The organism is Sphingobium sp. LMC3-1-1.1, assembly GCF_040676285.1.
In the GTDB taxonomy this organism is placed as follows: Bacteria; Pseudomonadota; Alphaproteobacteria; order Sphingomonadales; family Sphingomonadaceae; genus Sphingobium.
Genome location: NZ_JBEGHQ010000005.1, coordinates 56,985 through 113,091 on the forward strand (window position 1 = coordinate 56,985; position 56,107 = coordinate 113,091).

Genomic DNA, 56,107 nt, shown 5'->3' on the forward strand with positions numbered 1-56,107 from the left:
CGCAGGAAAGGCCGCCGCCGACAATCTTTCCCGCCTGACGCCGAAGCCCGCCAACTGAAGATGCTCCGGGCGGATCCTCTTCTGGATGCCGACCGGTCCTAATCGAGGTAGAAGTCGACCGTCGTGACGACCCGGACCTTCTTGTACGGCGTATCGCTGGACCCGTCGGCCTCGCCATCGCGCGCCTCGATCGAAAAATAGCCCTGGGTCGCGCTCTTGATGCCGCCCACATTGGCGCCGCTGTCCCGGGCGAACTGTTCGGCGGCGGCGCGGGCATCCCGGGTGGCGGCGGCGACCATCTGCGGCTTCACGTCGTTGAGTTTGGTGAAGCTGTAGCGCATGCCCGATCCCTCCTGCAGCGTGACGCCGCGCCGGACCAGGTCGAATTGCTGCGCCACGGCGCGCTGGGCACGGGTGATGTCGGTCGTGCGCAGCAACATCCGCTGGGTGATGGTGATCGTGTTCACGCCATTATTGATATATTGATTGACGCCCGCGCCGGTCGCCGTCAGCGCATCCGGCCTGAAGCCGAGGCTGGCGAAATAGGCGTGCAGTTCCCGCGTATTATTGTCGATCTCCGCCCGGACGGAGGGCAAGTCGAAACCGGTGGCCGAGTAGCTGATCGACCAGGTGGCAAGATCGGCCGTCACATCCTTTTCCGCCAGCCCGCGGACCGTCACGGAACGATCCGCCGCCTTGGCCCGCTTGAGCCCGTCGCCCAGGAGGTAACCGCCGCCGACCATGCCAAGGGCCAGCACCCCCGCGCATGCCACGAAAAGCTTGTCATGATAGGTTAAAGCCATGCCGCCTCCCCTCTTCCGTCCAGGCCCGCCAGGGCTTATCTTCTGGTCATCTAAGGCGTCAGAGATGAACCGTTGCTTTATGACGACGAATGGAGTGAAGACTTGCCCAAATATCTGCACACGATGATCCGCGTGACCGACATTGACCGCACCGTGGACTTCTTCCGCCTGCTCGGCCTGGAAGAACAGAAACGCTTCGACAGCTCGGAGGGTCGGTTCACCCTGGTCTTCCTAGCCGCGCCGGGGGATGAGGAGGCGCAGGTCGAGCTTACCTACAACTGGCCTGCCGAGGACGGCACCCCGCCGGAGGTCTATGGCGGCGGCCGCAATTTCGGGCATCTCGCCTATCGGGTCGAGAATATCTATGAGACCTGCCAGCGGCTGTTGGATGCGGGCGTGACGATCAACCGCCCGCCCCGTGACGGATATATGGCCTTTGTGCGGACGCCGGACGGTATTTCCGTCGAACTGCTGCAGGACGGGCGTCTGGAACCGGCCGAGCCCTGGGTTTCCATGCCCAATGTCGGAGTCTGGTAAAACCATGCTGGAAGTCGTCCGCATCCCCGTCCTGAACGACAATTATGTCTGGCTGCTGCACGATGATGCCAGCAAGGAAACCGTCGTCGTCGATCCTGCCGTCGCCGGGCCAGTGCTGGAGGCAGCGCAGCAAAGGGGCTGGACGATCAGCCAGATCTGGAACACCCACTGGCATGGCGACCATGTCGGCGGCAATGCGGCGATCAGGGCGGCGACCGGCTGCACCATCACCGGCCCCGCGGCGGAGGCCGAGAAGATCGGCACGCTGGACCGCATGGTCAGGGAGGGCGACAGCGTGTGCATCGGCGCCCACCGGGCGGCCGTGCTGGCCGTGCCCGCCCATACCGCAGGCCATGTCGCCTATCATCTGGCGGACGACCATATGATCTTCGTGGGCGACACGCTGTTCGCCATGGGGTGTGGCCGACTGTTCGAGGGGACGGCGGCGCAGATGTTCGCCAATATGCAGCGCCTGGCCGAGTTGCCCGACGATACCATCGTCTATTGCGCGCATGAATATACGCAGTCGAACGGCCGCTTCGCGTTGACGGTCGAGCCTGACAACGCCGCCTTGCACGCCCGCATGGCGCAGGTAGACGCGGCGCGTTTGCGGGGGGAGGCTACCGTGCCGACCAGCATCGGGCAGGAGCGCGCGACCAACATCTTCATGCGCGCCCGCGATGTCGCGCAACTGGCGGAGCGACGGGCGGCGAAGGATGCGGCGTGACGGTTTCCACGCCGGTTGAGCGTCTTGGAAGCGGGGACGAATGAGGAGAGGTGTCGTGCGTCCATGGATATCGCGGTCCGTCCCGTGGCTTGTCCCGCTGTTGCTGGCGGGATGCTCGGGCAGCTATCAGCCGCCCAAGCTGACCGAAAAACAGACGAGTGAGCTGGAACAAGCCCTCGCCGGCAAGGTGGCCGGCGAAAAGACGAGTTGCGTCAATCACGAACCCCAGACCAACCTGACCGCCATCAGCGGCAATGTGCTGCTCTATCGGGTCAGCGGGCGACTGGTCTATCGCAACGACCTGATCGGCAGTTGTTCCGGGCTGACGCGTGGCGATACGATGATCATCAAGACCTGGGGATCGCAATATTGCCGTGGCGACATGGTCACCAGCGCCGACCTGACCACGGGAATGGTGACGGGAAGCTGCGCGCTTGGCGACTTCACGCCCTATCGCTCGCCGGGCAAATAGGATCGCCTCCCGGCGCGGCCTTCCCGCACGGGCAGGAACAACCTACCCCTTGTACAGCGCGTCCAGCCGATCCTGATAGCGGGCGCGGATGACATGCCGTCGGATCTTCATCGACGGGGTCATCTCGCTATTGTCGATGGTGAAGGGCTCGTCGGCCAGGATGAAGCGCCGCACCCGCTCGATCACGGACAGATCGTCGTTCACCCGATCGACGGCGGCGCGCAGCGCAGCCAGATAATCGCCATCCGCCTCGATCCCCTCGACCTTGCGCCCCCGCGCCTGCGCCCATTCGCGCGTCCATTCGGCGTCCGGCACCAGCAGCCCCACCAGATGCGGACGACGGTCGCCATGGACCATCGCCTGCCCGATCTCCGGCTGGAGCGTCAGCATGCCTTCGACTTTCTGGGGCGAGACATTGTCGCCCTTGTCGTTGACGATCAGGTCCTTCTTGCGGTCGGTGATGCGTATGCGCCCCCTGGCATCGATCTCCCCGATATCGCCGGTGTGCAGCCACCCATCCTGCAGCGCCTTTTCCGTTTCCGCCGGATTGCGCCAATAGCCGTGCATCACCAGCTCGCCGCGGACGAGGATTTCGCCATCCTCCGCAATCCGCACCTCCACGCCGTCGAGCGGCGGCCCCACCGTATCCATCGCGATCCCCGCGCGCGGCCGGTTGCAACTGATCACCGGCCCGGCCTCGGTCTGGCCATAGCCCTGGAGCAGCGTCAGTCCCATGGCGTCGAAGAACAGGCCGACATCGGGATTGAGAGGAGCGCCGCCTGACACCAGCGCCTTCATCCGCCCGCCGAAGCGCGCCGCCACCTTGGGCTTCAGCGTCCGCGCCAGCAGCGCCTTCATCGGCAGGTCTAGCAGGGATGTCCTCCCCTGCTGTTCCTTCGCTGCGATGCGCAGCGCCTGTCCCAGCAGATAGGTGGGAAATTTGCCCTGCTTCTCGATCGACTTGATGATGCGGGTGCGCAGCACCTCGAACAGGCGGGGGACGACGACCATGATCGTCGGCCTTGCCTCCTCGATATTGCTGGCCAGCTTTTCCAGCCCTTCCGCATAATAGATCTGCCCGGCCGCCATGATCGGCAGGAACTGGCCCCCGCTATGCTCATAGGCGTGGGAAAGGGGGAGGAAGGACAGGAACACCTCTTCGCCCCGCCCGAAATCCTCCTCCAGCAAGCTGTCCGCGCCCTCGATGTTGCAGAGGATCGCGCCATGATGCTGCATCACCCCGCGCGGCGCGCCGCCGGTGCCGCTGGTATAGATGATGCAGGCCAGATCCTCGCGCTTCGCCGCCTGGCTGGCGGCGCAGGCTTCGATGTCGGTGGGATAATGGGCGATCAGGTCGCTCCACAAATGGCAGGTGACCTGCCCCTGCATGCCGCGCAACGGCTCCATGCCGATGACGATGTTCGCCTGCGACCGAAGCACGGCGGGCATCAGGGTCTGCGCCAGCTTCGCAGTGGAGACGATGACCGCGCGGGCGCCGCTGTCGGTCAGGATATGCTGGTGATCGCGCGTGGTGTTCGTGGTGTAGGTCGGCACGGTGACGCATCCGGCCGCCATGATGGCAAGGTCGGCGATGCAGAATTCCGGCCGGTTCTCGCTGACCAGCATCACCGGATCGCCGGGCTTCAGCCCCTGCGCCTGCAAGGCGCTGGCCAACGAGGCGACTTCAAGGGCGACCTCGGTCCAGCTCAGCGACTGCCATTGCCCGGCTGTCTTGCGCCAGAGGAAAGGCGCGTCACCCATCGCCTTCGCGCGAGTGAAGAACAGGGTCACCAGATTGGGAAAACGCTCCTTCGCGCTCAAAACGGCATCTCCTCACTCGCGGCGCATCTTCGGCGCGCTCTTCCGCCTGCCTGGCAGGCTATAACCACGCCATGCCGTAACGGCCAAGATTTTTCGCGGCTTTCCCAAGACGCTTACGAGTGCGGAGATTCAATCTGGACGAGAATGGGAAGAAGACAGGCATTCGCCTACATGCAGCGCCGGGAAGGCGCGATGCCGTTCCTGCGACCTGAGCCAGGCCGACCCACTCCCTGAAACGGTGAGGCCCGGTCCTGCTTGCGCAGGCCGGGCCTCATTCCCTCTCCAAGCTGGTGACCGGATCAGCCGTCGTAATCGCCGCCGATATTCTGGTTGCGCGGCGGGGCAGCGGCGGTCAGGCGCAGCGCCTCCGCCGACTGGGCGATCGAGCCGATTTCATCGGGCGTGTCGTCATCGTCAATCTGCACCTTCTGCAGCGACGCGACGAGCGAATCGTGCAGATCGACCGGAAGGACCGTCTCTTCCGCGATTTCACGCAGTGCCACGACGGGATTTTTATCGCGATCGCGGTCCAGCGTCAGCTCCGCGCCGCCGGAAATCTCGCGGGCGCGCTGCGCGGCAAGCAGGACGAGGTCAAAACGGTTGGTAACCTTGTCGACGCAATCTTCGACGGTAACGCGGGCCAAACGGGCGCTCCTGAACCAAAGGTAAAATAGTGAAATGCGCGCCTAACAGCGCCTGTTCCAAGAGTCAATGAAAAGCCCATAAAGTCATGGTCAGCCGCCGCGAATGCGGGCATGAACGGAGCATGGCGAGCATCGGGCAGGCAGAGCCGGGTCATGGCGGGGAACAGGGCGGGGAACAGATCGACCTGTCGCTGCACGCCAACCACCTGCGCGTGATCGAGACGGGGCCGGCGCTGCGGCAGGCGCTGGTCGACCTGATCGACGGCGCGCGGGAAAGCGTAAAGCTCTATTATTACATCTTCGCGGCCGACGACAGCGGACGGCTGATCCTGGACCGGCTGATCGCGGCACAGCGGCGCGGGGTAGCGGTCACGCTGATGATCGACGCTTTCGGATCGGGATCGACGCCGCTCGCCTTCTTCGATCCGCTGGTGGCTGCTGGAGCGCATTTCGGCCGCTTCGGCGCGCGCCGATCGATGCGCTACCTGATCCGCAATCACCAGAAGCTGGCGATTGCCGACGACCGGCGGCTGCTGATGGGCGGCTTCAACGTCGAGGACGGCTATTTCGGGATTCCGGCGGAGGATTGCTGGCACGATCTGGGCCTGTTGGTGGAAGGGCCGCAGGTGCAGGCGATGACCAGCTGGTACGGCCAGCTCTGGCGCTGGGTCTCGACGCGAAGGCAGCGGTTCCGCACGCTGCGCCGCATGGTGCGCAACTGGCACAGCCCCATCCATCCCGTAGCGGACGAGCCGATGCGCTGGGTGATCGGCGGCCCCACCCGGCGGCTCAGTCCCTGGGCGCAGCTTGTGAAGCATGATCTGGAGCAGGCAGGGCGGCTCGACATGGTGGAGGCCTATTTCTCGCCGGGCCGCGGCATGCTCAAGCGCATTGCCAGGGCCGCGCGGCGCAAGGGATCTCGCCTCATCCTGCCCTCCAGGTCCGACAATGGCGCGACCGTCGCGGCGGCGCGGCTGCTCTATGGCCCCCTCCTCCGGCGCGGCGTGGAGATCTGGGAATATCAACCGTGCAAGCTGCACATGAAGCTGATCGTGGTGGACGATGCGGTCTATATCGGCTCGGCCAATTTCGACATGCGCAGCCTGTTCCTCAACCTGGAAATCATGCTGCGGATCGAGCATGCCGGCTTTGCCAAGGCGATGCGGGCGCTGATCGACCGGCGGACAGGAGAAAGCCGCCAGGTCACGCTTGAAACCTACCGTACCCAGCGCAGCCTGCCCACGCTGGTCAAACAGTGGATCAGCTATTTCCTGGTCGGCGTGCTCGACTACACCGTGACCCGCCGCCTCAACTTCCGCGACCCCGATGCCGACTAGCAGTTCCGTTCCGCAAGCGCTGGAGCGCGCTGCGTCAAATCTGATGCCAGCCGCCAACACGGTTTTCTCGTCGCATCATTGCCAGCGGAAAACCGGTTCCCACTTTTCCGCCCGATGCTCTAGGATGACGGGGTGACGAGGGAGACAGACCCGACCCCCTATGACATTGCCGTGATCGGGGGCGGCATCAACGGCTGCGGCGTGGCTCGTGACGCGGCCGGGCGCGGTGCGCGGGTGCTGCTGCTGGAGCGCGGCGACCTGGCGCAGGGCACATCGTCCGCCTCCACCAAGCTGATCCATGGCGGGCTGCGCTATCTGGAGCATCGGGAATTCGGCCTGGTGCGCGAATCGCTGGCGGAACGCGAGCGGCTCTGGGCGATCGCCCCGCACATCATCCATCCGCTGCGCTTCGTGCTGCCCTGGGTACCGGGGCTGCGGCCGCGCTGGATGCTGCGACTGGGCCTCTTCCTGTACGACCATATCGGCGGCCGGCACGCCCTGCCGCCGACGCAGGGCATCGACCTGCGCCGCCATCCGGCCGGACGGCCGCTGCAACCCGGCTTCGGCAAGGCCTTCCTCTATTCCGATGGCTGGGTCGACGATGCCCGCCTCGTCATCCTCAACGCCCGCGATGCGGCGGAAAGGGGCGCGGAGGTGCGCACCCGGACGGACGTGCAGCGGTTGGAACGGGAAAAAGGCGGCTGGACGATCCATGCGCAGGCGAACGACGGATCGATGCCGCGCTTCCGCGCCCGCGCCGTGGTCAACGCCGCCGGGCCGCTCGTGCTCGACCTTCTCCATCGCGCCCATGGCGAAACGGCGCGCCACATGCGGCTGGTGCGCGGATCGCATATCGTCGTGCCGCGCCTGTTCGACCATGGCTTTGCCTATTTCTTCCAGCTGCCCGATGGACGCATCTTCTTTGCCTTGCCCTATGAGCGCGACTTCACCCTGATCGGCACGACCGACCGCGATCATCAGGGGCCGATCGACGATGTCCAACCTGCGCCCGACGAGATCGCCTATCTCTGCGACGGCGCGAACCGCTATTTCCGAAGGATCATCACGCCGCAGGACGTGCTGTGGTCCTATGCCGGCGTCCGGCCGCTGGTCGACGATGGTTCGGGAAAACCGGAAGCCGCGACGCGCGGCTATCGGCTGGAGCTTGACGCGCCACGGGAGGAAGCGCCGCTGCTCAGCCTGTTCGGCGGCAAGATCACCACCTATCGGCACCTCGCGGCCGAGGCGGTGGCGATGCTCAGACCCTTTTTCCCCAGCCTGCCCGCGGGCGACTGGACGGCAAAAGCGGCACTGCCGGGCGGCGACTTCCCGATGCAGGAGCGCGACCGGCTGATCGCCGATCTGGGCTGCGACTATCCCTTTCTCGACTATGCCTCGACGCAGCGGATCGCCTGCGCCTATGGCACCCGTGCATGGGAGTGGCTGGACGGTGCGCGGGACATGGAGGCTCTGGGCACGCATTTCGGCCATGGCCTGACCGAGGCGGAGCTACGCTATCTGGTCGCGCGGGAATGGGCGGTCACGGCCGACGACATATTGTGGCGCCGCACGAAGTTGGGACTGCGCCTCGATGCGGGACAGAAGGCGCATGTGCGGGACTGGCTGGGGGAGAGGGGATGAACGAGCGTCTGATACTGGTGCTGGACGAGGGCACGACATCGACGCGCGCGATGCTCTTCGCGCCGGACGGACGACGGCTGGGCATGGCGCAGGCGGACCTCAGCCAATATTATCCGCAACCCGGCTGGGTCGAACATGATGCGGCAGAAATCTGGGACAAGACGCTCGCCTGCGCGCGCGACATGGTGATGCGGGCGGGCGGCGCGGATCGCATCGCCGCCATCGGCATCACCAACCAGCGCGAAACCGTCGTCGCGTGGGACCGGCGGACCGGCCAGCCTCTGGCTCCCGCAATCGTCTGGCAGGACCGGCGCACGGCCGGGCATTGCGCCGCCCTGCGCGACGCGGGCGAGGAGGAAGCGATCCAGCGGCGGACAGGGCTGGTGCTCGATCCCTATTTCTCAGCAACGAAGATGCGCTGGCTGCTGGACCATGCCCCCGCCGTCGCAGAAGCGGGAAGCGCCCTCGCCTTCGGCACCATAGAAAGCTGGCTGATGTGGAAGCTGACCGGCGGGCTGCATGTCAGCGACGCCAGCAATGCCAGCCGCACCCAGTTGATGGCGCTGGACGGTACGGATTGGGACCAGGGGCTATGCGACCTGTTCGGCGTGCCGCCGCACGCCCTGCCGCAGATCGTCGACAATGTGGGCGCCTTTGCCGAAACCCGGGCCGAATGGTTCGGCCAGCCGATCGCGATCCGGGGATTGATGGGGGATCAGCAGGCGGCGACCATTGGCCAGGGCTGCCTGACGCCGGGCAGCGCCAAGGCGACATTGGGCACGGGCGCCTTCGTCCTCGCTCCCATGGGCAGCACCGTGCCCGTTTCGCGGCATCGTCTGCTCGGCACGCTGCTCTGCCGTCTGCCGGGAGAGACGAATTATGCGCTGGAAGGGTCAGTGTTCGTCGCCGGCAGCCTGATCCAGTGGCTGCGCGACGAACTGCGCCTGATCGCGACGGCGGAGGAAAGCGAAACCCTGGCCCGTTCCGTGCCGGACAGCGGCGGCATCGCGATGCTGCCCGCGCTGGCGGGGCTGGGCGCCCCCCATTGGCGCCCGGACGCCACGGGCATGATCCACGGGCTGACGCTGGGGACCCGTCGGGCGCATATCGTGCGCGCGGCGCTCGAATCCCTCTCGCACCAGCTTCACGACCTGGCCGGAGCGTTCGGCTCCGACGGCATGCCCTGGCAAGGCCTGTGCATCGACGGGGGCATGAGCGCCAATGACTGGATCGCGCAGGACCTGGCCGATATTCTGGGCGTGCCCGTGGATCGCCCGGCCGATGTGGAGACGACGGCCCGGGGCGCGGCGATGCTCGCGGCGGTGGGCGCGGGCCTGTTTCCTTCCCTTGCCGCCGCGGCCGGCGGGATGGGGGCGGCGCGGCGACGGTTCACCCCTGCCCTGCCGGACGATACCAGGGACGAAAGGCTGCGCCGCTGGCACGCCTTGCTGGCGTCCACATGATTTTTCTCCACTGTAAAATCATGATCGTGAGTATATTTTAACGATAAGCGTCTAATGCGGGACCGAACATGCAGACGTCACTTCGCCATACTTCGTCCCGCATTGAGCCTGTCGTCCTGGCAGGCGCTTATTTCTTCATGGCGTCGATCGCGCTTGCCAGTTCGCGCTTTGAAGGGGGCCTCGCCTTCATCTGGGGCGCCAACGCGCTGCTGATGGCCTATCTGCTGACATCGCGGGCCAGCGTCTGGCCGCGGGCCCTGATCGCCTGCGGCATGGCAAGTGCGCTGTCGACCGCCCTGTGGGGCATGGGGACCGCGGCCGCCATACCGATGGCCGGCATCAACCTGCTGGAAGCGCTTATCGTCGCGCTGATCTGCCGCCGCTTTGCGCCAGGCGGGAAATTCGCGGGATCGATGCAGCCGCTGTTCGTCTTCATTCTCGCGCTCTGCGGCCCGGCCAATCTGGTCGCGGGCCTGGCCGCCGCCTCCGTGGCATCGGCACTGACGACAGTGCCGTTCGGTGCGTCGCTGCTGCAATGGTATACCGGGCATGTGCTGGGCGGGCTGACCTGCACGCCGATCCTGATCATGCTGATGAAGGGCGAATTGCGGCGCTGGTTCGGCCAGACCAGGCGCTGGGCGAAGTGTGAAGCGCTCGGATTGCTCCTGCTCTTCGCCCTGGCGACCGGCTTCGTCTTCTACGTGGCCCGCTTTCCCATGCTCTTCGCGCTGCTGCTGCCGATGGTCGCCATCGTCTTCCGCCTGGGCAATCTGGGCGCTGCGGCGTCGGTCATCATCCTGGCGATGATCGGCGGCATGGCGACCATGACGGGCCATGGACCGCTGCACATGATCCCCGGCACGCTGGGCGAAAGGATGCAGTATTTCCAGCTCTTCCTGGCCTTCAGCTTCCTGCTTTCCATGCCGATCGCGGCGGAACTCAACAGCCGCCGGCGCCTGTTCCAGATGTTGCAGGAAAGCGAGGCGCGCTATCGCGCGATCGCGGAAAACAGCGGCGATGTCGTGCTCAACATCCGCGTTGATGGCGTGATCGAATATGCCTCCCCCTCGGCGGCAGAACAGATCGGGTGCGCGCCCGAACTGCTGATCGGGCAGGACGCCGCCAATCTGGTCGACCCGGTGGACCGGGAACAGGTGACCGCGACGCTGGACCGGGCGCTCCACCAGCCCGGCGAAGTGCAGACGGTCGAATTCCGCCCCTTCATATCGGCGCAGGGCAGCGAATGGTGCGAGATGGTGGCGCGCGCCGTCGTTGACGAGCGCGGCATGCCCACCGGCCTTGTCTGCACGATTCGCGACATGTCCCGGCACAAGGCGCGGCAACGCGCGCTGCAGCAGGTGGCGGCGCTGGATTCGCTGACCGGCGCGGACAGCCGGCGGGCTTTCCTGGAAAAGCTGGAAGAGGAAATGCTGCGTGCCCGTCATGGCGGACGGGCCTGCCTGCTGCTGATCGACATCGACCATTTCAAGACGGTCAACGACTGCCACGGTCATGGCGCGGGCGACCGCGTGCTGGCGGGCTTTGTCGATCGGCTGCGCCCGGGGTTGCGCGGCGGCGACAGTATCGGTCGCCTTGGCGGCGAGGAATTCGCCATCCTGCTCGGCGGCACGGATGTCGTCCGGGCGAGCATGATCTGCGAACGGTTGCGTGAAATGGTCACGGCCCATCCCGTTCAGATCGATTCGGGCGACCTGATCCCGGTGACGTTCAGCGCGGGACTGGTCGCCCTGAGTGGACAGAGCGACAGTCAGGCCGTGCTCGAAGCCGCCGACAAGGCGCTGTACAACGCCAAGCATAGTGGAAGGAACTGCCTGCGCCTGGCAGCCTGAGCATTGGCAGGATGCCGATGCGTCCGCTTCACTGCATCCTGATGTAAGGCGTCTGCGATCCCGTTGAGTGAGGGATCGCAAAACGCTTCCTGTCATTTACCGCTGAATATCCCTCAGAACGGCACTTCGTCGTCCAGGTCATTGTCGAAATTCGGCCCGCCCGCACTGCCGCGTCCGCCGCCTGAAGATCGGCCCGAACCGCCAGCAAAGCCGCCGCCGCCGCCGCCGCCGAAATCATCATAATCATTGCCGCCGCCAAAGCTGCCCGAACTGGCGCCCCAGTCACCGCCGCCCTGCGAGCGTCCGCCGCCGCCCTGACCACCGCCTCCGGGCGCGCCATCCAGCATGGTCAACACCGCGCCCGGCCCCTGCAGCACCACTTCGGTGGTGTAGCGGTCATTGCCGGACTGGTCCTGCCATTTGCGGGTGCGCAGCTGGCCCTCCAGATAGACCTTCGACCCCTTGCGCAGAAAGCGTTCCGCTACGCCCGCCAGCCCTTCGGAGAAGATGGAGACGCTGTGCCATTCGGTGCGCTCCTTGCGCTCGCCCGACATGCGATCCTTCCAGCTTTCGGAGGTCGCGATCCGCAGGTTGCACACCTTCCCGCCATTCTGAAAGCTCTTCACCTCCGGGTCGGCGCCCAGATTGCCCACCAGAATGACCTTGTTGACCGAACCCGCCATGTTTCCTCCGATAGTTTAGCTGGTCCTTATAGCCCTGCTGCGGTGGCGGTCCAGTAAGTAAGTCCGGCCGCGACATAGGCGAGCGCGAACAGATAGCCGATCATGAACAGCGGCCATTTCCAGCCATTGGTCTCCCGCCTGGTCACCGCGATGGTAGAGATGCACTGGGGCGCGAAGACGAACCAGGCAAGGAAGGCGAGCGCGGTCGGCAGCGGCCAACTGTCCTTCAGCCGGTCGCCCAGGCTGCGTTCCAGCTTCGCCTCATCCTCGTCGGCGTCGAGCGAATAGACGGTGGCGAGCGCGGATACCGCCACTTCGCGCGCGGCCATGGCCGGGATCAGCGCCAGCGATATATCGCGGTTGAAGCCGATCGGCTGCAGCACGACGTTAAGCCCGTTGGCGACCCGTCCTGCGATGGAATAGTTGACCTGGCTGACCCCGCCATTCTCCGGCGCCTTGGGAAAGCTCAGCAATATCCAGAGGATCACGGTCGAGGTGAAGATGATCGTGCCCGCCCGCTTGAGGAAGATCACCGCGCGCTGCCACAGGCCAAGCACGATGTCCTGCGGGCGCGGCCATTGATATTTGGGCATCTCCATCAGGAAACCGCCGCTTGCCCCCTTGGTGACGGTGCGGCGCAGGACCAGAGCGGCCAGCATCGCGCCGACAATGCCCGAAATGTAGAGGCAGAACAGCACCAGCCCCTGAAGACCGATGCCCAGCGCCACGGTCCGGGCCGGAATGAAAGCGCCAATGATCACGGCATAGACCGGCAGCCGCGCCGAACAGGTCATCAGCGGCGCGATCAATATGGTGGTCAGCCTGTCTTTCGGATCAGCGATGGTGCGGGTCGCCATGATCCCCGGCACCGCGCAGGCGAAGGAGGAAAGCAACGGGATGAAGGCGCGCCCCGACAGGCCCACCCGCGCCATCAGCCCGTCCATCAGAAAGGCGGCGCGAACCATGTAGCCGGTCGCCTCCAGCATCAGGATGAAGAAGAAGAGGATGAGGATCTGCGGCAGGAACACGATGACGGAACCCACGCCGTTCAGCACGCCATCGACCAGGAAGGACCGCAGCAGCCCATCGGGCAGCGCCGCCGTCACGGCATCCCCGGCACTGGCGACAAAGCCCTCGATCATCGCGATCGGCGCCTCTGACCAGGCATAGACCGCCTGGAACATGATGAAGAGCAAGGCGAGCAGCAGGAACAGCCCCGCCACGGGATGCAGCGCCACCCGGTCGACCGCGGCGGTCAGGCGGCGGGAGGGGGTTTCGCGCACGATGGCGGTGCGGGCGATCCGGCGCGCTTCCCTGCGCAACACCTCGAAATCGCGCCGTTCGCCCGCAGGAGCGACGTCACCGACCCCGCCGTCGAGCATGGATTCCAGTTCGCCGCGCAGATGATCCAGACCACGTTTGCGCACCGCCACGGTGGAGATCACCGGCACGCCCAGTTCGCGCGAAAGAATCTGCGCGTCCAGTTCCAGCCCGTCGCGGGTCGCAAGGTCGACCATGTTGAGCGCGACGATGGTCGGACGACCGAGCGCGATCAGTTCCAGCGCGAAGCGCAGGTGATTGTCGAGGTTGGAGGCATCGACCACCACCACCAGCGCGTCGGGAAGGCGTTCGCCCGCCTGCCTGCCCAATATGACGTCGCGCGTCACCTGTTCGTCGGGGCTGGTCGGATTGAGGCTGTAGGTGCCGGGCAGGTCGACCAGTTCGACCGGCCGGCCGTCGGACAGCGACAGGCGGCCCGCCTTGCGCTCCACCGTCACGCCGGGATAATTGCCCAGCTTCTGCCGCGCTCCGGTCAGGGCGTTGAACAGCGCGCTCTTGCCGGCATTGGGATTGCCGACCAGCGCGACCAGCGGCAGGCCGGTCACGCTTCTTCGTCCGCGGCGGCGTCCTGCGGCCCGGTGCGGACGGTGATCGCCGCGGCATGGTTGCGGCGCATGGCGATCGTCATGCGGCCGACCTTGCAGGCAATGGGGCCACGGCCCATCAGGCCGCCATGATGCAGCGCCTCCACGCTGGCGCCTTCGCACAGGCCGAATTCGCGAAGCCTTTGCCCGTCGGACGCGGAAAGGGCGTCCCAGTCGATCAGGTCCACATAGGCAGGCTGGCGCAGCGGCAGGTCGGTCAGGCGCAAGGGTAAGGCACTCGTCATATATTCCTGCGAGTGACTATCAATACCGATTGGAAAAGACCAGCGTGAATCCGCGCCGCGACGCGAGGGTTATATGGCAGGGTATCGCAACCGCCCGATGAAGCGGGCAAAGCTCAACCTTTCACCGGCACCTATGCCCTTCCACTGGGCCTTAGCGCGTTCGAACCGCATCACGCCCTCGATCCGCCGGGCCAGGAAGGCGCGAGTCTCCGCCCAGTCTTCGCTTTCATCATCGACGAACACCAGCAGGGTCGCGGCATAGACCCCGGCCAGGGTCAGCCGCTTCGTATAATGATTGAGGTCCGTCGATTCGTCCCCGGCCGCGCGCCACATGACGTCCGCTGCCCGCCAACCCAGTCTGGCGGCCGCCGCCGCATTGCGCGGCATGGCCATGACCGCCTGCGCCCGGCGCAGCGCTTCGCGATCCCGCGCCAGCAGCGTCAGGCGCGTTTCGACCAGGGTCGTTATGCGCATCCGGATGGAAAGGGTCGCCAGCTTCTCCTGCGGCAGCGCTTCCCGCATCCGCGAATCGATGCTCTCGAACCAGGCGTCGATCATCTCCATCGCACCGCCCGGAAAGGCCAGGGCCGCTATGCCGGCATCGATGCCGCACTGCGCCGCCGCCATCGTCACGGCTTCCCTGCGCCAGCCGTCAAAGGCGGCATGGCGCGGCAGGATCGGCGCCAGCGCGGCGCGCACTTCATCGAGCGTCATGTCTTGATGCGTCGGGGTCATGGCCCGTTACTACGCCCGACCGGCCATGCGTACAAGCGCGCCCGGGCACAGGGGTTGCACACCGGAGGCCTCCGGGAAAAAGCGGCCGCTCGTCAAGGGCCGCCCCTTTCCCATCCGCCCCTGTTCGCAGCCGTCAGGCGCCGAATCTTTCCCGAAGGGAGAGCATGGCCATGGCCGCCTTCGCCGCCTCGCCGCCCTTGTCCTTCTCGTCCCGTTTGGCGCGGGTCAGCGCCTGCGCTTCATTCTCGACCGTCAAAATGCCGTTGCCGATCGGAATGCCATCCATGCTGAGCGCCATCAGGCCGCGCGCGCTTTCGTTCGACACGACTTCGAAATGATAGGTTTCACCCCGGATCACCACGCCGATGGCGATGAAGCCGTCATATCGGCCGGTTTCCGCCGCCAGCGCCACGGCACCGGGAATTTCCAGCGCGCCGGGCACCGTCACCACCTCATATTTATGGCCCTCATCCTCCAGCGCGGCGACCGCGCCCTCGATCAGCAGGTCATTGAGATGTTCGTAGAAGCGCGCTTCGACGATCAGGAATTTTGCCATGACAGTGGTCCTTAAAGCTCGATCGGATGTTGCCCAACCACGGCCAGGTCATAACCGTCAAGCGCGATCAGGCTATGATGCGTGTTGCTGAGCAGGATCATGTCATGCACGCCCAGTTCGGCCAGGATCTGCGCGCCAACGCCATAGTCGCGCAATTCGTCCATGCCCGATCCCGGCTGCCCGGCATGATGGCGCAGGCTGCGGCTCAGGAAATCGCCCGCCACCGTCGCGGTGAGCACGACGATGATCCCCGCCCCTTGTCGGGCGATGATCTCCATCGACCTGGCGAGCAGACCGTTGCGCGGCCCGGCCGAACCATAGACGTCGTCCAGCAGGGAAAGCTGATGCATGCGGACGAGCGTCGGCTCGTCGGGCACGACATGGCCCTTTTGCAGCACGAGCTGCTCGGTCTGCGTCGCCTTGTTGTAGAAGCTGATCGCCTTCCAGTCGCCGCCCCACTGGCTGGTGAAGACGGTTTCGGCGCGGCGTTCCACCATATGATCGTGCCGGCGGCGATAGGCGATGAGGTCGCGGATCGTGCCGATCTTCATCTTGTGCTTCTGGGCAAAGGGGATCAGGTCGTCCAGGCGCGCCATGGTGCCGTCATCCTTCATCACCTCGCAGATGACGCCGGATGGATTGAGCCCGGCCAGGCGGGCGACATCCACCGCCGCCTCGGTATGGCCGGTGCGCACCAGCACGCCGCCATCCTTGGCCACCAGCGGGAAGACGTGGCCGGGCGTCACGATGTCGTCAGGCCCCTTCGACCCGTCGATCGCGACGGAGATGGTGCGGGCGCGGTCGGCGGCGCTGATGCCGGTGGTGACGCCCTCACGCGCTTCGATCGAAACGGTGAAGGCAGTTTCGTGGCGGGTGCCGTTGTTGCGGCTCATCAGGCCCAAGCCCAGATGATCGACCCGGTCCTTGCTCAGCGCCAGGCAGACGAGGCCACGGCCATGGGTCGCCATGAAATTGATCGCGTCGGGCGTCGCCATCTGCGCGGGGATGACCAGGTCGCCCTCATTTTCCCGATCCTCGTCATCGACCAGGATGAACATGCGGCCATTGCGGGCCTCATTGATGATCTCTTCGGGCGAAGCGAGCGCGGTGCCGCCCTCGCGCTTGGCAAGATAGCTTTCCAGCTTGCCCAGGGTCTCGGCCGTCGGGTTCCAGTCGGCCTCGCCCAGCCTGCGCAGGGAATTGGCGTGAAGGCCCGCGGCCCGGGCAAGGCCGGAGCGCGACATGCCGCCATCAGTGACCAGCGAACGGACGGTATCGATAAGGGCTGATGACATGCAGACGACTCCTTCCCCATGGGATGAGGCGTCATATCACACCAAGATGTGATAATGGCAAGTGATAATCACACTGGGCGAGAATGAAGACTCTGCATCCGGTCCAGATAGCGCGCCAGCACGTCGATCTCCAGGTTGAAGGCGCGGCCGGGCAGCAGGCTGTCGAGCGTCGTCGCGGCGGCGGTATGCGGAATGATGTTCAGGCCGAAATGAACCGATCCATCGGCCTGATCCTCGACCGTGTTGACGGTCAGGGAGATGCCGTCCACCGTGATCGAACCCTTCGCCGCCAGCGCGGGCGCCAGCGCGGCGGGCGCGGCGATGACCAGTCGGGTCGAATCGCCCTCATGCGTCGCCGACAGCAGCGTGCCGATGCCGTCGACATGGCCGGTGACGATATGGCCGCCCAGCTCGTCCCCGACCTTGAGCGCGCGTTCCAGGTTGAGGGGGCCGCCCTGCACCCACAGGCCGGGCGCGGTGCGAGCGACGGTTTCGGCCGACAGGTCGACCGCGAACCAGTCGGCGCCCTTTTCCACGACGGTCAGGCAGGCGCCCGAACAAGCAATGGACGCACCGATGGCGACCGAGTCCATGTCATAGGCGCAACCGATCACCAACCGCAGGTCGCCGCGTTGCTCATGAGTGCGGATGGTGCCGATGTCGGTGATGATGCCGGTGAACATGAGAAAAGTCCGTTGCCTTGTTGTCCATTCGCCCGCGCCCGGACCGGGGGAGGGCGTTTGCGGTGATCTAGTGTGGTGGATTTGAAATACGCCTCATTATAGCGGCTAGGTAGGGAGCGTATTTCAAATCCAAAAACCACACTAGAAATCATATATTTGCTAGTGACCCTGATGAATCTGAAGTTCGTTCAACGCCTACCCAGCGGTGTGACGAACTTCAGATTCGGGTCACTAGGCGTTCCGCGTCCGCACGTAAACCTCCAGCCGGTCATCGCCCAGCCGCCGTTCGTCGTCGATCCGCCAGCGGCCATGCGCATCCGCCAGCTCGGCAAGCCCCAGATCGCCTATTCCCGCCAGCCCCGCACCGATCAGGATCGGCGCGCGATAGAGCAGCAGCCGGTCGACCAGATCGGCACGCAGGAAGGCAGCGGCAGCCTGCGCCCCGCCCTCGACCAGCAGATGGTCGACCTGCGGCAGGGCGGCGATATCCTCCGGCTCGGTGATGCTTTCCCAGCCATCGGGCGCGCGCCCATGGCTCAGCAATATGCGCCGGGGCGAGCGATCCTCCAGCCCCGGCAGACGCACGTCCAGCCGCGGCGCATCGGCGCGCAGCGTGCCGCCCCCCACCAATATCGCGTCATGCCGCGCCCGTTCCATATGGGCATGGGCGCGGGCTTCCGGCCCGGTGATCCAGCGGCTGGACCCGTCGGGCAGCGCGATCCGACCATCGAGAGAGAGGCCCAGCTTCAGCGTCACCGCAGGCCGGCCCAGCGTCTGGCGCAGCACGAAACCGCGCATCGCGGCGGCGGCTTCCCGCGCCATCAGGCCCATTTCAACGGCAATGCCGCGCTTGCGCAGCCAGGCGGCACCCTGCCCGTCGGTGCGCGGATCGGGATCCCGCAGGGCGATGACGACGCGCCGCACCTCGGCACGCGCCATCAGGTCGGCGCAGCGCGGACCGCGCGGCGAAAGGTGAAAGCAGGGCTCCAGCGTCACATAGGCGGTGGCGCCGCGCGCGCGGTCCACCGCCTCCTCCAGCGCCTGCGCCTCGGCATGGGGACGGCCGCCTTTCTGCGTCCAGCCCCGGCCCACGACATGGCCGTCGCGCACGATCAGGCAACCGACATTGGGATTGGGGGTGGACAGGCCGCGGCCGCGTTCGGAAAGCGCAATGGCGGCGGCCATGAAGCGCCGGTCCTGCGCGGGATCGGCCGGCGGCAGGCCGGTTTTGGATCGGGCGCTCAGGGCCGGGCCGCCCCGCCCTGCGCGGGTGCGGATTTCTCGGCTCCCTCGGCCTTGGCCAGGCGCTGGTCGAGCTGGGCGTTGATCTGCTTCAACGCCTCCTTGCGACGCGCCGTGTTGCGGGCTTCGTCCGCCTTCCAGTCGATGCCGAAAATATCCGCGACGCCCTGCATCTCCTTCTGCTTCTTCTCGATCGCCGCCTCCCGCTTGGCGAGATCGATCTTCTGCTGGAGGATGATGGCGGCGTCCGACCGATTGGCGTCCCAGCTCTGCACGTAGAATATCTGGTTGCGCGTCGGCATGGTGTTGGTGTTCGCGTCGACGATGAAGGCCCAGATGATGACCCAGGTTATTGCGACGGACACGCCGAGCAGCGGCCATTTATGAGGCCGGTTCTCGCGAAAATAGCTCCACATGTCGCTCATCGCGCTCTTGGGAGACACCGGACGGGGGAAGATCGCCATGGCGCCGATATAGGGTAAGGCGGGGCCGGATGCAAAAGCGCTGTTGTCGGCTGCCATGATTTCCAGCCCCTTATTGTTGGATTTCAGGCGTCTGCCAGCCGGAAATGGACTGTCAGCACCTTGGTCGAACTGACCGGCACTCCATCCCGAGTCGCCGGGCGGAAGCGCCATTTGCGCAGCGCCTGACGCTGGGTGGCGATCCAGAACGCCTCGTCCGCCGCCGACAGCCGCTCTATGTCGATGACGCGTCCGTCGATGCCGATGGTGACGCGGACCACCACCTTGCCCTCCATCCCCTGCCGGATCATCGCGCCGGGATAATCGGGCTGGAACATGGCCAGCGCGCGGGGATCGATGCTCGCCTCCGTCAGCACGGGCTGGGGCGGCAGTATGTCGGGCGGCGTGCCCGTGCCCGTGCCAGTTCCACCTGTAACGGTGCGATCTTCGCCCTTCATGGTGAAGCCCGTGGGCGGCGGCGGTATGATCGGCTTTTCCACTATCGTCGGATGCGATTTGGGCTGGGGCAAGGGTTTGGAGTCGGTCTCCGGCTGCGCCTGTTCCGGAGGGGGCGGCGTGTCGGCCACCGGATAGGTGATCAGGGGCGGCGGATCGCGGAAGACATCGATCATCTCCTTGGGCATCAGCAGATAGGCACCCACCACCAGCGCATGGACGGCGACCGCGCCTCCTATGCCGATGGGAGAGCGCTTGCCGCCGCTATAGCCGGAAATGGTTTCGCTGCCTGCCGCACCCATGCTGATACGCTGCATATTACCCTCCTGTCGTCGCTTCCTCTTCGGGAATCGATATGTGACGTTACAACATACTTCTATGATATGTTGCAACATTAATTTTGAAGGCGCAGCGCGTATATTATCCTCCCGGAATGGTCTCCCCGATCCTAGAGCGGGTTTCGATCTGATCGAATCAGATCGCTGCTCTGGATTCTTTGCCGTCCTAGAGCAGCGTGTCGACGCTGTGTATGGCCAGCCCCACCAGCCCGCCCACCAGCGTGCCGTTGACCCGGATATATTGCAGGTCGCGCCCGACCGCATGTTCCAGCCGGCTGGTGACGGTCCCCGCGTCCCAACCGCGCACCGTTTCGCTGACCAGCTTGACGATGGCATCGCCATAGGTCGCCGTCGCTCCCACCGCCGCGCGGCGCACGAAACGATTGATGAGGAAGCGCAGCCGGTCGTCCTGCTGCAGGGTCGCGCCAAGCTGGTGGAGCGCCTCGCCCAACCGTCCCGCCATCGCCTTGCCGGGATCGCGCACCGCCCGCAGCAGCCCGCCCCGCGCCTGTTCCCACAGGCCGTCGATCCAGCGCTGCATCGCCGGATTGTCGACGATCTCGTCGCGGATACGGGCGACGCGGGCCTGCATCTCCGGGTCGAACTGCAGGTCGGCGGCCAGCTTCGTCAGTCCTTCCTCCGCCTTCAGGCGCAGGCTGTGGCCGGGGTCCTGCGCCATGTCGGTCAGCAGCTTGCGCAGCCCGTCGATGATCGCATTGGACAGATTTTCGTCCAGGCCGGTCCAGCGCAGGATCTTGCCCGAACGGTCATGCACCATCTGCCGGACCAGATGGTCGTTCGCCGCCAGCGTCCGGTCCGCCCACAGGATGATGCCGTCCATCACCGGGGCATGGCGCCCGTCGCGCATCGCCGCTTCCAGCGCCTGGCCGATCAGCGGGGCCAGGTTCATGGCGCGCAGCCGCTGGGCGATGGCGCCCTTCACCATGCCGCCCAGCCGTTCCTGGTCCAGCGCCTCCAATATGTCCGCGGCGAGCCGAGACGCGCCCTCCCGCAGGCGCCCGTCGCCGCTGGCGGGGCTCGACAGGAAGCGCCCGGCTGCCCCCGCCATGTCCAGCCGCTGCATTCGTCGCGCCACCACGGCGGGGGTCAGGAAATTGTCGCGCAGGAACAGGGCGAGCGTATCACCGATCCGATCCTTGTTGCGCGGGATGATCGCGGTATGCGGGATCGGCAGGCCCAGCGGATGGCGGAAAAGCGCCGTGACGGCGAACCAGTCCGCCAGGCCGCCAACCATCGCCGCCTCGGCAAAGGCCTGGACGAATCCGATCGCAGGATGAAGATGAGCAGTCGCCCGCGCCGCCAGGAACAGCGCCGCCATCGCCAGCAACATGCCCGTCGCCACCATCCGCATCCGCCGCGCCGGATGGACTGGGCTGGCGACGGCGGGCCGGGGCGGAGCGAGCATCTTCATGACCGGCTAACGGTTACGCCGCCGTTTCGTTCAGGCAAGCGCTTCTTTTGCGGGAAGGCGGATGCAATCCGGCAACGGGCCGACCGCGGATGTCAGGCGCACGGTGCTCCTGCGAAGGCAGGAACCCAGTTCCGCATCCGATGGAACAGCGTCACGCCTGAACCTGGCCCCGGCCTCCACCGGCACAGGACGCGCCATCAAGCCGTTGCCGTGAGCAAATGTCCGCCCGCGATCCCTACTCCGCCGGCTGCGTCGCTCCCGCGCGATCGTCGCCGGGCTTGTATGTCAGCAGGCGGCGGCCCAGGCGCGGACCGATCCATTCCTCGATCCCCAGCGCCAGGCTGAAGGTCGCAGGCACGATCACCAGCGTCAGCACGGTCGACAGGATCAGGCCGCCGATCACGGTGATGCCCATGGGCGCGCGCCAGGCGCCGTCGCCGCTCAGCGACGCGGCGGTCGGCACCATTCCGGCCACCATCGCCACAGTGGTCATGACGATCGGCTGCGCGCGCTTGTGCCCGGCATCGATGATCGCCTCCAGCTTCGGAACGCCCTTGCCCATCTCCTCCAGCGCGAAGTCGATGACGAGGATGGAATTCTTCGCGACGATGCCCAGCAGCATCAGCAGCCCGATCAGCACCGGCATGGACACCGGATTGCCCGTCAGGTGCAGGGCGAGCGCCCCACCCAGCGGCGCCAGCACCAGCGACCCCAGGTTGACGAAGGGTGGCATCAGCCGCTTGTACAGCAGCGTCAGCACCGCCAGCACCAGCATGATGCCGGAAACGACGGCGATCATGAAATTCTGGATCATCTCCGCCTGCCACTTGCTGTCGCCGGTATTCAGCTTCTGCACGCCCGGGATCTGGCCTGCGGCGATCGCCTTCATCGTCGGCAGGGCGTCGATCTTCGCCATCGCCTCGCTGGTGACGACGCCCGGCGCCAGGTCCGCACCCACGACGATGCGGCGGATCTGGTTGTATCGGCGGATCTGCGTCGGACCGGCGCCGAATTCGATATCGGCCACGACCTTCAACGGCACGGAGCCGCCATTGACCGTGGGCACCGGCATGTTCTGGATGGTCGCCAGATCGCGCCGGCTGTTTTCCGCGACCGCCACGCGAATCGGGATCTGCCGGTCGGACAGGGAGAATTTGGCGCTGTTCTGATCGATGTCGCCGATCGTCGCGACGCGGATCGTCTGGCTGAGCGCGGCGGTGGTGACGCCCAGGCTGGCGGCCAGGTCGAAGCGTGGCTTGATGACGATCTCGGGCCGGTTCATGTCGCCCGCCACGCGCGGCGCGCGAATTTCGCGAATGCCCGCCATTTCCGCCACCAGCTTGTTGGCGGTCTGCTCCAGCCTCACGGGATCGTCGCTGCCGAACATGATGATGATGTCGCGGCCAAAGCCGCCGCCCGACTGCGACTGGAAATTGACGCGGGCGTCGGCCACCTGCTGGAACTGGGGCGCGATCTTGCGTTCCCATTCGACCGAGGAGATCGGCCGGTCCTTCCGCAGCGTCAGGAAGATGTCGGCGCCGGTCGTCTGGATATCGGCGAAGGCGGCCTCGACCATGTCCTTGTCGGCGGCCAGCATGTCCGCGACCTTGCGCGTGATCGCCGTCGTCTGCTGCAACGTGCTGCCGGGTACGGTTTCGATCTTCACCTGGCTGAAATCGGTGTCGATCGTCGGCTGGAACGACATGGGCAGCGTGGCGAAGGCGAAGATCGTGGCGGCGAAAGCCAGAAAGCCCATGCCCATCGTCCAGATGCGATGGTCGCGCAGCCAGGCGGTGAAACGCGCCCGGCCGCCGCGGGCGCGATGGGCCACGGCCTTGCGCTCGTCCAGCGACCAGCGCAGCACGGCCATGTACACGTCCATCATCCGGCCTTCGCCATGGCTTTCCTGGCCATGGGCCTTCAGGAAATAGGCCGCGATCATCGGCGTGATCAGGCGTGCGACCGCCAGGCTGAGCAGCACGGCGACCACGACCGTCATGCCGAACTGGATGAAGAACTGTCCGGAAATGCCCGGCATCAACGCCACCGGCAGGAACACCGCGACGATGGCCATGGTGGTGGCCAGCACCGCCAGCCCGATTTCGTCAGCGGCGTCGATGGACGCCTGATAGGCGCTTTTGCCCATGCGCATGTGGCGCACGATATTCTCGATCTCCACGATCGCGTCGTCGACCAGCACGCCCGCGACCAGGCTGAGCGCCAGCAACGAGATGCCGTTCAGGGTAAAGCCCATCATGTCCATGAACCAGAAGGCCGGAATCGCGGACAGCGGAATGGCCAGCGCGGAGATCATCGTCGCGCGCCAGTCGCGCAGGAACAGGAAGACGATGACGACGGCCAGCACCGCCCCCTCGATCATCGCCTGCATGGCGCTGTGATATTGGCCACGGGTATATTCGACGCTGGTATAGAGCTGCTTGTACTGGACCTTCGGATTTTCCTTCCGCAACTGGTCCAGCACCTTCATCGCATCGTCGAACACGGTGACGTCGGACGATCCCTTGGCCTTTTCCATGCTGAAGCTGGTCACCTGCCGCCCGTTCATCAGCGACAGCGAACGCTGTTCGGCATACATGTCGCGCACATCGGCCAGGTCGGCCAGCTTGACGGTGCGGCCGCCGGAAATGGCGATCTGGGTCTGGCCCAGCGCATAGGCGTCACGGGCGTTGCCCAGCACGCGGATCGCCTGTTCGGCACCGGCGATCTCGGTCCGGCCGCCAGCCGCGTTGAGGTTCACCTGCTGAAGCTGCTGGTTGACCTGGCCGGCGGTGATGCCGTGCGATTGCAGCTTGGCGGGGTTCAGGATCACGCGGATTTCGCGGGAAACGCCGCCGCCGCGCTTGACCGCTGCCATGCCCGGCACCCCCAGCAACCGCTTGGCGACGGTATTGTCGACGTACCAGGACAGTTCTTCCAGCGTCATGTCCGTCGCTTCGGCGCTGAAATAGGCGATCGGCCCGCCGTCAATGTCGACGCGGCTGACCCGCGGCGCCAGGATTCCCTCGGGCAGGTCGCTGCGGATCTGGTCGACGGCATTCTTCACATCATTGACGGCGCGGTCGACCGGCGTTCCGATCTGGAACTGCACATTGGTGTTGGACTGGCCCTCCGACACCCAGGAGGTGATTTCGTCCACGCCGCTGATACCGCGCACGGCTGCTTCGACGCGCTGCGTGACCTGCGTTTCCAGCTCCGTCGGCGCGGCGCCGGGCTGGAGCACGACGACGCTGACCATGGGGAAGCTGACGTCCGGATTCTGGTTGACGTCCATCCGGCTGAAACTGACCAGGCCGGCCAGCAGCAGCGCGACGAACAGCACGATCGGCGACACCGGGTTGCGGATGGCCCAGGCGGAGATATTACGAAAACTCATGACGGCTTCCTCGCCTGCCGGTGGACGCGCCGGGCGGGCGCGTCCCGCCGCTTCATTTCGACCTGCTGACCTCGGGCTTCACCTTCTGCCCCGGCGTCAGGAAGGCGCCCGCCGAAGCCACGATGCGTTCGTCGCCATTGAGGCCGTTCAGGATCGCCACCCCGACATCGGTCACCTGACCGATCTTGACGTCGCGCCTCTGCACTTCGTCGCGGCCGTTGACGACATAGACATAATTGCCCTTCTCATCGCTCTGCACCGCCGATTCCGGCAGCATCGGCGCATAGCCGGTGCCGCTCACGATCGTGGCGGAGGCAAAGCCGCCCGGACGGATCGCCGGATTATAGGGGATGGCGATACGGGCGATGCCCTGCCGCGTCTGGTTGTCGACGACGGGCGACACCTGCCACACACGCCCGGCAAATTGCGCCGTGCCGCCGACCGGGGTCACCGTGGCGCCGTTGCCCGGACGAATGGTCGCCAGATCGCCTTCGCTGAGCTGGGCGAGCATTTCCATCTCCCCGTCCTTCGCCATGCGGAACAATACGGCGCTGCCCGCGCTCACGATCTGGCCGGGTTCCACCGCGCGGGTCAGCACCAGTCCGGCGGCGGGAGCGCGAATGTCCAGCCGGCCGGTACGGGCGCGCTGCTCGGCCAGTTGCGCGACCGCGACGTTGACGCGGGCATTGGCGGCATCACGGGTCGCGGTCCGCTGATCGATATCGGCCTGGCTGATGAAGCCCCGCGCGACCAGAGTCTTGGCGCGGTCGAGCTGGGCCTGCGCCAGCTTGGCGTCGGCGCGGTTGACCTCCACCTGCGCGGCGAGCGACCGGACCTGCTCGGTCTGGACGGAGCGCTCTACCGTCGCCAGCACCTGGCCGGCGCGCACCCAGTCGCCCGGCTGGACCAGCACGCGCGTCACCGCGCCGCCTTCCCCAACCACGCCGACCGGCATTTCCACCCGCGCCGCGAGCGATCCCGTCGCGCTGACACTGTTCGATACGGTCGACCGGCCGGGGCTGATCACCGTCACGACGGGCGCCTGCGCCGCACTGGCCGGCGCATCGGCGCCCTTGCTATGCATGCTGACCCATGTGGCGATCGCAATCAGGATGATCGCGACAATGGCACCGATCGTCAGCCGCCGGCGCCAGCCGGAGCGCTCCTCCTGCTCGCCAAGAACATGTGCCGGGGCATCGCCGACCAAGGAAGTCTCGTAATTCATCCTGAACCCATCTTTCGGCCATAGGCGCCGTTCGGGTTGCTGTATTATATGAATACATCACCCGGCTCAAGCCCCCATTGCGACGGCGCTCCCAGGCTGCGCGAAACCCGTCCCGGCGCTGGACTCCCTGCCAAATGGGCCCCTTGCCAAAACAGCCCGACTGTGGCGCAATGCATGCTATAGCGGCTGGAGGGCGGCGATGGAATTGCTCGGATGGATCATGGTCGGCCTGTTCGCGGGCGCCATCGCGCGACTGGTCATGCCCGGACGCCATCCGGGCGGCTGCGTGCTGACCATATTGCTGGGCATCGCCGGCGCCCTGCTGGCGGGCTATGTCGGGCGGCTGCTGGGCGTCTATGCGCCCGGAGAGCAGGCGAGCTTCATCGCCGCGGTGCTGGGGTCGATCGGCGTGCTCGCGCTCTATTCCTTCTTCGCCGGACGGGGCTGACCCGCAGAAAAAGGCCGCGCCCTTGCGGGGGCACGGCCCTTTTGTTCATGCATGGTGCTGTTTTAGCGGACCGAACCGCGCCGCACCAGATTGACGATCGCGAGCAGGATGATCGCGCCGACCAGCGACACCAGGAAGCTGTAAAGCGTTAGACCGTCATTGATCGAACCACCGCTGAAGATCAGGCCGCCGATGAACGCGCCGACAATGCCGACGACGATGTTCAGCAGGATGCCCTGTTGTGCGTCGGTCCGCATGACCATGCTGGCAAGCCAGCCGATGACGCCGCCGACAACGAGCCACAAGATGATGCCCATATCTCACTCTCCTTGGACCATAGCCCCTTTCGGGTGGGCTGATCTGTTCAACGGAGAAGTCGGCGTTACGTTCCCTTTCACCCCTTGACAAAGAAGAAGGCCGCCGGATGCCAGATCCGGCGGCCTTGTTGCGACCCTCTATTGCCGTAATGGCTTGATCAGTATTTCTGCTGCCGTTCGTAGAGGGACTTGTAATATTGGATGCGCGTCACGCGCAGGCCGTGCATGCCTGAACGGTCGACGGCCCGCTGCCAGCTGGCGAATTCCTCCAGCGTCAGCGAATAGCGCGCGCAGGCTTCATCCACCGTCAGCAGTCCGCCATTCACGGCCGCCACGACCTCCGCCTTGCGGCGCACGACCCAGCGCGTCGTGTCGACGGGGGGAAGGCTTTCCAGAGTCAGGGGTTCTCCTAGCGGCCCGACGACCTGTGCAGGTCTGATTTTCTGGTTTTCGATCATTATCACCCTCAATATGCGGCACTGGCGTTGCCGATTTCAGCAGTGCTTCCCTGTTTGCGCTGCAAGCCCTGAACAGGCCCTAAAGCGCCACGGTAAACGCCCCCTTCATCTTCCTTGCCCCACCCTTAAAAGGTTCGCGATCAACGGGTTAAAGCTGCCCGCGAGCCCCACGGCCTCGATATTGCCGCTGGAACGTGGCGCGAGGATATCGGCCAGTTCCTGCACCCAGTCGCCCTCGATTTCCTGCCCCCGCAGGATGCCTGCGACCGCCTGCGCGGTGGGGCTGGCCGCCTGCGCTGCCGCCGAAGCGGCCCGCAAGGACGGCCAGACCGGCACGCGCCGCCGGCCAGAAGGCTTGACGAAGCCGGCCTTGAGCCCGCTCGTCCGAAGGAATCCCAGATCCATGGGTGAGTGATTTACGGAATAAAGGATAAGGTCCGGTAAACTTGTCCCCAAAATGGGGATGGTTGCGACGAAGCGTTGAATCCGTCTGGCACCCCGAAGGGCGGGCGACTATATGCGCGCCCATGCATTCCCAGTTCCCGCCTGCCCGGTTCGATCTCCAGGACCCGCTCGATGCGCGGCGTATCGTCGTCGCCATGTCCGGCGGCGTGGACAGCAGCGTCGTTGCCGCCCTTGCCGCGCGCACGGGCGCGGAAACCATCGGCGTCACGCTCCAGCTCTATGATCATGGCGCGGCGGTGGGACGTACCGGAAGCTGCTGCGCCGGGCAGGACATACGCGATGCCCGCGCCGTCGCCGACCGAATCGGCATTGCGCATTATGTCTTTGATTATGAAAGCCGTTTTCGTGATTCGGTGATTTCGGACTTTGCCGACGAATATATGGCCGGGCGCACCCCCATTCCCTGCGTCAAATGCAATATGGGGGTGAAGTTCACGGACCTGTTCCAGATCGCGCGCGACCTGGGCGCCGACTGCCTCGCCACCGGCCATTATGTCCGCCGGATCGAGGGCGCGCAGGGGGCCGAACTGCATCGCGCCGCCGATCCCGCGCGGGACCAGAGCTATTTTCTCTTCGCCACGACTCAGGCGCAGCTCGACTATCTTCGCTTTCCGCTCGGCGGCCTGCCCAAGCCCCAGGTGCGGGAGATCGCGGCCGAACTCGGCCTGTCGGTGGCGATGAAGCCCGACAGCCAGGACATCTGCTTCGTGCCCGACGGCGATTATGCGAAGATCGTCCGCAAGCTGCGCCCCGATGCCGACGAGGGCGGCGACATTGTCCATGTCGACGGCCGCCTGCTTGGCAGACACAAGGGGATGATCCATTACACCGTCGGCCAGCGCAAGGGGCTGGAGATCGGCGGACAGGCCGAACCACTCTATGTCGTGCGACTGGATGCCGAAGGGCGGCGCGTCATCGTCGGGCCGAAGGCGGCGCTGGCGGTGTCGGCGGCGCGGCTTTCCGACATCAACTGGCTGGGCGGGGACTTCGCCGGGCCGCTCTCCGCCAAGGTACGTTCCATGGCCAGGCCGGTTCCGGCGCGGCTGGAGGGTGATCGGCTGGTCTTCGACGCCCCTGAATATGGCGTCGCGCCGGGACAGGCGGCGGTGCTCTATGCGGGCGATCGGGTGCTGGGGGGCGGCTGGATCGCGGCGACCGAAGCGGCGCTCGCAACGGCGGCGTGATCCCGGTCCCTCCCGCACGCGCGCAGGGTTCGGGATTTGCCAGCGACCTTGCCCTTTTTCGCCCCGCCAACTAAGGGCGGCCTGTCATGACTCGTCCGCTCACCTTCGCCATTCCCAAGGGACGCATCCTCGATGAGGTTCTGCCCCTGCTTGCCAAAGCCGGTATCGAGCCGGAGGCGGAATTCCATGACAAGAAGAGCCGCGCCCTCCGTTTCGGCACCAGCCGGCCGGACGTATCGATCATCCGCGTGCGCGCTTTCGATGTCGCGACCTTCGTGGCGCATGGCGCGGCGCAGATCGGCATTGTCGGGTCGGACGTGCTGGAAGAATTCGACTATTCGGAAATCTACGCGCCGGTGGACCTGGACATGGGCCATTGCCGCCTGTCGGTTGCGGAGCCCATGGGACTGGCCGACGAGGACGAAGCGGCGATGAGCCATGTGCGCGTCGCGACCAAATATCCCCATCTGACGCGCAAATATTATGAGGCGCGGGGCATCCAGGCCGAATGCGTGAAGCTGAACGGGGCGATGGAACTCGCGCCGTCGCTGGGCCTGTCGCGCCGGATCGTGGACCTTGTATCCTCGGGCGCGACGCTCAAGGCCAACGGGCTGGTAGAAACCAATGTCATCATGCAGGTGTCGGCGCGGCTGATCGTCAATCGCGCCGCGTTCAAGATGCGCTCGGCGGAACTGACGCCGCTGGTGGAAGCCTTCCGCAAGGCTGTGGGGGTGCAGGATGCCGCTTAGGCTCGACAGCCGCAACGCGGATTTCGCCGCCGCTTTCACCGCGCTGGTCGACGCCCGGCGGGAAGCCGATGAGGATGTGTCGCGCGACGTGACCGCGATCCTGAAGCGGGTCCGGGCAGAGGGCGATGCGGCCCTGGCCGATTATACCAGCCGCTTCGACCGGCACGACTTGGACATCAGCGGCTGGTCGGTGACGCCGGCCGAATGCCGGGCGGCGCTGGACGGGCTTTCGACCGGACTGCGCGATGCCCTGGAACTCGCGGCGGCGCGCATCGCGGCCTATCATGAGAAGCAGAAGCCGCAGGACAGCGACGGCGTCGATGCCGCGGGCGTCCGCCTGGGCGCGCGCTGGAACGCCGTCGATGCGGCGGGGCTCTATGTGCCCGGCGGGCGGGCCGCCTATCCCAGTTCGCTGCTGATGAACGTAATCCCGGCCAGGGTGGCGGGCGTGTCGCGCATCGCCATGGTAACGCCGACCCCCAATGGCGAGATCAACCCGCTCGTGCTCGCAGCAGCCTCCATCGCGGGGATCGAGGAAATCTGGCGCGTCGGCGGCGCGCAGGCGGTGGCGGCGCTCGCTTATGGCACGGACCGGATCCGGCCGGTCGACGTCATCACCGGCCCCGGCAATGCCTGGGTGGCGGAGGCGAAGCGCCAGCTATACGGCGTCGTCGGCATCGACATGGTGGCCGGCCCGTCGGAAATCGTCGTGGTCGCTGACGGGAAGAATGATGCCGACTGGATCGCCGCCGACCTGCTCAGCCAGTCGGAACATGACCCGACCAGCCAGTCGATCCTGTTCACCGACGACGGCGCCTTCGCCGATGCGGTCGCGGCGGCGGTCGAACGGGCGCTGCCCCGGCTGGCAACGGAGGCCGTCGCCCGGACGAGCTGGAACGCCAATGGCGCGATCATCGTCGTGCGCGACCTGGAAGAGGCCATGCCGCTGGTCGACCGCCTCGCCGCCGAGCATCTGGAGCTCGCCGTGGACGATCCCGACGCCCTGTTCGGTCAGGTGCGCCATGCCGGATCCGTCTTCCTCGGCCGAATGACGCCCGAAGCGGTGGGCGATTATATCGCCGGCCCGAACCATGTGCTACCGACCGGGCGGCGCGCGCGCTTCTCCTCCGGTCTGTCGGTGCTCGACTTCATGAAGCGGACCAGCTTCCTCAGCCTCGACCGGAAGGCCATCGACGCCATCGGCCCTGCCGCCGTCGCCCTGGCGCAGGCGGAGGGACTTCCCGCGCATGCGGCATCGGTGGCGCTGAGATTGGAATAGCCCCGCCCGCACCCTGCCGAAGCCTGTCCCTCGCCGCGTCGGGCAAAGGGCTTCGACAGGTCCGGCCCGAACCGTTATGGAAAGAATATGAACGACCGCTCCAGATCTCGCTCCGCTGCGCGCCTCGCCGCGGTCCAGGCGCTCTACCAGCTTGAGATGGAGGGCACGCCGCTCCAACTGTTGCTGCATGAATTCCACCAGCATCGCCTGGGCGCCACCATAGAGGATGTCACCTATGCGCAGGCGGAGGAGAGCTTTTTCGACGATATCGTGCAGGGCGTCGACCGGCGGCGGGAGGAGATTGACGGGCTGGTCGTGGCGCGCCTCTCCAAGGGCTGGAGCCTGGAACGGCTCGACAAGCCGATGCGGCAGATCCTGCGCGCCGGCACCTATGAGCTGATCGCCCGCCAGGATGTGGCGACCGGCACGGTTATCAGCGAATATGTCGATGTCGCGCACGCCTTCTACGACAAGCGAGAGGCGGGTTTCGTGAACGGCCTGCTGGACGCCGTGGCGAAGGATGTGCGGAAATAGGTCCGCTCCATCCTCGGCCGATCGGCGGGCATGGCAAGCTCGGAGGATAAGGTCCGGTCATGTCCGCTGAATCCCGTTTCCTCACCCTGCTCCGCCTGCTGGCGAACGATCCCGCCGCCCGGGGCCTGCAGGATGATGTGGCAGTGCTCGAATTCGGCGACGCGCGCCTGATCCTCACCAGCGACACCATGGTGGAGGGCGTGCATTATCTCCCCACCGACCCGCCCGCCGATATCGGCTGGAAGCTGGCGGCGGTGAACCTTTCCGACCTCGCCGCCAAGGGCGCAAGGCCGCTTGGCTGCCTGCTCAACTATGCACTTTCGGGCGACGAGGATTGGGACGCGGCCTTTCTGGAAGGGCTGGGCGAGGCTCTGGGCCGCCATGCCATGCCCTTGCTGGGCGGCGACACGGTGCAGATGCCCAGGGGCGCGCCGCGCAGCTACAGCCTGACCGCGCTGGGCGAGGCCACGGGCCCGGTTCCGATGCGTGGCGGCGCGAAGGCGGGCGACCGGCTCTATCTGACAGGCCCGGTGGGCGATGCAGGGGTCGGGCTGGACCTGCTGCGGTCCATGGCCGGCGCGTCGGGACCGCTGGTGGAGGCCTATCGCCGCCCACGCCCGCGCCTCGCCGAAGGGGCGCTGCTCGCCCATCATGTCCACGCCATGATGGACATATCCGACGGTCTGCTGATCGACGCTTCCCGCATGGCGCAGGCAAGCGGGCTGGCGGTCACCATCGACCATGTCCCGCTCTCCCCGGCGCTGGAGGCTGCGCGCGGGGCCAGCAACGCCGTCCATCTCGCGGCGGCGCGGGCGGGGGATGATTATGAACTGCTCTTTGCCCTGCCCGCCGCGGCCAGGCCGCCCGTGCGCGCCATACCCGTCGGCCGTTTCACGAAGGGCAAGGGCCTGACGCTGACAATAGACGGCGTGACGATCCCGCTTCCCGACCGTCTGGGCTGGGAACATGGCTGATCGGCGTTGATTTGCCTTAACATCGTAACGGGTTGACGCACGCCGTCGGCCATGTAGCTTCACGACCGACCTTTCTCAGCCCGGTAGGACCGCATGATATGCGTGAGCTACGATGCTGATTGACGCGGTGCCCGATGCCGGAAGCGCATGTTCCGGCCGCCCGCCCTTACGCCCTTCGCCCGCCCGTCATTCCCTGCGGAGCGGCCGATGACAGGCATAACAGGGGGAGAGGAACATCCATGCAGATTGTCACGATTGCCATAGGGTGCGGCCTGCTGGCCGTGCTCTACGGCCTCATCACCAGTAGACAGGTGCTGGCGGCGTCCGCCGGCAATGAAACCATGCAACAGATTGCCGGCGCGATTCAGGAGGGGGCGAAGGCCTATCTCGGCCGGCAATATACCACCATCGGCATGGTCGGCGTCGTCGTCGCGGCGCTGGTCTTCTTCTTCCTCGGCGCGACGTCGGCGGTCGGCTTCCTGATCGGGGCGATCCTGTCCGGCGCGGCCGGCTTCATCGGCATGAACATCTCCGTGCGCGCCAATGTCCGCACGGCGGAGGCCGCACGCGACACGCTGCAAAGCGGGCTGACCGTCGCCTTCCGGGCAGGGGCCATCACCGGCATGCTGGTCGCGGGACTGGCCTTGCTCGCGATCAGTGTCTTCTTCTGGTATCTGACCGGACCCGCAGGCCATGCGCCCGACGACCGGATGGTGATCGACTCCCTCATCGCGCTGGCCTTCGGCGCCAGCCTCATCTCCATCTTCGCGCGCCTAGGCGGCGGCATCTTCACCAAGGCGGCCGACGTCGGCGCGGACCTGGTCGGCAAGGTGGAAGCCGGCATTCCGGAGGATGACCCCCGCAACCCCGCCGTCATCGCGGACAATGTGGGCGACAATGTCGGCGACTGCGCAGGCATGGCGGCCGATCTGTTCGAAACCTATGTGGTGACGGTGGGCGCGACCATGGTGCTGACCGCGCTGCTGGTGACGGGGGTCGACAACGCATTCCTGATGCGCCTGATGTCGCTGCCGCTGATCGTCGGCGGGGTATGCATCATCACCTCGATCATCGGCACCTACATGGTGCGGCTGGGCGCGAGCCAGTCGATCATGGGCGCGCTGTACAAGGGCTTCTGGACCACCGCGATCCTGTCCATCCCGGCGCTCTATGCCGTGACGCACTTCGCGCTGGGCGACCTCAACGCCCGTTTCGGGACCGATCTGGACGGCGCGGGCGGCTATAGCGGTATGGCGTTGTTCTGGTCGATGATGGTCGGCCTCGCGGTCACGGGCCTGATCGTGTGGATCACCGAATATTATACCGGCACCAACTATCGCCCGGTGCGCAGCATCGCCCGCGCGTCGGAAACCGGCCATGGCACCAACGTCATCCAGGGGCTGGCCATCAGCCTGGAGGCGACGGCCCTGCCGACGCTGGTGATCGTGATCGGCATCATCGTCGCCTACCAGCTTGCGGGCCTGATCGGCATCGCCTTCGCCGCAACCGCCATGCTGGCGCTGGCAGGCATGGTCGTCGCGCTCGACGCCTATGGCCCTGTCACCGACAATGCGGGCGGCATTGCGGAAATGTCGCATCTCGACGACAGCGTCCGGGTCAAGACCGACGCCCTCGACGCGGTGGGCAACACCACGAAGGCGGTGACGAAGGGCTATGCCATCGGTTCGGCCGGCCTTGCCGCGCTGGTGCTGTTCGGCGCCTATACGGAGGATCTGAAATTCTACAACAGCGCGCTCGGCCTCACCGAGCCGGTCGATTTCAGCCTCTCCAACCCCTATGTCATCGTCGGCCTGCTGCTGGGCGCGCTGCTGCCCTATCTGTTTGGCGCCATGGGCATGACCGCGGTGGGCCGTGCCGCGGGCGACGTGGTCAAGGACGTGCGCGACCAGTTCGCCACCAACAAGGGCATCATGGAGGGCACGTCGCGGCCCGATTATGCCCGGACGGTGGACCTCGTCACCCGCGCCGCGATCAAGGAGATGGTCATCCCCAGCCTGCTGCCGGTGCTGGCGCCGATCGTCGTCTATTTCGCGATCTCGGCCGTGGCTGGCACGCCCAACGGCTTTGCGGCCCTGGGCGCGCTGCTGCTGGGCGTCATCGTGTCCGGCCTGTTCGTGGCCCTTTCCATGACCTCGGGCGGCGGCGCCTGGGACAATGCGAAGAAATATATCGAGGATGGCCATCATGGCGGCAAGGGCAGCGAAGCCCACAAGGCTGCCGTGACCGGCGACACGGTGGGCGATCCCTACAAGGACACGGCCGGCCCGGCCGTCAATCCGATGATCAAGATCACCAACATCGTCGCCCTGCTGCTGCTGGCCGCCCTCGCACACGGCGCATAAATCACCCGATAAAAATGGAAAGACAGGAAAATGGCCCCGCCTTATAGAAAGGCGGGGCCATTATTTTACGGGGGAAAGATTGAGGGGGTTTTCTGTCGTCGCGGGCGTCCTGCTCGCGCAGCTTTGCGTGTCCGCCAGAGCCGAGACGGCACCCGCGCCGCGCAAGGAATGGCCGGTCGAGGCCTTTGCCGAACTGCCGATGATGGTGGAACCGCAACTCTCGCCCAATGGGATGCACCTGGCTGCCAGGGTGGCACGCAACGGCGAGCTGCTGCTGATGATCGCTTCCATCGCAGACGAGCCCAACCGTGTTCGCACGCTGTCCTTGGGAGAAAACGACCTGAACTGGTGGCGCTGGGTCAATGACGACTGGCTGATTGCCGGCATAGGCAGCGAAACCAGCGTGCAGGGCATGCCTTGGTCGATCAGCCGCGTCGCCAGCATCAAACGAGACGGGTCGAAGATCAACATACTGGCCAAGAATGTGGCGGCGCAGAATGGCGACGACGTCATATGGGTTGCCAGCGATGGCAGCCCTCGCATCCTGCTGGCCTATCAGTCATCCATCTACGACGATGAAGCCGGTTTCTGGCCGCAGGTTGACGAGGTGGACGTCACCAACGGAAGGATGCGCCCGGTGGTGCAGCCGCGCCGGAATGTCATGTCATGGTATGCCGATGCGACCGGCGCGGTGCGCATGGGGGTCGGCTATGAAGATACGACGCGGATGGCGAAGCTTCTCTATCGTGACGATGGGCGCTCGAACTTCCGGGTGATCGACCGGGCCAACCGCCGACGCGACGAATCCATGGTCGTGCCGATGCTTTTCACCGCCGATCCCGGCAAGGCGATCGCCAGTGACGACCATGAAGGCACCAATGCCCTGTACGAATATGATCTGACCAGACTGGAATTGGGGAAGAAGATCTTCGCCGCACCCGGTTTCGACATCGACGGGATAGAGCGCGATACGGCTGGTACGGGCCTTGCCGGGGTGCGCTATACGGCCGACGGCCCGGAAGTCCACTGGTTCGATGAGGGGCTGGCGAAGATTCAGGCCGATATCGACAAGGCGGTCGGCGCCCAGCGTCGCGCCCGCATCGTGTCCGCCAGCCGGGACCATCAGCGCATGATCGTGCACGTCGGCAGCGCGGACCAGCCGGGAACCTATTATTATTACGACACCTCCGCCGGCGTGATGAGCAGCCTGTCGAAGATCAGCCAGAATTTCGGTCCCGGCATCCATCTCTCGCCTGTCAGGACGATTCGTTACAAGGCCCGCGACGGGCTGGAGATCACTGCGGTGCTGACCCTGCCAGCAGGCAGGGACCCAAAAAATCTGCCGTTGATCCTGATGCCGCATGGCGGCCCCTTTGCGCGCGACAGCGAAGAATGGGACTGGTGGGTGCAGTTCCTGGCCTATCGCGGCTATGCGGTGCTGCAGCCCAATTATCGGGGCTCCTCCGGTTATGGTACCGCCCTTGCGGAAAAAGGGGAGGGGCAATGGGGCCTTGCCATGCAGGACGACCTCAACGACGCGGTCGACTGGGCGGTGAAGGAGGGAATCGCCGATGCGAAACGGGTCTGCATCGTCGGCGCGTCCTATGGCGGCTATGCGGCGATGCGCGGGGCGCAGCGCGATGGCGGTCGCTATCGTTGCGCCATTTCTTATGCAGGGGTCTCCGACCTTTCGGCGATGATGCGCTATGACGGCCGCTTCCTCAATCATGGCACGCGGAAGGATTGGATGAAGCAACAGGCGCCCGATTTTGCTTCCGTTTCTCCGATTAACTTCGCGGGGCAATTGTCCACACCTATCCTGCTGATGCATGGCAGGAAGGATCGGCGGGTACAGGTGAGTCAGTCACGCGAAATGGCGGAGAAACTGAAGGCAGCAGGTAAAATCGCCGGGCGCGACTATATCTATGTTGAACAGCCGCTGGCCGACCATTTCTTTTCCCGCCAGGCGGATCGGCTGGACTTTCTCCAGCGCATGGACGCCTTTCTGAAGGAGCATAATCCGGCCTGACCAGGCGCACGCGCCATCCCGCGCAGGCCAGAAAGTCACAAATTAGAAATATCATAGTCACAAGACTGTAACGCAATGGTCATAGTGGGCCCTCGTTCGCCAGCCTGGCGGAGGGGAGAATTGATCATGCGACTGACCTGCAAGCTGCTGCCCGCGCTCGCCCTGCTGGCTGCTCCGGCCGTGGCCCACGCCAGCGAGGACGAACAACTCTGGACCACCGCCAGCGCGACGGTGAAGCTGAGCGATCACTGGCGTTTCTCGCAGGAGGTCGTCGCCCGCTTCAGCAACGATCGCGACGGGCTGTACGAGGTCGAGATGAATTCGCTGATCGGCTACAAGATCGGCAAGAAGGTGACGGTCTGGGCCGGCTATACCCACGACCCCAATTATAATGCCGGCGATTTCGCGGTGATGGAGCATCGCGGGCGGCAGCAGGTGACCTTCGACAATATCGTGAAGATCGGACCCGGCCAGCTCAGCGCCCGCCTGCGGCTGGAGGAACGCTGGCGCGAAGGGATCGACGGCACGGCCTGGCGGCTGCGTCCCTATGTCAAATATGTGCTGCCGTTCAGGGAAGGCGGCAAGACCGCGCTGGTGCTCAGCCATGAAAGTTTCATCGATTTCAACACCACCAATTTCCAGCGGGTCCAGGGGGAGGAGCGGATGCGCAACCAGATCGCCATCACCACCCCGATCGCGAAGAATGTGAATGCGGAGATCGGCTATCTTCACCAGCACGGTTTCCGGCCGGGCGCCGACGACAGCAATGACAATGTCGCCTCCTTCTCGCTGGGCTTTTCCTTCTGATCTGCGACATGGGGCCTGTCCTGGCCATTGATTGCCATTGATCGGCATGTGCTCCTGCGCAGGCGGGAGCACGCTTTGCCCGGACCGAACCGGAACGTCGGCCGCCCCCCCCTCGCCCCGTCCCGTCCACAGCCGGAGCGAACCGGCGGATCGGCGGTCGGGCTTGCCCGCCCCCGCGTGGCAGGCCTATAGGCCGCGCCATGACCAGCGAACCCTTCCGCTCGCAGCTCGCCGCGCTGGAGAGGCGCGGCCGCCTGCGCAGCCTCACCCCTCGCGCCGGGCGGGACTTTGCCTCGAACGATTATCTGGGCCTTGCGGGCGATCCGATCATCGGTCAGGCGGTGGCTGATGCGGTGGCGCGCGGCGTGCCGGTGGGATCGGGCGGGTCGCGCCTGCTGCGCGGCAATGCGCCCGAACATGAAGGGCTGGAGGCGGAGGCCGCCGATTTCTTCCGTACCCCGGCGGCGCTGTTCATGGCCAACGGCTTCGCCGCCAATCTCGCGCTGTTCTCCACCCTGCCGCAGCGCGGCGACCTGATCGTCGTGGACGAGCTGATCCATGCCAGCGTCCATGACGGCCTCCGCATGTCGAAGGCCGTCGCCGTCTTCGCCCGCCACAATGATGTACAGAGCTTTGCCGACCTGATTGCCGCCTGGCGGCTGGAGGGCGGCAAGGGGCGCGTGTGGATCGCGGTCGAAACGCTCTACTCGATGGATGGCGACTTGGCGCCGCTCAGCGACCTCGCGGCGCTGGCGGCGAAGCATGACGCCATGCTGATCCTGGACGAAGCCCATGGCACGGGCGTCTTCGGCCCATCCGGACGCGGGCTGTCCTCCGGGCTGGACGGGCTGCACAATGTCGTCACACTGCACACCTGCGGGAAGGCGATGGGCGTGGAGGGCGCGCTGATCTGCGGACCGCGCATTCTGGTCGACTATCTCATCAACCGGGCGCGCGCCTTCATCTTCTCGACGGCGCCCTCGCCACTCATGGCGGTGGCGGCCTCCGCCGCGCTGGACCGGATCAAGCAGGCGGGCGACCTGCGCGAAAGGTTGAAGACACTGATGGTCGACGCAAGCGAAAATATCTGCGCGCCGCTCGGCCTGCCAGCCCCGCGCAGCCAGATCGTGCCGATCATATTGGGCGAGGACCGCCGCGCCATGGCCGCCGCCGCCGCCCTGCAGCAGGCCGGCTTCGACGTGCGCGGCATCCGTCCACCCACCGTGCCGCCGGGCACCAGCCGGCTGCGCATCTCGCTGACGCTGAACGTGGGACGCGCCGACATCGCCGCCCTGGGGGAAACGCTGAGGCGGGTGGCGGCGTGAACGGCTTCATCGTCACCGGCACCGATACCGACATCGGCAAGACCGTCTTCGCCGCAGGGCTGGCGGGTGCGCTTGGCGCTCATTATTGGAAGCCGGTGCAGGCGGGCGTCGATCCTGAGGGGGACAAGGAGCGGGTGGCCGCCCTGTCGGGCCTGCCCCCCTCCCATATCCTGCCGGAGGCCTATCGCCTGACCACTCCCGCCTCGCCCCATCTGGCGGCGCGGATCGACGGGATCGCAATCACGGCTGAGCGGCTCGCCCTGCCGAAGGTGGACGGCACGCTGGTGGTCGAGGGGGCAGGCGGCCTGATGGTCCCGGTCAGCGAATCGCTGCTGATGATCGACCTGTTCGCACTTTGGGGCCTGCCGGTGATCCTGTGCGCGCGGACGGGGCTGGGCACGATCAACCACAGCCTGCTCAGCATAGAGGCCCTGCGCACGCGGGCGATTCCCATTGCCGGCATCGCATTCATCGGCGACGCGCATGCAGAGAATGAGCGGATCATTCCTTTATTGGGAAAGGTGCGCAGCCTCGGCCGCTTGCCCTATATCGATCCGCTGGATGCGGGAACGCTGAAGACCGCCTTCAAGTCCATAAATCTGCCCTGAAGCACATCCTGCTTCCCGCGACCAAAGCCGCGAGCAAGCCGGATTTTTCGACCAACGACATGGACATGGCCGCCCCCGGGCGTTCAACTCCCCGCCATCAAGGGGCGCCCACAAGCGTCCCGGCCAGAAAGCAAGGGAAAGCTTTTATGCGATATATTCTCCTCGGCGCGGCGGCAGTTGCGCTGGTGGGCGGCGCGTCCGTCGCCCAGACCGACCCCGCCGCAAAACCGACCTATGGCAGCTATGGCTTCGATAGTGCCGGCATGGACAAGTCGGTGAAGCCCGGCGACGATTTCTACGACTATGCCAACGGCACATGGGCGAAGAACACGCCCATCCCGGCGGACAAGTCCAATTACGGCGCCTTCAACACGCTGGACGACCTGTCGCGCGAGCGGACCAGAGGCATTCTCGAAGCTGCGCAGGCGGACCCCGGCAGCAAGATCGGCAATGCCTATGCCAGCTATCTCGACGCCGCGACCGTCGAAAAGAAGGGCCTGTCCCCCGTCCGGCCATGGATCGACAGGATCAGGGCGGTCAAGGACAAGGCAGCCTATGCCAGGCTCGCCGCCGAAGCCGCGCGCGCGGGGATTGACGGCCCCCTCGGCTTCTACGTCAACCAGGACGACAAGGATCCCGAAACCTACATCCTGGTCCTGCACCAGTCGGGCCTTGGCCTGCCTGACCGCGACTTCTACCTGGAACCCGACGCCAAGATGGCGGCGATCCGCACCGCCTATGTCGCGCATCTGGAAAAGATGCTGACCCTGGCCGGAGAAGCCGATGCCAAGGCCCGCGCCGCCGCGCTGATGGCCTTCGAAACCGAAATCGCCAGGGTCCACTGGACCCAGGTCGACAGTCGCGACGCCGACAAGACCTATAACAAGATGACCCTGGCGGAGCTGCAAAAGGCCGCGCCGGGCTTCGACTTCACCGCCTATTTCGCCGCCAACAAGCTCGCGCCCAAGGAATTGCTGGTGTCCCAGCCCAGCGCCGTCGCCGGCGAAGCCGCGCTGATCGCCAAGGCGCCGGTCGGCGTCCTCAGGGACGCGCTGCTGCTGCGCACGCTGCATGGCTATGCCGACCAGTTGCCCGACGCCATCGCCAATGAGAATTTCGCCTTTTACGGCACCACCCTGTCGGGCACGCCGGAACGCGAGGCCCGGTGGAAGCAGGCGGTCGACTTCCTCAAATCCTCCATGGGCGAGGAAGTGGGCAAGGTCTATGTCGCCAAATATTTCCCGCCCGAAACCAAGGCGGCGATGGACCAGCTCGTCCGGAACGTGATCGCCGCCATGGGCCGCCGCATCGACGGCCTCAGCTGGATGAGCGACGCCGCCAAGGCCCGCGCCCACAAGAAACTCGCCGCCTTCACGCCCAAGATCGGCTATCCGGACAAATGGCGCGATTATGCGGGCCTGACGATCAGGCGCGACGACCTGTTCGGCAATGCGCTGCGCTCCAACCAGTTCGAATTCGACTATCAGATGGGCAAGCTCGGCAAGCCCATCTATCGCTGGGAATGGGGCATGACCCCGATGGAGATCAACGCCTATGCCAATTTCGGCATGGTGGAGATCGTCTTCCCGGCCGCGATCCTGCAACCGCCCTTCTTCGATCCCCATGCCGACCCGGCAGTCAATTATGGCGGCATCGGCGCGGTGATCGGCCATGAACTCAGCCATCATTTCGACGATCAGGGCGCGAAATATGACGAGACGGGCAAGCTCAACCAGTGGTGGAGCGATCAGGACGTCGCCAATTTCAAGGCGCTGACCGACAAGCTGGTCAAGCAATATGACGCCTATGAACCCTTTCCCGGCGCGCATGTGAAGGGCGCCTTCACGCTGGGCGAGAATATTGGCGACCTGGCCGGGGTCGCCGTGGCGCTCGATGCCTATCACGCCTCGCTGGGCGGCAAGCCCGCGCCGGTGATCGACGGCACGACCGGCGACGAACGCTTCTTCCTGGGCTGGGCGCAGGTCTGGCGCCGCAATTATCGCGAACCCAATCTGCGCCAGCGGCTCGTCACCGATCCGCATTCGCCGTCACAATATCGCGCCGACACGGTCCGCAATTTCGATCAATGGTATACGGCCTTCAAGCCGCAACCGGGCGGCAAGATCTATCTTGCGCCGCAAGATCGCGTGAAGATCTGGTAAGGACGGGAACAGGGGCCGGCGGATGATTCCGGCCCCGTTTTCGTTTTCCTGTCGTAACAAATATGCCGGGCGGTGAATCGTGACACATCGACGATTAACCGCGTTTTATTTGTTGACCGTCTCTTAAATGCAACAGTTTGTCGGATCGCCCTTTAATCCGGACAACCTCTTCCTCAGCTTGGCGTTCAAAGTCTGGCTAAGTTTGAGGAGAAGAAATTTGACGGATCTGAAATCGATCATTCTGAAGAGCGGCATGGCTTCGATCGCACTGGCCGTTGCGGGTCCGGCGCTGGCTCAGGATGCCGCTGCGCCTGCTGCTCCCGCCACGCCGGCAACCCCGGCTGCGCCAGCCGCAGGGTCAAGCAGTTTCAGCGATGCCGAAATCAAGCAGTTCGCCGCCGCGGCGGTCGAGGTGACGAAGATTCAGCAGGATACGTCCATCGCCGAAGCCGAAAAGCAGCCCAAGATGCTGGCCGCGCTCCAGGCATCGGGCATGCCGCCGGAAAAATTCAACCAGATCGGCCAGGCAGCCGCGGCTGACCCCGCGCTTCAGCAGAAGATCCAGGCTGCGGCTCCGGCACAGCCCGCCGCTCCGGCGGCGCCAGCGACGGACGCGGCTCCCGCCTCGCCTGCAGCGCCGCCGGCCCAGTAAGCGGGACATTGCACGGGATGGACGTCATCGGCCCCGCAGCATTTTCAGGCTGACCTGCGGGGCTGGCCAAACCAAAATGCCGCATCGGGAGACAGAGCCTTTTCGCCCAGCGCGAAAAGGCTCTAGACAGCGGCCATGACCTCCCCTGTCTGGCACCCCTTTTTCCAGCATGGCCTGAAAGAGCCGATCCCCCTCGTCCACCGGGCGGAGGGGGCCTTGCTGCATCTGGCCGATGGCCGCACGTTGATCGACTGCATATCCAGCTGGTGGGTAACGACGCACGGCCATTGCGATCCCCGCATCGCCGCGGCGATCGCTCAGCAGGCGGGGCGGCTCGACCAGCTTATCTTCGCCGGCTACACCCATGAACCGGCGGAAGAGGTGGCGCGCGGACTGGTCGAACTGGCGCCCAAGGCTGCCGGTCGCGATCCGCTCGCCCATGTCTTCTTCTCCGACAGTGGCTCGACCGCGGTCGAGGTGGCGCTGAAAATGGCGCTCGGCTACTGGCACAACCGCGCGCTGGACGGCCTTGCCGAGCCGCGCCACCGCATCCTCGTCCTCCAGCACAGCTATCATGGCGATACCATCGGCACCATGTCGGTGGGCGAACGCGGCGTCTATAACGCCGCCTGGTCGCCGCTGTTGTTCGATGTCGACACCATCCCCTTTCCCCATGAGGGCAAGGAACAGGCGACGCTCGACGCGCTGGAGGCCGCCTGCGCGCAGGGGCCAGCCGCCTTCATCGTCGAGCCCCTGGTCCTGGGCGCCGGGGGCATGCTGATCTACCCGGCCGCCGTCCTGCGCGACATGGCGGCGATCTGCGCCCGCCACGACGTCCTCTTCATCGCCGACGAGGTCATGACCGGCTGGGGCCGCACCGGCACCCTCTTCGCCTGCGAACAGGCCGGCGTGGTGCCCGACATCATGGCGGTGGCGAAGGGGATCACCGGCGGCGCAATCCCGCTCGCCGCTACCCTCGCCACACCGCGCATCTTCGACGCGCACAAGTCCACAGACCGCGCCCGCCTCTTCTATCATTCGAGCAGCTATACAGCCAATGCCATCGCCTGCGCCGCCGCCGCAGCCAATCTCGCCATCTGGCGGCAGGAGGATGTGCTGGGCCGCGTTGCAGCACTCGGCCAGGGCATGGCACAGCGACTCGAAACGCTCGCCGCGCATCCCGCCTTCGCCCGACCGCGCCGCTTGGGCGCCATCGCCGCCATCGACCTGATCACACCGGACGCCGGCTATCTTTCCGACGTCGCCCCGCGGCTGCGCGCCTTTGCCCATGAAAACGGCCTCTTGCTGCGGCCGCTGGGAAACACCATCTATCTGATGCCGCCCTATTGCCTTGATGCAGATCAGCTCGATCACGTCTTTGCGGTGCTACAAAAAGCCGGTGAAAAGTTCGGGCGTTCCGCCTGACTTTCTTTTTCCGCATTTTGACGCTATGGCGACGCGATTTTTCGGCTTTCCAGGATATTATGGCAAAAGAAGAACTGCTTGAAATGCGCGGACAGGTTGTGGAGCTTCTCCCCAACGCCATGTTCCGCGTGCGGCTTGAAAATGATCACGAGATCCTCGGTCACACCGCCGGCAAGATGCGCAAGAACCGCATCCGCGTGCTGGTGGGCGACGAAGTGCTGGTCGAACTGACCCCCTACGACCTGACTAAGGGTCGGATCACCTACCGCTTCAAATAAGCCGCCCCACGCATGCGGCTCATCCTTGCTTCGGCTTCTCCTAGACGGTGTGAACTTCTGGGTCAGATCGGCGCGTCTCCGGACGCGGTGGACCCGGCTGACCTTGATGAAACGCCCCTGAAGGGCGAACTCCCCGCCGCCTACGCGACCCGCGTCGCCGCTGAGAAGGGGGCTGTCGTGGCGCAGCGCCATCCCGGTGCGCTGGTCCTTTCGGGCGATACGGTGGTCGCCGCCGGGCGCCGCATCCTGCCCAAGACGGAAACGGAAGCCGAAGCGCGCGCGTGCCTCCAACTCCTGTCCGGCCGCCGCCACCGCGTGTTCAGCGCGATCACGCTGATCGATGCGGAGGGGAAGGCGCGCCACCGCCTCTCGACCAACATCGTCACCTTCAAGCATCTCGATCGCGCCGAAATCGAAGCCTATATCGCCGCGCAGGAATGGCGCGGCAAGGCGGGCGGCTATGCGATACAGGGCCGCGCCGCCGGCCTCATCCGCGCCATACAAGGCAGCCACAGCGCCATCATGGGCCTGCCCCTTTACGAAACCTGCGCGCTGCTGAAGGCAGCGGGCTATCCACTGGATTAACCGCTTATGGCCGAATGGCTCTATGAAGAAGGCATTGGCGAGGCCCGCGCCGCGCTGATCGAAAAGGGCCAGCTCGTCGAAGCACAGATCGAGCGGGACAGCGACGCCGCACGCGCCGGCGCGATGATCCAGGGCAAGCTGGTCCGCACCGTCATCCCCAAGAAGCGCGGCATCGCCCGCCTGATCTCCGGCGAGGAAGTGCTGGTCGAACCCATTCCGCCCAAGATTGCAGAGGGCGCCACCGTGCTGCTGGAAATCCTGCGCGAGGCGATCCCGGAGGAAGGGCGCGCAAAGCTCGCCAAGGCCCGCATAGCCCAGCCCGGCTCGAAAGCGCACCCCGCCCCCAGCCTGCTCCAGCGCCTGCGCGCCACCGGCCTGCCCATCATTCCGTGCCCTGCGCATGAAGAGGACCGGCTGGAGGCCCATGGCTGGAGCGAATTGATGGAAGAGGCGATCTCCGGCGATATCGGCACGGAGGAAGCCGCCCTGCGCATCTTCCCCACGCCTGCGATGATCCTGATAGACGTCGACGGCTCCATGCCGCCTGCCAAGCTGGGCCCGAAGGGCGCGAAACTGGCCGCGCTGGCGATCCGCCGCCTGGGGCTGACCGGCTCGATCGGCATCGACCTGCCTACGATGAACAACAAGGACGAGCGCGCCGTCGCCTCGGCCCAGATCGACAAATATCTGCCGCTGCCCTTTGAGCGCACGGCGGTCAATGGCTTCGGCTTCGTCCAGGTCATCCGCCGGCGGGAGCGCATGAACCTCATGGAACTGCTCCGCGCCGATCCGGTCGAAACGGCGGCGCTGGCGCTGCTGCGCCGCGCCGAACGCCACGGCAATGGCGGCCCCGCGACGATCACGGCGGCACCTGCGATCATCGACCGGCTGCACAAGGCGACCGACTGGATCGAGACCCTCGCCCGCCGCCGCGGCGGCGCAATCGGCTTGAAGGCGGACGCGACGCTCGCCATATCGGCGGGCCATGTCTCCTAAAGCTTCCTCCTGCCCCGTCTGCGGCCAGCCTTCGGCTCTCGAAACCCGCCCTTTCTGCGGAAAGGCCTGCCGCGACCGCGATCTTCTGCAATGGCTGGGCGAAGGCTATCGCGTACCCGGCCGCCCGGTCGATGACGAGATGAAAAAAAGTGACGAGGATGGGGTAGACAGCACCCCGGCCTGATGCCTATAGGCACGCCTCACCAAAGGCCCGGTGATCCTCACCGGCCGCCATGCCCGGGTAGCTCAGTTGGTAGAGCATGCGACTGAAAATCGCAGTGTCGGCGGTTCGACTCCGTCCCCGGGCACCATTTGTTGTCATCCCACTGAAATCGTTTAAAAATCGTCCAAAAGGCGGTCTTCTAACCCTCGCTCCCCCACAGTCCTGCTACACAGTCGAAGCGATAAGATGCAGGATGCCGCTTACAGAATGGAATGATCAACTGGAGGCGACGGTGCCGCCGCAGATGCTAACGCGATCAATGTCTGGCAAGCCATGATCGATGCGATCCTCAAGGAAGCCGGTAAAACAGGATGTAACGGATCGCGGCGGTGCCTACAGGCTTGGAATTATAGCCGAGCAGGATTCTCGTCTGCTCCGGACGAATAGATGCGCCCCGCCGGGAACGGCTGTGCTACAACGGGCTATCACCCTGATCCTTCCCAGGCATATCGTGACAGAGAGACCATCGTGCTCGCGCCTGCAAGCAGGAGATACCGATGCCCGCCGACAAAAACGCCCCCTCTTCTCCAGCGGAAGCGATCATGACCGTCCGCACGACGCGTAAAACGGTGACCTTCACCAAACCATTCCGGCTACCCGGATTCGAAGCCCCCTTGCCGGCGGGTCCCTACGAAGTGGAAACCACCGAAGAGATGTTGGAGGGCAATAACCATACGGGCTTTCATCGCACCGCTACGGGGCTGCGGATCCAAATGGGTTCTGCCATAGAGTATCACCCGATCGATCCCGCCGATCTCGCTGCTGCACTGGAAAGCGATCAAAAGGCTGCGCCACCACGGGGGAGGCCGCCCGCCTCGGCCGCAGATCAGGCGAAGCCGGCCAGCGGTTCGCCGTCCGCTGCGGCGCGATGGGTGTCGCTTTGGGTGCGCAACGCGCCACCTGACGGTAAGAGTTAGGCGCAATGACCAACAGTTCAACAATGTGCAGACGAGAGGCGGCATACCATCGTCAGGTTGCCGCCGCTTCTCATCTTGAACAGGTACGCCGGGCTGCCCTGCGAGCCGCCAATGTTTGGGAGGCGCAGGCTGCCGAGGCTGAGGCGCGTGAGGCAGGGACATCTGAAGCACTCAGCCCCGAAGATGCAGCGATTGCTCTGGAATTCCGCTTGGAAGAGGAGGAGGACGCTCGGAGCCGCGCTCGCGATGAGGAAGCATAGCTTCTCACCCCCGGCCATGACGAGGAAAGAAGTTCTGACGAACAGTGAGGTAGAGCAATATGACATGTAGGCGACCGCACAGCATGGGCGGCCTGCCTGATCGGACCTGATGAACGAGTTGGCGGACGCTTTTGAAACACCCGCCGCCCCTCCTAGTGCAATCAGCTTTTCAGGGTAACGATGCCGAGCGCGCCGGGCTTCTGCGACGGGTGGGACGCATTCTGCTTTTTGGATTTCTCCGCCTTGGGTTTGCGAACTTCACGGTTGGATCTTTTCTGGCTTTTGGCCATGGTGTGTTCCTTTGCATTGGACGTCAGATGTATGGGCTGTGCTGCTTCGCTCGTTCAGATGCGTTGGGGGGCACCCGGTGGCGTATTGTTGCTGTTTCTCAAGACCATGAGGTTGTCGAGCGCACCGTTCAATCGCTGCCTCTCGACCGTAGACAGCGCTTCTCCACGTGCCAGCGCATCGCGGGCAGCATAGAGGAGATCCTGAAGTTCCTGTAGCTTGTCGAGGTCACAGGTCAGTCCCGGCGTCAGCCGAAACTCGGCGTTCGCCAGTCCTTTTGGTGTAGCATCCATTTTTCTGCCAATCGCTGTAAATATGGGGGGCTCAATTATTCAGCAATATGATGGCTACTGTTCCTGCTATCACCATGAGGAGGCCGTTGATAATTGCCGCACGCGTATTGGTATCGTCACGAAATAGATCAGCGCACCACTGGATCTTAGTGAACCGGAGAGGCTTGGGTCTTAATGACATGGCAACGCCAATTGCCGTTCCACCCTCATTCTCCCAGCTGTCAATCGCCGACGTGAGCTGGCGTTTACGGTCACGCGAAATGGCAGCCGCGCTCCGCGAGCGTTCTCGCGCGGCTCCAAGGGCGAGCCACCGTCGCTCGGCATCAGCCTGCCTGCGGGCCTGGCGAAGTAATAATGATGGATTAGAGCTTTCAGATGCGGACATTGTGCACTCCTCGCCAAACGGGAGCGCCTGTGTCTCTCAGCCCCGGCCTGTCTGGATGAGTCGAACCGGGATGCCCTACAGTAGCACGTTGGGGTTGGGGACAAGAGCACTTTCTACTCAGCATTGAAGCGCTATCGGAACACCCCTTCCTCCTGCCATCACTGCGAAGATTGACGCCGCGCCTGCCATCGATCGAGAAGCTGGAGGGACAGAGTTACGGTGATGCCATGTAGAACGATTGAGTAGCCCCTAGATTTCTGGACGCCTTTGATCCTAATTTTGAGGACAGGAGGCGACGATGGGGAAGCCCAATTTCAGTGATGAGTTCAAGCGTGACGCGATGGCCCAGATCACCGAGCGGGGGTATCCGGTAGCCGAGGTCTCGCAGCGGCTCGGCGTCAGTCAGCACTTGCTGTATGCATGGAAGCGGCAGCTGGCCCGGCAAGTGTCTGGCGATGCGGGCAAGGATGTCGAGATCCGCCAGTTGAAGCGCGAGTTGGCCCGGGTGACCGAGGAGCGCGACATTCTAAAAAAGCCACCGCGTATTTTGCCAGGGATGCAAAGTGAGATACGCGTTTGTTGCCGAGCATCGTGACCAGTTCAAGGTTCGGTCGATGTGTCGGTGCCTGCGCATCCAGCCCAGCGGTTTTTATGCCTGGCAGAAGAGCCCGCTGAGCCAGCGGGCTCGGGAAGATGCTCGGCAGACCGCGTTGATCCGGCGGGCCTGGAAGGACAGCGGCAAGGTCTATGGCTACCGCAAGCTGCATGACGATCTGCTGGATCACGGCGAGACCTGCTGCCCCAATCGCGTTGCCCGGTTGACCAGGCTGGCGGGCATCAAGGCGCAGATCGGCTACAAGCGCAGGCCCGGCAGCTATGGCGGCAAGCCGTCCCTGGCGATCGACAACACCCTCGATCGCCAGTTCGACGTGGGTGCACCAGACCGGGCCTGGGTGACAGACATCACCTACATTCGCACCCTGGAAGGCTTCGCTTATCTGGCCGTCGTAATCGACCTGTAGCTGTGGTCGCGGCTGGCATGACGAAGGCAAAGCGCCGCTACGAAAACGGCGAGAAAGCCATACCCATGTGCCAGTTGGGTGAGGCCATATGCAAGGAGCGCGGCACCCAGGGAGACGAACCCGTCACCTGTCCGGGACAGCTTGGCGGCGTTGGGCAGGTGGAAAGTAAGGAAGCCCAGCCCTATCCCGATGACGTAGCCCAGCCGATAGTCGATGTTGCGGCGTATCCATGCCGCCATGGCCTCGATCTTCGCCCCGCCTTCCAGTTCCTCGAACTCACGTGCCACGAAGGATATGAAATGGTTGGATTGGCAGAAGCGGCTAGGCCAGAGAGTATGACACGCGCGGGAAGATCTGGGTGCGGGGAAATGGCCAGCTTTACCAGGGACATGGCTCCTCGTTCCACATCGAACGTTCCACGATATTCCGCCATAAAATCGCCTCGTGTGCAGGCCCAGGTTCTGCGACCAATCCCGCCATCGCCCGGCACGGTTCGCAGCCGCTGACTGTGAGCAGGTCCTTCACCAAACGCTGTTCCGTCATCTGCGCGCCTTCGACCGCCAGAAGCACATCGGCCGTGTGCGGCATGTGATAGGCGAGCCTTGCTTCTACCTGCAGGCGCATTCGATATCCTGATCTGCCTGGCACAGCCTTGGCCCCGGCATCCAGACAGCATCGGAAACTGGCTACCGTTCCGACAATCCGCAGTGCTGGACGTTGGCTGAAAATAGCCGGAAGCGTTACCGGGGGCGGACGCCTGCGATGGCTTGCCTTCCTTCGCGGATCAACACGTCGATGATCTTTGCGTAGGCGCGGGCTTGCTCCTCATGCAGGTTCCTTTGACGGGGGCAACTGGCTAAAAGCGCTTCTTTCAGCGCCATCACTCTGCTGCGTTCCAACAAACGGGATCTTTCCATCCCTTATCTCCGGGAGCCGGAGGGCGGCAACTGGCGTGCAATATGAGAGGGCGATCGTCTTACCCCACCAAGGATCAGCTTGTGCTTCATGAGGATGCGCAATGACTCGGCATCGCGAGGGTCCAGCAGAACGACTCTTGAGCCGCCTGATAAAAGGGCTTCCACTGTAGAAACCCGGAACGAATGTTTTCTGCACAGATCCTCGACGGCGGTCGGGGTCTGATCGATATGGACAGCTCGGCTCATGCCCGATGTCCCAACGGTCCGGAAGGGAATAGCGTTGAAGCGCGCGCAGCGGCTTGCGAACGCAGCAGCTCTTGCTGCTCACGTTTCAAACGAGCGTTAAGGTCTTTCACGATCTGCTCCTCGACTTGGCAAGCGGGAGCGCGATGGTCTCTCAGTCACGGCGGATGCCTGCATCAGTTTCCGCGCAATATGAATCTCATATCTGAATTTTGGTTGGGCGTCGCCTATAAATTTCGACCGCATCGTGGGGATTATCAGGATCGCAATCATTTTGATTTATGACATGATATTCCAACATTTTGGATAATATTATTTTGGGTGACGTCTCCAGAACTGAAGATCACAAGTCCGAGATTGTAGCCTTATGGTTCACCCAACCGGCGTCCAGCGGAAACAGTTTGTTTGCTGAATGTCGGCCCCTCGGTGAACATGAGAAAAGCCCCGCGTCGTGTCGGCAACGCGGGGCCCTCCGCGAGCAAGGGTGCTCAGGCTCTCATTATAGGGCTGCTACCAGGTAGGGCCACGGCGCATTGTGAGTAGAATGGAAAAGGCGAGCTATCATGATGGTTTTCGTTTCTGAGATCATTCAAGCATTCGTCTTTTCAAAGTGACCAGAGTAACTTTTCCAGACTTTTGGGAAGTATTGGATACATTCTGCTTTTTTGTGATGAGCTGCCTGTTGCCTGCACATGGCTGAACTGTTGAACATGGCTGGTCTAACTGCGGCGGTGGGAGGGTGTGTTACGGACCCACAAAGGCACCCAACGCCAATCTGCTGGCGGGGAATTATCCGAGCGCCGGGACTGCCGAGATAGCTGATCAGCTGAAACGGGCTTGTCTCGAGCCGCATCCTGATCTCGCTGCAATGCGGCCTCTAATTCCCGAGGATCGATCTGGTGATGCTCGATGGTCGCGCCTGTCCGGATACGCATGGTCGTCGCAATCCGACGGAAGCCTGTATGGGCTTGACCTTCCAGAACTTCTTCGTCCGTTTCCACCACATAGGTGCCCGCAGATAGAAGCTCCTCGAAACCCGTCAGGCGGAAAGGGGCCGAAAATGTCACGGGTTTCCGTGTCGAGCGGATGGTCATGACGGCTTCGCACCGGCGGAGCGGCTTCGGGTCAGATCGTCAGGCATAGGCTGCTCCCGGTTGCAGGCGGGAGCACGATGGTCTCTCTGTCACAACATGCCCGCGGCATGATCGGGGTGATGAGGAATTGTAACACGAAACGCCCGAGCACATGCATCAATTCGTCAGGCATGGTGAACGGTGAGCGATGAGCTTGAGAGGTCCTCAAAATCCCCCGCCGGAAGCTTTGATCTGCGGGCCGTCGCTATCGGGGACCCACTCGGCTACCGCCACTTCAGTCGTGATCAGCAACCCGGCGATGGAGGCCGCATCCTGCAAGGCGGTGCGGACTACCTTGGTCGGATCGATGACACCGGACTGGAAGAGGTTTTCATATTGCTCGCTCTGCGCGTTGAACCCCAGATTTTCGTCTCTCTCGTCCAACAAACGACCGGCAACCACGCCACCATCATAGCCCGCATTCTCCGCAATCTGGCGGAGCGGTGCCTGAAGCGCCCGGCGGACGATGTCGATGCCGCGCCGCTGGTCGTCCTTGACGGGATCAAGGCTATCCAGCGCCTTCGACGCATAAAGAAGCGCCGTGCCGCCGCCCGGCAGAATGCCTTCCTCCACCGCCGCCCGGGTCGCATGGAGAGCGTCCTCCACCCGATCCTTGCGTTCCTTGACCTCCAGTTCCGAAGATCCGCCGACCTTGATGACGGCTACGCCGCCGGATAGCTTGGCAAGACGTTCCTCGAGCTTCTCGCGATCATAGTCGCTGCTGCTGGCTTCGATCTGCCCCTGGAGCGACACGACGCGCGCCTTAATGGCTTCCGCGCTGCCCGCACCGTCGACAATCGTGCTGTTGTCTTTCGTGATCGTCACGCGCTTGGCGGTGCCCAGCCTGTCCAGCGTGACATCCTCCAATTTGATGCCAAGATCCTCCGTCACGACGTCGCTTGCTGTCAATATGGCGATATCCTCCAGCATCGCCTTGCGCCGGTCGCCAAAGCCCGGCGCCTTGACCGCGGCGACCTTCAGCCCGCCGCGCAGCTTGTTGACGACCAGCGTCGAGAGCGCATCCCCTTCAACATCCTCAGCGATGATGAGCAGCGAACGGTGCGCGTTGGCGACCGCTTCCAATAAGGGTAGCATGGCCTGCACATTGCCCATCTTCTTCTCGTGGATGAGGATGACCGGATCCTCCAGTTCCACCGTCATCTTCTCGCTGTCAGTGACGAAATAGGGCGACAGATAGCCGCGATCGAACTGCATGCCCTCCACCACCTCCAGCTCGAATTCGACGCCCGCTCCCTCCTCGATCGTGATGACGCCTTCCTTGCCGACCTTCTCCATCGCCTCGGCGATCCGATTGCCCACCACCTCGTCGCCATTGGACGAAACGATGCCGACCTGGGCGATTTCCTGATTGTTCGATACCGGCTTGGACCGCGCTTTGAGTTCGGCGACGACGGCGGCAACGGCCATGTCGATGCCGCGTTTGAGGTCCATCGGATCGATGCCCGCCGATACCGACTTCATCCCTTCCCGAACGATCGCCTGCGCAAGGACGGTCGCCGTAGTGGTGCCGTCTCCGGCATGATCATGCGCTCTGGACGCCACGGCGCGGATCATCTGCGCGCCCATATTCTCGAACTTGTCCTTGAATTCCAATTCCTTTGCGACGGTGACGCCGTCTTTTGTGATCCGGGGCGCCCCAAAGCTCTTGTCAATGAGGACATTGCGCCCCTTGGGACCCAAGGTCACGCGCACGGCGTTGGCGAGAATATCGACGCCACGCGCAATGCCTTCGCGGGCCTCGTGCGCGAATTTCAGGTCCTTGGCAGTCATGGTTTGGGTCCGACTTTCCTGGCGCTGGTCCGCGACGGAATGTCGCTTTCACAAGCGGAAGCCAGCGCTACCAAATTGCGAACTGGCAGGCCTAAATATAGACCGCCGATGAATCTGATATGCGCCCTGCGACAGCTAAAGACAAGCTGGACGCAATATGTCGGTACCGTTCAGCGATCCCTTAGAACGGGTGAATCTGTTACAAGCCATGAGCAGAAACGTCGTGTCGCAGGTGGAACATCAGGGCACTTCACGTAAGGATATTTCTCTCGAATTTTTGGAGACACGGCAGTGTTGTATGATTGTCGATTAAGCCTATATGGAGGTCATCAAGTGCATACCAACGTAGGCGCTCTTGACTGAGAGACCATCGCGCTCCCGCTTACCAAGGGAGTTACACATGGATCTCAATCAGCTTTATTCCGAGCATCAGATTTTGCTCATACACGCCGCCGACGCGATCAGTGAGCCGGCACGCCGCAAGCATCTGGCCGCAGCGGGCATTATCGGCGGTCAGATCTTCGACGTGCTTTCCTCGAAAAACGCAGGCGCTTCGGTGGGTTGGCTGCCTTGGATGGATCAGTCTCCCCTAGCCGCAGACTTGGTGGGGTCGGCATGACAGCGGACGCGACAACACCGGCTCGCCCGCGAAGGCGAGCGTTTGTTAGCCGCGAGCCACGGATCTCTCCAGACCAGGCGAGACGGCAGGGGTTGATCACCCATCTTGCATTCGTGCTTCTGGGGCAGGAGGAAGCAATCCGCTTTCTAAACACCCACAATGCCTCGTTGGGTGCCCGGCCCCTCGATTTGGCGATCGCCGATCCAGCGGGATATTCAAGGGTGGAAAATGCGGTCCAGCTCCTTGCCCGACCCGCAGCCGGCGGTCGGCAGTAATCGTGCTCGTCAACCCGTGCTCACCAGGATTGGACAGAAGATGACAGTTGTCCCGGCGGACGAAGCGGAAGTCATGGCTCGCCATGGCATCATCAAGGTGCCGGCATATCGCTACCATTATCGTGACTGGCGATATTCGACCTTGAACGATGCGCTTGCTCAAGCCAAGCGCGATGAGGCGGCGCGCTCGAAGTGAGCAGCGCGCTGCGGCATTTGGTCGTGGCACAGATGCGATCGTACGAAATCTAAGGTAAACTGAAGACGTAGTTACCGGCAGATGGAAAAGTATTCGATCGATCGCCCCCGATCGGTTTTTCCATTTCTGTCAATTTGTGCTATTGACGCCTCGCTGAACGTCGCGCTTCGACGGATATCGGGCCGCTTCGGCTCTCTCTTGTCCCACATTTGCCTCTTGAAGCCGGGATGCCCGCATTGTCGCGTGCGCCCCTAAAACTTGGACAAGGAGCTCCAATATGATCATCGGAACAGTCAAATTCTTCAATGCCGACAAAGGCTATGGCTTCATCGCGCCGGAAAGCGGCGGCGGGGACGCCTTCGTGCACATAACCGCGGTTGAACGTGCGGGCATGCCGGTTTCGATGTGGAAGAGGTGAGCATCCCAGCCCTGGCCGGTGAAGAACATGTAATTCACACGATCTGGCTTGCATCCAAGGGCGCTTGATGTCGGCGGCTAATGATAAGCCGGCGAGACCCCGGCTAATCCACTAGGCGCTCTCTCGCTGCCGGGTGAGCAGTGAGATCGAAGCCGCGACTGCAGCGTCTACAACGCATGGACTCGGTTGCTTAACGGTCACATCGATTCTTCTCGGCATCTGAACGATGGACGCTGAGCGGCGTTATAGCCTTTATGGCTCCCCCTCCGATTGAACAAGCCGCCAATGCCCTCGTCGCTGAGGTTCAAAGGCAATCCGCAGCCCGTCTGGCGTTCTATGATCCTGAAGGCGACTTTCATTTGAGCGCTACAGAGTTGGTCCGATCCGTCGTCATCTCCTTGCGAGATCCTTCTCAACAGATGATAGAGGCAGCTATCTACGAGGAGAGTACCGACCCGCGTGCGACGGCAAAACATGTTTGGCAGACCATGATTGACGTCATGCTGGAGGAAGGGTGACAGTCTGACCTCGCAAAATCGTCGAGTGCGGCGCGGCAGCTTCCTCGGCGATAGGATTGGCAGCTTTGCCGAGCCTCTCGCTGCCGACCCGCCCCGGCCAGGGCCGATCATTCCATTTTCTTGCGCTGTCAGGTGCGCAATTTGCTGAGCGATGGTTCCGGTTTATTGAAAGGACGAGTGACTGAGCTATTTAGCTTCTATGGTGCTGAAAACAAAAGCTTCGCCAAGTGTGCATGTAGTTATGCAGATTAAGGCATAAAGAGAATTTATGCTCAAAACAGCATATTGCGAAATTATGTGATTTGAGACATAACGCTGGCCAAGGAGATTGGCTTATGGCTCATATTGCGCGATCGCCCAAGCAACTTGGCGCCGCCATCCAGCGTGTGCGCAAGCAGAAGGGCATGAGCCAGACGGAACTGGCCCGCTTGGCAGGCCTGCGGCAGGAACTGGTCTCCAAGATCGAGACCGGACAAGAAGGCACCCGGTTATCCTCGATTTATGCGTTGTTTGCCGCTCTCGGCCTGGAGATGGTCATCGATCAGAGGTCCGGCAAATCGGTGCCTGATATTGAGGACATCTTCTGATGGGCCGGCGCAGAGCGCACCCCCCTCTTAACATATTCATCAACAACCGTCTGGCCGGGCGCCTTCTCAAGCAGGCCAGCGGCGCCATCGAGTTTCGCTACGACCAAAGCTGGCTTCCCTGGGAGCACGCATTTCCAATCTCCCTTTCGTTGCCCCTGCGCGAATCGCAATTCACCGGCGAACCGGTGGTCGCCGTCTTCGACAATCTGCTGCCGGATAATGCCGCCGTGCGTCGCCGGGTTGCCGAACGAACCGGGGCCCAGGGCAGCGATGCCTACAGTTTGCTGGAGCGTATCGGGCGGGATTGCGTGGGCGCCATGCAATTCCTGCCGGATGATGCAGCTTTCGACGGCATCCAGCCGGTGGATGGGGAGCCCATCAGCGACGCCGAGATCGAGCAGATGCTCGCGAATCTGGCC

Annotated in this window: 56 protein-coding genes, 1 tRNA gene and 2 pseudogenes (2 of these 59 only partly in view); 34 read left to right on the forward strand and 25 right to left on the reverse strand. The window is 64.3% G+C overall.

Going from position 1 to position 56,107, the window contains the following annotated elements:
* On the forward strand, positions 1–58 hold the 3' portion of the coding sequence (locus tag MRBLMC3_RS08530; protein ID WP_363827641.1) for a tetratricopeptide repeat protein. The gene continues 812 nt to the left of window position 1, outside the view; the window shows 58 of its 870 coding nt (coding positions 813–870); the start codon falls outside the window, past its left edge; the stop codon is at positions 56–58.
* A gap of 40 nt (positions 59–98) precedes the next feature.
* On the opposite strand, the gene MRBLMC3_RS08535 is transcribed toward MRBLMC3_RS08530, so the two are convergent.
* The gene (locus MRBLMC3_RS08535; protein ID WP_363827644.1) at positions 99–803 is read right to left on the reverse strand and encodes an SIMPL domain-containing protein; all 705 of its coding nucleotides are present in this window, start codon (positions 801–803) and stop codon (positions 99–101) included.
* A gap of 102 nt (positions 804–905) precedes the next feature.
* Between MRBLMC3_RS08535 and MRBLMC3_RS08540 the strand changes: the two genes are divergently transcribed.
* The 3 genes from MRBLMC3_RS08540 to MRBLMC3_RS08550 are packed head-to-tail and all read left to right on the forward strand — an operon-like array spanning position 906 to position 2,539.
* Positions 906–1,340, forward strand: a complete 435-nt coding sequence (locus MRBLMC3_RS08540; RefSeq protein WP_363827646.1) for a VOC family protein — start codon at positions 906–908, stop codon at positions 1,338–1,340.
* A 4-nt stretch (positions 1,341–1,344) separates the two neighbouring features.
* Positions 1,345–2,067 (forward strand): hydroxyacylglutathione hydrolase, encoded by a 723-nt coding sequence (gene gloB, locus MRBLMC3_RS08545; protein ID WP_363827649.1) that lies wholly within the window; start codon positions 1,345–1,347, stop codon positions 2,065–2,067.
* Between the two features lie 55 nt (positions 2,068–2,122).
* Entirely contained in the window at positions 2,123–2,539 is a 417-nt protein-coding gene (locus MRBLMC3_RS08550) for a hypothetical protein (RefSeq protein WP_363827652.1), read from the forward strand.
* Positions 2,540–2,581: 42 nt separating this feature from the next.
* On the opposite strand, the gene MRBLMC3_RS08555 is transcribed toward MRBLMC3_RS08550, so the two are convergent.
* Both MRBLMC3_RS08555 and rpoZ read right to left on the reverse strand, forming a co-directional pair.
* Entirely contained in the window at positions 2,582–4,360 is a 1,779-nt protein-coding gene (locus MRBLMC3_RS08555; RefSeq protein WP_363827655.1) for an AMP-dependent synthetase/ligase, read from the reverse strand.
* Between the two features lie 299 nt (positions 4,361–4,659).
* Positions 4,660–5,004, reverse strand: coding sequence for a DNA-directed RNA polymerase subunit omega (gene rpoZ, locus MRBLMC3_RS08560; RefSeq protein ID WP_007688625.1), 345 nt, complete (start codon positions 5,002–5,004; stop codon positions 4,660–4,662).
* A gap of 122 nt (positions 5,005–5,126) precedes the next feature.
* On the opposite strand from rpoZ, the gene MRBLMC3_RS08565 reads away from it, so the two are divergent.
* From MRBLMC3_RS08565 to MRBLMC3_RS08580, 4 genes are all read left to right on the forward strand, one after another.
* A complete protein-coding gene (locus tag MRBLMC3_RS08565) occupies positions 5,127–6,341 on the forward strand; it encodes a phospholipase D-like domain-containing protein (protein ID WP_363827658.1) in 1,215 nt (404 codons plus the stop codon).
* A 132-nt stretch (positions 6,342–6,473) separates the two neighbouring features.
* A complete protein-coding gene (locus MRBLMC3_RS08570) occupies positions 6,474–7,982 on the forward strand; it encodes a glycerol-3-phosphate dehydrogenase (RefSeq protein WP_363827661.1) in 1,509 nt (502 codons plus the stop codon).
* Complete coding sequence (locus tag MRBLMC3_RS08575; protein ID WP_363827664.1) at positions 7,979–9,445, forward strand: FGGY family carbohydrate kinase; 1,467 nt, start codon at positions 7,979–7,981, stop codon at positions 9,443–9,445. The genes MRBLMC3_RS08570 and MRBLMC3_RS08575 overlap by 4 nt, the downstream gene beginning before the upstream one ends.
* Before the next feature lie 68 nt (positions 9,446–9,513).
* The gene (locus MRBLMC3_RS08580) at positions 9,514–11,295 is read left to right on the forward strand and encodes a sensor domain-containing diguanylate cyclase (protein ID WP_363827667.1); all 1,782 of its coding nucleotides are present in this window, start codon (positions 9,514–9,516) and stop codon (positions 11,293–11,295) included.
* A 113-nt stretch (positions 11,296–11,408) separates the two neighbouring features.
* Here MRBLMC3_RS08580 and ssb read toward each other — a convergent pair whose 3' ends face one another.
* From ssb to MRBLMC3_RS08645, 13 genes are all read right to left on the reverse strand, one after another.
* Positions 11,409–11,978, reverse strand: a complete 570-nt coding sequence (ssb, locus tag MRBLMC3_RS08585; RefSeq protein ID WP_363827670.1) for a single-stranded DNA-binding protein — start codon at positions 11,976–11,978, stop codon at positions 11,409–11,411.
* Between the two features lie 26 nt (positions 11,979–12,004).
* Positions 12,005–13,864: a ferrous iron transporter B gene (feoB, locus tag MRBLMC3_RS08590; protein WP_363737515.1), complete on the reverse strand. Its 1,860-nt coding sequence runs from the start codon at positions 13,862–13,864 to the stop codon at positions 12,005–12,007.
* Complete coding sequence (locus tag MRBLMC3_RS08595; RefSeq protein WP_363738207.1) at positions 13,861–14,130, reverse strand: FeoA family protein; 270 nt, start codon at positions 14,128–14,130, stop codon at positions 13,861–13,863. Before MRBLMC3_RS08595 ends, feoB begins: the two co-directional genes overlap by 4 nt.
* An 87-nt stretch (positions 14,131–14,217) precedes the next feature.
* Entirely contained in the window at positions 14,218–14,883 is a 666-nt protein-coding gene (locus MRBLMC3_RS08600) for a COQ9 family protein (protein ID WP_363827673.1), read from the reverse strand.
* A gap of 133 nt (positions 14,884–15,016) precedes the next feature.
* The gene (gene ribH / locus MRBLMC3_RS08605; protein ID WP_363737511.1) at positions 15,017–15,439 is read right to left on the reverse strand and encodes a 6,7-dimethyl-8-ribityllumazine synthase; all 423 of its coding nucleotides are present in this window, start codon (positions 15,437–15,439) and stop codon (positions 15,017–15,019) included.
* 11 nt (positions 15,440–15,450) lie between these two features.
* On the reverse strand, positions 15,451–16,734 hold the full coding sequence (gene ribB / locus MRBLMC3_RS08610; RefSeq protein WP_363737509.1) for a 3,4-dihydroxy-2-butanone-4-phosphate synthase: 1,284 nt from the start codon (positions 16,732–16,734) through the stop codon (positions 15,451–15,453).
* A gap of 68 nt (positions 16,735–16,802) precedes the next feature.
* Positions 16,803–17,417, reverse strand: coding sequence for a riboflavin synthase (locus MRBLMC3_RS08615; protein ID WP_363827677.1), 615 nt, complete (start codon positions 17,415–17,417; stop codon positions 16,803–16,805).
* A gap of 231 nt (positions 17,418–17,648) precedes the next feature.
* Complete coding sequence (gene ribD / locus MRBLMC3_RS08620; RefSeq protein ID WP_363827746.1) at positions 17,649–18,638, reverse strand: bifunctional diaminohydroxyphosphoribosylaminopyrimidine deaminase/5-amino-6-(5-phosphoribosylamino)uracil reductase RibD; 990 nt, start codon at positions 18,636–18,638, stop codon at positions 17,649–17,651.
* Positions 18,639–18,658: 20 nt separating this feature from the next.
* Positions 18,659–19,180 (reverse strand): hypothetical protein, encoded by a 522-nt coding sequence (locus MRBLMC3_RS08625; protein WP_363737506.1) that lies wholly within the window; start codon positions 19,178–19,180, stop codon positions 18,659–18,661.
* Between the two features lie 26 nt (positions 19,181–19,206).
* Positions 19,207–19,893: an energy transducer TonB gene (locus MRBLMC3_RS08630; protein WP_363827680.1), complete on the reverse strand. Its 687-nt coding sequence runs from the start codon at positions 19,891–19,893 to the stop codon at positions 19,207–19,209.
* 187 nt (positions 19,894–20,080) lie between these two features.
* The gene (locus MRBLMC3_RS08635) at positions 20,081–21,346 is read right to left on the reverse strand and encodes a DUF445 domain-containing protein (RefSeq protein ID WP_363752780.1); all 1,266 of its coding nucleotides are present in this window, start codon (positions 21,344–21,346) and stop codon (positions 20,081–20,083) included.
* Between the two features lie 235 nt (positions 21,347–21,581).
* Positions 21,582–24,740, reverse strand: coding sequence for an efflux RND transporter permease subunit (locus MRBLMC3_RS08640; RefSeq protein ID WP_363827683.1), 3,159 nt, complete (start codon positions 24,738–24,740; stop codon positions 21,582–21,584).
* A gap of 52 nt (positions 24,741–24,792) precedes the next feature.
* The gene (locus tag MRBLMC3_RS08645) at positions 24,793–25,965 is read right to left on the reverse strand and encodes an efflux RND transporter periplasmic adaptor subunit (RefSeq protein WP_363752775.1); all 1,173 of its coding nucleotides are present in this window, start codon (positions 25,963–25,965) and stop codon (positions 24,793–24,795) included.
* A 199-nt stretch (positions 25,966–26,164) separates the two neighbouring features.
* On the opposite strand from MRBLMC3_RS08645, the gene MRBLMC3_RS08650 reads away from it, so the two are divergent.
* Positions 26,165–26,413, forward strand: coding sequence for a GlsB/YeaQ/YmgE family stress response membrane protein (locus MRBLMC3_RS08650; RefSeq protein WP_363737500.1), 249 nt, complete (start codon positions 26,165–26,167; stop codon positions 26,411–26,413).
* Positions 26,414–26,475: 62 nt separating this feature from the next.
* Here the strand turns inward: MRBLMC3_RS08650 and MRBLMC3_RS08655 are convergent, their stop codons facing one another.
* From MRBLMC3_RS08655 to MRBLMC3_RS08665, 3 genes are all read right to left on the reverse strand, one after another.
* Positions 26,476–26,730, reverse strand: a complete 255-nt coding sequence (locus MRBLMC3_RS08655) for a GlsB/YeaQ/YmgE family stress response membrane protein (protein WP_013848281.1) — start codon at positions 26,728–26,730, stop codon at positions 26,476–26,478.
* A gap of 158 nt (positions 26,731–26,888) precedes the next feature.
* Positions 26,889–27,188, reverse strand: a complete 300-nt coding sequence (locus MRBLMC3_RS08660; protein WP_007687284.1) for a DUF1153 domain-containing protein — start codon at positions 27,186–27,188, stop codon at positions 26,889–26,891.
* A gap of 105 nt (positions 27,189–27,293) precedes the next feature.
* Positions 27,294–27,593: a hypothetical protein gene (locus MRBLMC3_RS08665; RefSeq protein ID WP_363737499.1), complete on the reverse strand. Its 300-nt coding sequence runs from the start codon at positions 27,591–27,593 to the stop codon at positions 27,294–27,296.
* Positions 27,594–27,715: 122 nt separating this feature from the next.
* On the opposite strand from MRBLMC3_RS08665, the gene mnmA reads away from it, so the two are divergent.
* The 19 genes from mnmA (at position 27,716) to MRBLMC3_RS08760 (ending at position 46,743) form a co-directional block, all read left to right on the forward strand.
* Entirely contained in the window at positions 27,716–28,837 is a 1,122-nt protein-coding gene (gene mnmA, locus MRBLMC3_RS08670; RefSeq protein WP_363737498.1) for a tRNA 2-thiouridine(34) synthase MnmA, read from the forward strand.
* Between the two features lie 86 nt (positions 28,838–28,923).
* On the forward strand, positions 28,924–29,586 hold the full coding sequence (gene hisG, locus MRBLMC3_RS08675) for an ATP phosphoribosyltransferase (protein ID WP_363737497.1): 663 nt from the start codon (positions 28,924–28,926) through the stop codon (positions 29,584–29,586).
* Complete coding sequence (gene hisD / locus MRBLMC3_RS08680; RefSeq protein ID WP_363827688.1) at positions 29,576–30,865, forward strand: histidinol dehydrogenase; 1,290 nt, start codon at positions 29,576–29,578, stop codon at positions 30,863–30,865. Before hisG ends, hisD begins: the two co-directional genes overlap by 11 nt.
* A gap of 87 nt (positions 30,866–30,952) precedes the next feature.
* The gene (gene nusB / locus MRBLMC3_RS08685; RefSeq protein WP_133652460.1) at positions 30,953–31,399 is read left to right on the forward strand and encodes a transcription antitermination factor NusB; all 447 of its coding nucleotides are present in this window, start codon (positions 30,953–30,955) and stop codon (positions 31,397–31,399) included.
* Positions 31,400–31,458: 59 nt separating this feature from the next.
* Positions 31,459–32,373: a thiamine-phosphate kinase gene (gene thiL / locus MRBLMC3_RS08690; protein ID WP_363827691.1), complete on the forward strand. Its 915-nt coding sequence runs from the start codon at positions 31,459–31,461 to the stop codon at positions 32,371–32,373.
* 239 nt (positions 32,374–32,612) lie between these two features.
* Entirely contained in the window at positions 32,613–34,736 is a 2,124-nt protein-coding gene (locus MRBLMC3_RS08695; RefSeq protein WP_363827694.1) for a sodium-translocating pyrophosphatase, read from the forward strand.
* A 79-nt stretch (positions 34,737–34,815) separates the two neighbouring features.
* Positions 34,816–36,765: an alpha/beta hydrolase family protein gene (locus tag MRBLMC3_RS08700; RefSeq protein ID WP_363737493.1), complete on the forward strand. Its 1,950-nt coding sequence runs from the start codon at positions 34,816–34,818 to the stop codon at positions 36,763–36,765.
* 126 nt (positions 36,766–36,891) lie between these two features.
* Complete coding sequence (locus MRBLMC3_RS08705; protein ID WP_363827696.1) at positions 36,892–37,572, forward strand: DUF2490 domain-containing protein; 681 nt, start codon at positions 36,892–36,894, stop codon at positions 37,570–37,572.
* Positions 37,573–37,772: 200 nt separating this feature from the next.
* A complete protein-coding gene (locus tag MRBLMC3_RS08710; RefSeq protein WP_363827699.1) occupies positions 37,773–38,897 on the forward strand; it encodes an 8-amino-7-oxononanoate synthase in 1,125 nt (374 codons plus the stop codon).
* Positions 38,894–39,505 carry a dethiobiotin synthase gene (gene bioD / locus MRBLMC3_RS08715; protein WP_363827701.1) on the forward strand — a complete coding sequence of 204 codons (612 nt, stop codon included), beginning with the start codon at positions 38,894–38,896 and terminating at the stop codon, positions 39,503–39,505. Before MRBLMC3_RS08710 ends, bioD begins: the two co-directional genes overlap by 4 nt.
* Before the next feature lie 146 nt (positions 39,506–39,651).
* Positions 39,652–41,667 (forward strand): M13 family metallopeptidase, encoded by a 2,016-nt coding sequence (locus MRBLMC3_RS08720; protein WP_363827705.1) that lies wholly within the window; start codon positions 39,652–39,654, stop codon positions 41,665–41,667.
* Positions 41,668–41,920: 253 nt separating this feature from the next.
* Positions 41,921–42,319: a DUF4168 domain-containing protein gene (locus MRBLMC3_RS08725; protein ID WP_414714635.1), complete on the forward strand. Its 399-nt coding sequence runs from the start codon at positions 41,921–41,923 to the stop codon at positions 42,317–42,319.
* Positions 42,320–42,454: 135 nt separating this feature from the next.
* Entirely contained in the window at positions 42,455–43,744 is a 1,290-nt protein-coding gene (locus MRBLMC3_RS08730) for an adenosylmethionine--8-amino-7-oxononanoate transaminase (protein WP_363752771.1), read from the forward strand.
* Positions 43,745–43,803: 59 nt separating this feature from the next.
* On the forward strand, positions 43,804–44,022 hold the full coding sequence (infA, locus tag MRBLMC3_RS08735) for a translation initiation factor IF-1 (protein ID WP_003049127.1): 219 nt from the start codon (positions 43,804–43,806) through the stop codon (positions 44,020–44,022).
* A gap of 12 nt (positions 44,023–44,034) precedes the next feature.
* Positions 44,035–44,607, forward strand: coding sequence for a Maf family protein (locus MRBLMC3_RS08740; protein WP_363752769.1), 573 nt, complete (start codon positions 44,035–44,037; stop codon positions 44,605–44,607).
* A 6-nt stretch (positions 44,608–44,613) separates the two neighbouring features.
* The gene (locus MRBLMC3_RS08745; protein ID WP_363752767.1) at positions 44,614–45,603 is read left to right on the forward strand and encodes a ribonuclease; all 990 of its coding nucleotides are present in this window, start codon (positions 44,614–44,616) and stop codon (positions 45,601–45,603) included.
* Complete coding sequence (locus MRBLMC3_RS08750; RefSeq protein WP_133652449.1) at positions 45,593–45,787, forward strand: DNA gyrase inhibitor YacG; 195 nt, start codon at positions 45,593–45,595, stop codon at positions 45,785–45,787. The genes MRBLMC3_RS08745 and MRBLMC3_RS08750 overlap by 11 nt, the downstream gene beginning before the upstream one ends.
* Positions 45,788–45,838: 51 nt before the next feature.
* A tRNA-Phe gene (locus tag MRBLMC3_RS08755) sits at positions 45,839–45,914 on the forward strand.
* A 409-nt stretch (positions 45,915–46,323) separates the two neighbouring features.
* Positions 46,324–46,743, forward strand: a complete 420-nt coding sequence (locus MRBLMC3_RS08760; RefSeq protein ID WP_363827708.1) for a hypothetical protein — start codon at positions 46,324–46,326, stop codon at positions 46,741–46,743.
* A gap of 421 nt (positions 46,744–47,164) precedes the next feature.
* Here the strand turns inward: MRBLMC3_RS08760 and MRBLMC3_RS08765 are convergent, their stop codons facing one another.
* Genes MRBLMC3_RS08765 through MRBLMC3_RS08775 form a run of 3 tightly spaced genes read right to left on the reverse strand, consistent with a single transcriptional unit; the run spans position 47,165 to position 47,969 of the window.
* Complete coding sequence (locus MRBLMC3_RS08765) at positions 47,165–47,293, reverse strand: hypothetical protein (protein ID WP_363827711.1); 129 nt, start codon at positions 47,291–47,293, stop codon at positions 47,165–47,167.
* 54 nt (positions 47,294–47,347) lie between these two features.
* Positions 47,348–47,584 (reverse strand): hypothetical protein, encoded by a 237-nt coding sequence (locus MRBLMC3_RS08770; protein ID WP_363827714.1) that lies wholly within the window; start codon positions 47,582–47,584, stop codon positions 47,348–47,350.
* A gap of 31 nt (positions 47,585–47,615) precedes the next feature.
* Positions 47,616–47,969, reverse strand: coding sequence for a hypothetical protein (locus MRBLMC3_RS08775; RefSeq protein WP_363827717.1), 354 nt, complete (start codon positions 47,967–47,969; stop codon positions 47,616–47,618).
* A 298-nt stretch (positions 47,970–48,267) separates the two neighbouring features.
* Here MRBLMC3_RS08775 and MRBLMC3_RS08780 point away from each other — a divergent pair.
* Positions 48,268–48,988: pseudogene (locus MRBLMC3_RS08780) on the forward strand (IS3 family transposase); the annotation flags it as partial.
* Here the strand turns inward: MRBLMC3_RS08780 and MRBLMC3_RS08785 are convergent.
* From MRBLMC3_RS08785 to groL, 3 genes are all read right to left on the reverse strand, one after another.
* Entirely contained in the window at positions 48,964–49,278 is a 315-nt protein-coding gene (locus tag MRBLMC3_RS08785) for a hypothetical protein (protein WP_363827719.1), read from the reverse strand. The pseudogene MRBLMC3_RS08780 and the gene MRBLMC3_RS08785 sit on opposite strands and share 25 nt — an antisense overlap.
* A gap of 91 nt (positions 49,279–49,369) precedes the next feature.
* Positions 49,370–49,615: a hypothetical protein gene (locus MRBLMC3_RS08790; RefSeq protein WP_363827721.1), complete on the reverse strand. Its 246-nt coding sequence runs from the start codon at positions 49,613–49,615 to the stop codon at positions 49,370–49,372.
* Positions 49,616–51,449: 1,834 nt separating this feature from the next.
* A complete protein-coding gene (gene groL, locus MRBLMC3_RS08795; RefSeq protein ID WP_363737478.1) occupies positions 51,450–53,075 on the reverse strand; it encodes a chaperonin GroEL in 1,626 nt (541 codons plus the stop codon).
* A 400-nt stretch (positions 53,076–53,475) separates the two neighbouring features.
* On the opposite strand from groL, the gene MRBLMC3_RS08800 reads away from it, so the two are divergent.
* The 5 genes and pseudogenes from MRBLMC3_RS08800 to MRBLMC3_RS08820 all read left to right on the forward strand — a co-directional run.
* A complete protein-coding gene (locus tag MRBLMC3_RS08800; protein WP_363737477.1) occupies positions 53,476–53,694 on the forward strand; it encodes a hypothetical protein in 219 nt (72 codons plus the stop codon).
* Positions 53,695–54,009: 315 nt separating this feature from the next.
* Positions 54,010–54,165: a hypothetical protein gene (locus tag MRBLMC3_RS08805; protein WP_363737476.1), complete on the forward strand. Its 156-nt coding sequence runs from the start codon at positions 54,010–54,012 to the stop codon at positions 54,163–54,165.
* A 277-nt stretch (positions 54,166–54,442) separates the two neighbouring features.
* Positions 54,443–54,559 (forward strand): annotated as a pseudogene (locus MRBLMC3_RS08810) (cold-shock protein); the annotation flags it as partial.
* Positions 54,560–55,436: 877 nt separating this feature from the next.
* Complete coding sequence (locus MRBLMC3_RS08815) at positions 55,437–55,688, forward strand: helix-turn-helix domain-containing protein (protein WP_363737475.1); 252 nt, start codon at positions 55,437–55,439, stop codon at positions 55,686–55,688.
* Positions 55,688–56,107 carry the 5' portion of a type II toxin-antitoxin system HipA family toxin gene (locus MRBLMC3_RS08820; protein ID WP_363827724.1) on the forward strand. Its footprint extends 909 nt past the window's final position, so 420 of the gene's 1,329 nt are visible here — the first part of the coding sequence; the start codon lies at positions 55,688–55,690; its stop codon lies beyond the right edge, outside the window. The genes MRBLMC3_RS08815 and MRBLMC3_RS08820 overlap by 1 nt, the downstream gene beginning before the upstream one ends.

Excerpts from the sequence above, each read along its gene's own strand:
- MRBLMC3_RS08535 (WP_363827644.1), bottom strand. The coding sequence starts at position 803 with ATGGCTTTAACCTATCATGACAAGCTTTTCGTGGCATGCGCGGGGGTG.
- gloB (WP_363827649.1), top strand. The coding sequence starts at position 1,345 with ATGCTGGAAGTCGTCCGCATCCCCGTCCTGAACGACAATTATGTCTGG.
- MRBLMC3_RS08565 (WP_363827658.1), top strand. The coding sequence starts at position 5,127 with ATGGCGAGCATCGGGCAGGCAGAGCCGGGTCATGGCGGGGAACAGGGC.
- MRBLMC3_RS08575 (WP_363827664.1), top strand. The coding sequence starts at position 7,979 with ATGAACGAGCGTCTGATACTGGTGCTGGACGAGGGCACGACATCGACG.
- MRBLMC3_RS08580 (WP_363827667.1), top strand. The coding sequence starts at position 9,514 with ATGCAGACGTCACTTCGCCATACTTCGTCCCGCATTGAGCCTGTCGTC.
- ssb (WP_363827670.1), bottom strand. The coding sequence starts at position 11,978 with ATGGCGGGTTCGGTCAACAAGGTCATTCTGGTGGGCAATCTGGGCGCC.
- MRBLMC3_RS08600 (WP_363827673.1), bottom strand. The coding sequence starts at position 14,883 with ATGACCCCGACGCATCAAGACATGACGCTCGATGAAGTGCGCGCCGCG.
- ribH (WP_363737511.1), bottom strand. The coding sequence starts at position 15,439 with ATGGCAAAATTCCTGATCGTCGAAGCGCGCTTCTACGAACATCTCAAT.
- ribB (WP_363737509.1), bottom strand. The coding sequence starts at position 16,734 with ATGTCATCAGCCCTTATCGATACCGTCCGTTCGCTGGTCACTGATGGC.
- MRBLMC3_RS08615 (WP_363827677.1), bottom strand. The coding sequence starts at position 17,417 with ATGTTCACCGGCATCATCACCGACATCGGCACCATCCGCACTCATGAG.
- MRBLMC3_RS08625 (WP_363737506.1), bottom strand. The coding sequence starts at position 19,180 with ATGGCAGCCGACAACAGCGCTTTTGCATCCGGCCCCGCCTTACCCTAT.
- MRBLMC3_RS08630 (WP_363827680.1), bottom strand. The coding sequence starts at position 19,893 with ATGCAGCGTATCAGCATGGGTGCGGCAGGCAGCGAAACCATTTCCGGC.
- MRBLMC3_RS08635 (WP_363752780.1), bottom strand. The coding sequence starts at position 21,346 with ATGAAGATGCTCGCTCCGCCCCGGCCCGCCGTCGCCAGCCCAGTCCAT.
- MRBLMC3_RS08640 (WP_363827683.1), bottom strand. The coding sequence starts at position 24,740 with ATGAGTTTTCGTAATATCTCCGCCTGGGCCATCCGCAACCCGGTGTCG.
- MRBLMC3_RS08645 (WP_363752775.1), bottom strand. The coding sequence starts at position 25,965 with ATGAATTACGAGACTTCCTTGGTCGGCGATGCCCCGGCACATGTTCTT.
- MRBLMC3_RS08650 (WP_363737500.1), top strand. The coding sequence starts at position 26,165 with ATGGAATTGCTCGGATGGATCATGGTCGGCCTGTTCGCGGGCGCCATC.
- MRBLMC3_RS08655 (WP_013848281.1), bottom strand. The coding sequence starts at position 26,730 with ATGGGCATCATCTTGTGGCTCGTTGTCGGCGGCGTCATCGGCTGGCTT.
- MRBLMC3_RS08660 (WP_007687284.1), bottom strand. The coding sequence starts at position 27,188 with ATGATCGAAAACCAGAAAATCAGACCTGCACAGGTCGTCGGGCCGCTA.
- MRBLMC3_RS08665 (WP_363737499.1), bottom strand. The coding sequence starts at position 27,593 with ATGGATCTGGGATTCCTTCGGACGAGCGGGCTCAAGGCCGGCTTCGTC.
- mnmA (WP_363737498.1), top strand. The coding sequence starts at position 27,716 with ATGCATTCCCAGTTCCCGCCTGCCCGGTTCGATCTCCAGGACCCGCTC.
- hisG (WP_363737497.1), top strand. The coding sequence starts at position 28,924 with ATGACTCGTCCGCTCACCTTCGCCATTCCCAAGGGACGCATCCTCGAT.
- hisD (WP_363827688.1), top strand. The coding sequence starts at position 29,576 with ATGCCGCTTAGGCTCGACAGCCGCAACGCGGATTTCGCCGCCGCTTTC.
- nusB (WP_133652460.1), top strand. The coding sequence starts at position 30,953 with ATGAACGACCGCTCCAGATCTCGCTCCGCTGCGCGCCTCGCCGCGGTC.
- thiL (WP_363827691.1), top strand. The coding sequence starts at position 31,459 with ATGTCCGCTGAATCCCGTTTCCTCACCCTGCTCCGCCTGCTGGCGAAC.
- MRBLMC3_RS08695 (WP_363827694.1), top strand. The coding sequence starts at position 32,613 with ATGCAGATTGTCACGATTGCCATAGGGTGCGGCCTGCTGGCCGTGCTC.
- MRBLMC3_RS08705 (WP_363827696.1), top strand. The coding sequence starts at position 36,892 with ATGCGACTGACCTGCAAGCTGCTGCCCGCGCTCGCCCTGCTGGCTGCT.
- MRBLMC3_RS08710 (WP_363827699.1), top strand. The coding sequence starts at position 37,773 with ATGACCAGCGAACCCTTCCGCTCGCAGCTCGCCGCGCTGGAGAGGCGC.
- MRBLMC3_RS08720 (WP_363827705.1), top strand. The coding sequence starts at position 39,652 with ATGCGATATATTCTCCTCGGCGCGGCGGCAGTTGCGCTGGTGGGCGGC.
- MRBLMC3_RS08725 (WP_414714635.1), top strand. The coding sequence starts at position 41,921 with ATGGCTTCGATCGCACTGGCCGTTGCGGGTCCGGCGCTGGCTCAGGAT.
- MRBLMC3_RS08730 (WP_363752771.1), top strand. The coding sequence starts at position 42,455 with ATGACCTCCCCTGTCTGGCACCCCTTTTTCCAGCATGGCCTGAAAGAG.
- infA (WP_003049127.1), top strand. The coding sequence starts at position 43,804 with ATGGCAAAAGAAGAACTGCTTGAAATGCGCGGACAGGTTGTGGAGCTT.
- MRBLMC3_RS08740 (WP_363752769.1), top strand. The coding sequence starts at position 44,035 with ATGCGGCTCATCCTTGCTTCGGCTTCTCCTAGACGGTGTGAACTTCTG.
- MRBLMC3_RS08745 (WP_363752767.1), top strand. The coding sequence starts at position 44,614 with ATGGCCGAATGGCTCTATGAAGAAGGCATTGGCGAGGCCCGCGCCGCG.
- MRBLMC3_RS08750 (WP_133652449.1), top strand. The coding sequence starts at position 45,593 with ATGTCTCCTAAAGCTTCCTCCTGCCCCGTCTGCGGCCAGCCTTCGGCT.
- MRBLMC3_RS08760 (WP_363827708.1), top strand. The coding sequence starts at position 46,324 with ATGCCCGCCGACAAAAACGCCCCCTCTTCTCCAGCGGAAGCGATCATG.
- MRBLMC3_RS08765 (WP_363827711.1), bottom strand. The coding sequence starts at position 47,293 with ATGGCCAAAAGCCAGAAAAGATCCAACCGTGAAGTTCGCAAACCCAAG.
- MRBLMC3_RS08770 (WP_363827714.1), bottom strand. The coding sequence starts at position 47,584 with ATGGATGCTACACCAAAAGGACTGGCGAACGCCGAGTTTCGGCTGACG.
- MRBLMC3_RS08775 (WP_363827717.1), bottom strand. The coding sequence starts at position 47,969 with ATGTCCGCATCTGAAAGCTCTAATCCATCATTATTACTTCGCCAGGCC.
- MRBLMC3_RS08790 (WP_363827721.1), bottom strand. The coding sequence starts at position 49,615 with ATGCGCCTGCAGGTAGAAGCAAGGCTCGCCTATCACATGCCGCACACG.
- groL (WP_363737478.1), bottom strand. The coding sequence starts at position 53,075 with ATGACTGCCAAGGACCTGAAATTCGCGCACGAGGCCCGCGAAGGCATT.
- MRBLMC3_RS08800 (WP_363737477.1), top strand. The coding sequence starts at position 53,476 with ATGGATCTCAATCAGCTTTATTCCGAGCATCAGATTTTGCTCATACAC.
- MRBLMC3_RS08805 (WP_363737476.1), top strand. The coding sequence starts at position 54,010 with ATGACAGTTGTCCCGGCGGACGAAGCGGAAGTCATGGCTCGCCATGGC.
- MRBLMC3_RS08815 (WP_363737475.1), top strand. The coding sequence starts at position 55,437 with ATGGCTCATATTGCGCGATCGCCCAAGCAACTTGGCGCCGCCATCCAG.